The 57,671-nt window shown below is 61.0% G+C and carries 50 protein-coding genes (2 of these 50 only partly in view); 40 read left to right on the top strand and 10 right to left on the bottom strand.

What is annotated here, in order from left to right; genetic code table 11:
* Together JY500_RS14015 and JY500_RS14010 are read right to left on the bottom strand one after the other, a co-directional pair.
* Positions 1 to 42, bottom strand: partial view of a circularly permuted type 2 ATP-grasp protein gene (locus tag JY500_RS14015; RefSeq protein WP_206253321.1) — the beginning only. Its footprint begins 2,472 nt before the window's first position; the window shows 42 of its 2,514 coding nt (coding positions 1–42); its start codon is at positions 40 to 42; its stop codon lies off the left edge, out of view.
* Positions 43 to 144: 102 nt separating this feature from the next.
* Entirely contained in the window at positions 145 to 3,486 is a 3,342-nt protein-coding gene (locus JY500_RS14010) for a transglutaminase family protein (RefSeq protein ID WP_206253320.1), read from the bottom strand.
* A 152-nt stretch (positions 3,487 to 3,638) separates the two neighbouring features.
* On the opposite strand from JY500_RS14010, the gene JY500_RS14005 reads away from it, so the two are divergent.
* Complete coding sequence (locus JY500_RS14005; protein WP_206253318.1) at positions 3,639 to 4,637, top strand: hypothetical protein; 999 nt, start codon at positions 3,639 to 3,641, stop codon at positions 4,635 to 4,637.
* A gap of 15 nt (positions 4,638 to 4,652) precedes the next feature.
* On the opposite strand, the gene JY500_RS14000 is transcribed toward JY500_RS14005, so the two are convergent.
* On the bottom strand, positions 4,653 to 5,477 hold the full coding sequence (locus JY500_RS14000) for a hypothetical protein (RefSeq protein WP_246479631.1): 825 nt from the start codon (positions 5,475 to 5,477) through the stop codon (positions 4,653 to 4,655).
* 214 nt (positions 5,478 to 5,691) lie between these two features.
* On the opposite strand from JY500_RS14000, the gene JY500_RS13995 reads away from it, so the two are divergent.
* From JY500_RS13995 to JY500_RS13855, 29 genes are all read left to right on the top strand, one after another.
* Positions 5,692 to 6,699 carry an NAD-dependent epimerase gene (locus JY500_RS13995; RefSeq protein WP_206253316.1) on the top strand — a complete coding sequence of 336 codons (1,008 nt, stop codon included), beginning with the start codon at positions 5,692 to 5,694 and terminating at the stop codon, positions 6,697 to 6,699.
* Positions 6,693 to 7,526, top strand: a complete 834-nt coding sequence (locus JY500_RS13990) for an ABC transporter permease (protein ID WP_206253315.1) — start codon at positions 6,693 to 6,695, stop codon at positions 7,524 to 7,526. The genes JY500_RS13995 and JY500_RS13990 overlap by 7 nt, the downstream gene beginning before the upstream one ends.
* Positions 7,523 to 8,824, top strand: coding sequence for an ABC transporter ATP-binding protein (locus tag JY500_RS13985; protein WP_206253313.1), 1,302 nt, complete (start codon positions 7,523 to 7,525; stop codon positions 8,822 to 8,824). Before JY500_RS13990 ends, JY500_RS13985 begins: the two co-directional genes overlap by 4 nt.
* Before the next feature lie 41 nt (positions 8,825 to 8,865).
* A complete protein-coding gene (locus JY500_RS13980) occupies positions 8,866 to 12,717 on the top strand; it encodes a glycosyltransferase (RefSeq protein WP_206253312.1) in 3,852 nt (1,283 codons plus the stop codon).
* Positions 12,718 to 12,871: 154 nt separating this feature from the next.
* Positions 12,872 to 13,288 carry a thiosulfate oxidation carrier protein SoxY gene (locus JY500_RS13975; protein WP_206253310.1) on the top strand — a complete coding sequence of 139 codons (417 nt, stop codon included), beginning with the start codon at positions 12,872 to 12,874 and terminating at the stop codon, positions 13,286 to 13,288.
* Positions 13,237 to 15,000, top strand: coding sequence for a GspE/PulE family protein (locus tag JY500_RS13970; RefSeq protein ID WP_206253309.1), 1,764 nt, complete (start codon positions 13,237 to 13,239; stop codon positions 14,998 to 15,000). The genes JY500_RS13975 and JY500_RS13970 overlap by 52 nt, the downstream gene beginning before the upstream one ends.
* A 3-nt stretch (positions 15,001 to 15,003) precedes the next feature.
* Positions 15,004 to 16,203, top strand: a complete 1,200-nt coding sequence (locus tag JY500_RS13965; protein WP_206253303.1) for a type II secretion system F family protein — start codon at positions 15,004 to 15,006, stop codon at positions 16,201 to 16,203.
* Between the two features lie 10 nt (positions 16,204 to 16,213).
* Positions 16,214 to 16,657, top strand: a complete 444-nt coding sequence (gene gspG / locus JY500_RS13960; protein WP_206253302.1) for a type II secretion system major pseudopilin GspG — start codon at positions 16,214 to 16,216, stop codon at positions 16,655 to 16,657.
* Positions 16,617 to 17,069, top strand: a complete 453-nt coding sequence (locus tag JY500_RS13955) for a prepilin-type N-terminal cleavage/methylation domain-containing protein (RefSeq protein WP_246479630.1) — start codon at positions 16,617 to 16,619, stop codon at positions 17,067 to 17,069. Before gspG ends, JY500_RS13955 begins: the two co-directional genes overlap by 41 nt.
* Positions 17,070 to 17,071: 2 nt before the next feature.
* Positions 17,072 to 17,518, top strand: coding sequence for a type II secretion system protein (locus tag JY500_RS13950; protein WP_206253295.1), 447 nt, complete (start codon positions 17,072 to 17,074; stop codon positions 17,516 to 17,518).
* Positions 17,515 to 18,123: a type II secretion system protein gene (locus JY500_RS13945; RefSeq protein ID WP_206253293.1), complete on the top strand. Its 609-nt coding sequence runs from the start codon at positions 17,515 to 17,517 to the stop codon at positions 18,121 to 18,123. The genes JY500_RS13950 and JY500_RS13945 overlap by 4 nt, the downstream gene beginning before the upstream one ends.
* 50 nt (positions 18,124 to 18,173) lie before the next feature.
* Positions 18,174 to 19,163, top strand: a complete 990-nt coding sequence (locus tag JY500_RS13940) for a type II secretion system minor pseudopilin (protein WP_206253292.1) — start codon at positions 18,174 to 18,176, stop codon at positions 19,161 to 19,163.
* Positions 19,164 to 19,434: 271 nt separating this feature from the next.
* On the top strand, positions 19,435 to 20,172 hold the full coding sequence (locus JY500_RS13935; RefSeq protein ID WP_206253284.1) for a hypothetical protein: 738 nt from the start codon (positions 19,435 to 19,437) through the stop codon (positions 20,170 to 20,172).
* On the top strand, positions 20,169 to 20,879 hold the full coding sequence (locus JY500_RS13930; RefSeq protein ID WP_206253282.1) for a hypothetical protein: 711 nt from the start codon (positions 20,169 to 20,171) through the stop codon (positions 20,877 to 20,879). Before JY500_RS13935 ends, JY500_RS13930 begins: the two co-directional genes overlap by 4 nt.
* Positions 20,876 to 21,328, top strand: a complete 453-nt coding sequence (locus JY500_RS13925; protein ID WP_206253280.1) for a hypothetical protein — start codon at positions 20,876 to 20,878, stop codon at positions 21,326 to 21,328. The genes JY500_RS13930 and JY500_RS13925 overlap by 4 nt, the downstream gene beginning before the upstream one ends.
* A gap of 35 nt (positions 21,329 to 21,363) precedes the next feature.
* Positions 21,364 to 23,805: a secretin N-terminal domain-containing protein gene (locus JY500_RS13920; RefSeq protein WP_206253279.1), complete on the top strand. Its 2,442-nt coding sequence runs from the start codon at positions 21,364 to 21,366 to the stop codon at positions 23,803 to 23,805.
* A 224-nt stretch (positions 23,806 to 24,029) separates the two neighbouring features.
* Positions 24,030 to 25,718 carry a hypothetical protein gene (locus JY500_RS13915; protein WP_206253277.1) on the top strand — a complete coding sequence of 563 codons (1,689 nt, stop codon included), beginning with the start codon at positions 24,030 to 24,032 and terminating at the stop codon, positions 25,716 to 25,718.
* Positions 25,719 to 25,819: 101 nt separating this feature from the next.
* Positions 25,820 to 26,590 carry a DsbC family protein gene (locus JY500_RS13910; RefSeq protein WP_206253275.1) on the top strand — a complete coding sequence of 257 codons (771 nt, stop codon included), beginning with the start codon at positions 25,820 to 25,822 and terminating at the stop codon, positions 26,588 to 26,590.
* A 13-nt stretch (positions 26,591 to 26,603) separates the two neighbouring features.
* Positions 26,604 to 28,031, top strand: coding sequence for a class I SAM-dependent methyltransferase (locus JY500_RS13905; protein ID WP_206253273.1), 1,428 nt, complete (start codon positions 26,604 to 26,606; stop codon positions 28,029 to 28,031).
* Positions 28,032 to 28,200: 169 nt separating this feature from the next.
* Positions 28,201 to 29,628, top strand: a complete 1,428-nt coding sequence (wsfD, locus tag JY500_RS13900) for a glycan biosynthesis hexose transferase WsfD (RefSeq protein ID WP_206253271.1) — start codon at positions 28,201 to 28,203, stop codon at positions 29,626 to 29,628.
* Positions 29,629 to 29,654: 26 nt separating this feature from the next.
* On the top strand, positions 29,655 to 30,650 hold the full coding sequence (locus JY500_RS13895) for a glycosyltransferase family 2 protein (RefSeq protein WP_206253269.1): 996 nt from the start codon (positions 29,655 to 29,657) through the stop codon (positions 30,648 to 30,650).
* Positions 30,631 to 31,038: a GtrA family protein gene (locus JY500_RS13890; protein ID WP_206253267.1), complete on the top strand. Its 408-nt coding sequence runs from the start codon at positions 30,631 to 30,633 to the stop codon at positions 31,036 to 31,038. Before JY500_RS13895 ends, JY500_RS13890 begins: the two co-directional genes overlap by 20 nt.
* An 18-nt stretch (positions 31,039 to 31,056) precedes the next feature.
* Positions 31,057 to 32,175, top strand: coding sequence for a non-hydrolyzing UDP-N-acetylglucosamine 2-epimerase (gene wecB / locus JY500_RS13885; protein ID WP_206253266.1), 1,119 nt, complete (start codon positions 31,057 to 31,059; stop codon positions 32,173 to 32,175).
* Positions 32,176 to 32,423: 248 nt separating this feature from the next.
* The gene (locus tag JY500_RS13880; RefSeq protein WP_206253264.1) at positions 32,424 to 33,332 is read left to right on the top strand and encodes a glycosyltransferase family protein; all 909 of its coding nucleotides are present in this window, start codon (positions 32,424 to 32,426) and stop codon (positions 33,330 to 33,332) included.
* Entirely contained in the window at positions 33,317 to 34,198 is an 882-nt protein-coding gene (locus tag JY500_RS22435) for a glycosyltransferase (protein ID WP_206253262.1), read from the top strand. Before JY500_RS13880 ends, JY500_RS22435 begins: the two co-directional genes overlap by 16 nt.
* A 70-nt stretch (positions 34,199 to 34,268) precedes the next feature.
* Entirely contained in the window at positions 34,269 to 36,239 is a 1,971-nt protein-coding gene (locus tag JY500_RS13870; protein WP_246479629.1) for a polysaccharide biosynthesis protein, read from the top strand.
* A 16-nt stretch (positions 36,240 to 36,255) separates the two neighbouring features.
* Positions 36,256 to 36,816 carry a sugar transferase gene (locus tag JY500_RS13865; protein WP_206253260.1) on the top strand — a complete coding sequence of 187 codons (561 nt, stop codon included), beginning with the start codon at positions 36,256 to 36,258 and terminating at the stop codon, positions 36,814 to 36,816.
* Positions 36,817 to 36,908: 92 nt separating this feature from the next.
* Positions 36,909 to 37,811: a recombination-associated protein RdgC gene (locus JY500_RS13860; protein WP_206253258.1), complete on the top strand. Its 903-nt coding sequence runs from the start codon at positions 36,909 to 36,911 to the stop codon at positions 37,809 to 37,811.
* Positions 37,812 to 37,815: 4 nt separating this feature from the next.
* Positions 37,816 to 38,352 carry a YaeQ family protein gene (locus JY500_RS13855; RefSeq protein WP_172198459.1) on the top strand — a complete coding sequence of 179 codons (537 nt, stop codon included), beginning with the start codon at positions 37,816 to 37,818 and terminating at the stop codon, positions 38,350 to 38,352.
* A gap of 11 nt (positions 38,353 to 38,363) precedes the next feature.
* Here the strand turns inward: JY500_RS13855 and JY500_RS13850 are convergent, their stop codons facing one another.
* The 3 genes from JY500_RS13850 to murB are packed head-to-tail and all read right to left on the bottom strand — an operon-like array spanning position 38,364 to position 43,600.
* Positions 38,364 to 40,478 carry a GGDEF domain-containing protein gene (locus tag JY500_RS13850; protein ID WP_206253256.1) on the bottom strand — a complete coding sequence of 705 codons (2,115 nt, stop codon included), beginning with the start codon at positions 40,476 to 40,478 and terminating at the stop codon, positions 38,364 to 38,366.
* Between the two features lie 27 nt (positions 40,479 to 40,505).
* Positions 40,506 to 42,563 carry a tetratricopeptide repeat-containing diguanylate cyclase gene (locus JY500_RS13845; RefSeq protein ID WP_206253252.1) on the bottom strand — a complete coding sequence of 686 codons (2,058 nt, stop codon included), beginning with the start codon at positions 42,561 to 42,563 and terminating at the stop codon, positions 40,506 to 40,508.
* A complete protein-coding gene (murB, locus tag JY500_RS13840) occupies positions 42,560 to 43,600 on the bottom strand; it encodes a UDP-N-acetylmuramate dehydrogenase (protein ID WP_206253251.1) in 1,041 nt (346 codons plus the stop codon). Before murB ends, JY500_RS13845 begins: the two co-directional genes overlap by 4 nt.
* Before the next feature lie 84 nt (positions 43,601 to 43,684).
* Between murB and JY500_RS13835 the strand changes: the two genes are divergently transcribed.
* From JY500_RS13835 to JY500_RS13815, 5 genes are all read left to right on the top strand, one after another.
* A complete protein-coding gene (locus JY500_RS13835; protein WP_172198473.1) occupies positions 43,685 to 44,170 on the top strand; it encodes a YajQ family cyclic di-GMP-binding protein in 486 nt (161 codons plus the stop codon).
* 86 nt (positions 44,171 to 44,256) lie between these two features.
* Positions 44,257 to 44,451: a putative motility protein gene (locus JY500_RS13830; protein WP_172198476.1), complete on the top strand. Its 195-nt coding sequence runs from the start codon at positions 44,257 to 44,259 to the stop codon at positions 44,449 to 44,451.
* 18 nt (positions 44,452 to 44,469) lie between these two features.
* The gene (locus JY500_RS13825) at positions 44,470 to 45,078 is read left to right on the top strand and encodes a CoA pyrophosphatase (protein WP_206253246.1); all 609 of its coding nucleotides are present in this window, start codon (positions 44,470 to 44,472) and stop codon (positions 45,076 to 45,078) included.
* 139 nt (positions 45,079 to 45,217) lie between these two features.
* Positions 45,218 to 46,144, top strand: a complete 927-nt coding sequence (locus JY500_RS13820) for a CobD/CbiB family protein (RefSeq protein ID WP_172198482.1) — start codon at positions 45,218 to 45,220, stop codon at positions 46,142 to 46,144.
* 27 nt (positions 46,145 to 46,171) lie between these two features.
* Complete coding sequence (locus JY500_RS13815; protein WP_206253244.1) at positions 46,172 to 47,356, top strand: acetyl-CoA C-acyltransferase family protein; 1,185 nt, start codon at positions 46,172 to 46,174, stop codon at positions 47,354 to 47,356.
* Positions 47,357 to 47,401: 45 nt separating this feature from the next.
* On the opposite strand, the gene JY500_RS13810 is transcribed toward JY500_RS13815, so the two are convergent.
* Positions 47,402 to 48,115 (bottom strand): DUF8198 family protein, encoded by a 714-nt coding sequence (locus tag JY500_RS13810; RefSeq protein ID WP_206253242.1) that lies wholly within the window; start codon positions 48,113 to 48,115, stop codon positions 47,402 to 47,404.
* A gap of 112 nt (positions 48,116 to 48,227) precedes the next feature.
* Here JY500_RS13810 and JY500_RS13805 point away from each other — a divergent pair, with 112 nt between their 5' ends.
* Entirely contained in the window at positions 48,228 to 49,130 is a 903-nt protein-coding gene (locus JY500_RS13805; RefSeq protein WP_206253233.1) for an esterase/lipase family protein, read from the top strand.
* A 66-nt stretch (positions 49,131 to 49,196) separates the two neighbouring features.
* Here the strand turns inward: JY500_RS13805 and JY500_RS13800 are convergent, their stop codons facing one another.
* Positions 49,197 to 51,200: an SDR family oxidoreductase gene (locus JY500_RS13800; RefSeq protein WP_206253226.1), complete on the bottom strand. Its 2,004-nt coding sequence runs from the start codon at positions 51,198 to 51,200 to the stop codon at positions 49,197 to 49,199.
* A 336-nt stretch (positions 51,201 to 51,536) separates the two neighbouring features.
* On the opposite strand from JY500_RS13800, the gene JY500_RS13795 reads away from it, so the two are divergent.
* The 4 genes from JY500_RS13795 to JY500_RS13780 all read left to right on the top strand — a co-directional run bounded on the left by JY500_RS13795 (position 51,537) and on the right by JY500_RS13780 (position 54,951).
* The gene (locus JY500_RS13795) at positions 51,537 to 51,980 is read left to right on the top strand and encodes a phasin family protein (RefSeq protein ID WP_172198499.1); all 444 of its coding nucleotides are present in this window, start codon (positions 51,537 to 51,539) and stop codon (positions 51,978 to 51,980) included.
* A 186-nt stretch (positions 51,981 to 52,166) separates the two neighbouring features.
* A complete protein-coding gene (locus JY500_RS13790) occupies positions 52,167 to 53,393 on the top strand; it encodes a patatin-like phospholipase family protein (protein ID WP_172198502.1) in 1,227 nt (408 codons plus the stop codon).
* A 114-nt stretch (positions 53,394 to 53,507) separates the two neighbouring features.
* Positions 53,508 to 54,155: a TetR/AcrR family transcriptional regulator gene (locus JY500_RS13785; protein ID WP_206253224.1), complete on the top strand. Its 648-nt coding sequence runs from the start codon at positions 53,508 to 53,510 to the stop codon at positions 54,153 to 54,155.
* Positions 54,156 to 54,168: 13 nt separating this feature from the next.
* A complete protein-coding gene (locus JY500_RS13780) occupies positions 54,169 to 54,951 on the top strand; it encodes a tetratricopeptide repeat protein (RefSeq protein WP_206253222.1) in 783 nt (260 codons plus the stop codon).
* On the opposite strand, the gene JY500_RS13775 is transcribed toward JY500_RS13780, so the two are convergent.
* Positions 54,952 to 57,057 (bottom strand): FUSC family protein, encoded by a 2,106-nt coding sequence (locus JY500_RS13775; protein WP_206253221.1) that lies wholly within the window; start codon positions 57,055 to 57,057, stop codon positions 54,952 to 54,954.
* Positions 57,058 to 57,198: 141 nt separating this feature from the next.
* A protein-coding gene (locus JY500_RS13770) for an O-acetyl-ADP-ribose deacetylase (protein WP_246479628.1) crosses the window boundary here: on the bottom strand, positions 57,199 to 57,671 show its 3' portion. 79 nt of this gene lie beyond the right edge of the window; the window shows 473 of its 552 coding nt (coding positions 80–552); the start codon falls outside the window, past its right edge; it ends in the stop codon at positions 57,199 to 57,201.

Genomic DNA, 57,671 nt, shown 5'->3' with positions numbered 1-57,671 from the left:
GCGGGGCGGGCAGCGGTAATGGGCGAAGGGTGCAGCAGGCATCAGTCAGCTAATGGGCACGGCGAGCCGGCGCTAGGCCGACGGGTGAGGGCAGGTTACCCGAACCGCAATCCGGGTGGTGGTTTCGCCGTGCCCCAAGCAAATTCAGCGCCGCCGCAGATCCAGGGTGAACGGGAACTCCCCCTGTGCCGGGGCCGGTGCCAGCCGCATTTCGCCCGGTGTATAGCCGATGCGGAAGAAGCGCGCGAGGCGCCGGCTTTCGGCTTCGTAGGCGTTGACCGGGAAGGTCTCGTAGTTGCGCCCGCCGGGGTGGGCGACATGGTACTGACAGCCGCCAAGGCTGCGCTGCATCCAGGTGTCGACCAGGTCGAAGGTCAGCGGGCCATGCACGCCAATCGTCGGGTGCAGGCATGAAGCCGGCTGCCAGGCGCGGTAGCGCACGCCCGCGACGAATTCACCGACCTTGCCCGTGGGGTGCAGCGGGACCGGTGTGCCGTTGACGGTGAGGCAGAAGCGGTCGGGCGCCATACCGGCGACTTTGACCTGCAGCCGTTCGACCGAGGAATCGACATAGCGCACGGTGCCGCCGACGGCGCCTTCCTCACCCATTACATGCCAGGGCTCCAGTGCGGTGCGCAGCTCAAGCTCCATGCCTTTCACCGCCAGATCACCGATCTTCGGGAAGCGGAACTCCATGTGCGGTGCGAACCACTCAGGCTGGATCGGATAGCCGGCGAGTTGCATGTCTTCAACCACGTCGCGTATGTCCTGCTCGACGAAGTGCGGTAGCAGGAAGCGGTCGTGCAGCTCGGTACCCCAGCGCACCAGGCGCGGCGGGGCGTAGGGCTGTTGCCAGAAGCGCGCGATCATCGAGCGCAGCAGCAGTTGCTGCGTGAGGCTCATACGCGAATGTGGTGGCATTTCAAAGGCTCGCAGCTCGAGCAAACCGAGCCGCCCAGTCGGGCCGTCTGGCGAGTAGAGCTTGTCGATACAGAACTCGGCGCGGTGGGTGTTGCCGGTGACGTCGATCAACAGATTGCGCAGGATGCGGTCGGCAAGCCAGGGCGGGCAGTTGCCGCCACGCGCGAGGCGTTCGATCTCGCCGAACGCGATTTCCATCTCGTAGACCGAGTCGTTGCGCGCCTCGTCGATACGCGGTGCCTGCGAGGTGGGGCCGATGAACAGCCCGGAGAACAGATACGAGAGTGCAGGATGGTTGTGCCAGTAGCTGACCAGGCTGCGCAGCAGATCGGGCCGACGCAGGAAGGGTGAGTCCAGCGCGGTTTCGCCGCCCAGCACAAAGTGGTTGCCGCCGCCGGTGCCGGTGTGGCGGCCATCGATCATGAATTTCTCGGTGGTCAGCCGGCATTCACGCGCGGTGTCGTAGAGATGCGTCGTGCGGTCGACAAGCTCATCCCACGAAGTGGCCGGGTGGATGTTGACCTCGATGACACCCGGGTCGGGCGTCACACGGAAGTGTGCGAGTTGCGGGTCGCGCGGAGGCTCATAGCCTTCGAGCAGAACGGGCGTATGCAAGGCTTCGGCCGTGGCTTCGACGACCGCGACGAGTTCGAGGTAGTCCGCGAGCTCGCTGGTGGGTGGCATGAAGATGTAGAGCACGCCGTTGCGGGCTTCTGCACACATGGCCGTGCGTGTGATCCAGCCCGCGCTTTCCTTGGGTTGGGGGCGTCGTGCGTTGCCCGCGGGGGGGTCATTCGCGGCGGCGAGGCCGAGCAGGGCGTCCGCCACCGGTTGTAGCGGCACCGGGGGGCGCGTCTGCTGCCGAAGTGCTGCGTGCGGGGGAAGCGGGGCGGGCCGTTGCGCCGGGTCCGCCGCGTGAATCCAGGGATAGTCGGTTGCGCTGGCCCAGGGCTGTGAGTCGAGCGGCAGGCGATAGCCGAGCGGCGAATCGCCGGGGATCAGGTAGCAGCGTTCCGAGCGCAGGAACCATGGCCCGCTTTGCCAACGGTTGCCCCCCGTTGCGCGGGCGACGGGCAAGGCGTAGCCCGCCACCTTCTTGAGGCCCTGGGTAAACACGCGCATCAGGCGATCGCGCTCAAGCGGATCGTCCAGCCGAGAATCGAGGGGATCGACGTTGCCCGGCAGGCGGCGCTCGCGCCACATGTAGTAGAAGCTGTCCTCAAACGCGGGGAAGACAAACTCCGGATCCAGCGCAAGGCGCTCTGCGATGCCGCGAAGGAAGCGGCCGGCGAGGATGTCATCGGCGTTGCCCGGTTTGGACTCGTCCGCGATCAACGCAGGGTCGCGCCAGATCGGCTCACCGTCCTTGCGCCAGAAACAGTTGAGTGACCAGCGCGGCAATTGTTCGCCGGGGTACCACTTGCCCTGGCCGAAATGCACCAGCCCCTTTGCCGCATAGCGCTCGCGCATGCGGTGGTAAAGGTTGGCTGCGAGGCGTTTCTTGTCCGGCCCCATCGCGGCGGTGTTCCATTCGGCACCATCCGGGTCGTCGATCGATACGAAGGTCGGCTCGCCGCCCATCGTAAGGCGGACGTCCATCGCCTTGAGCTTGGCGTCGACATCGTGTCCCAGCGCTTCGATGGCCGCCCACTGGTCATCCGTGTAGGGCTTGGTCACCCGGGGAGCTTCCCAGATGCGCGTGACTTTCATCTCGTGCCCGAACGTCACTTCGCACTTGTCGAGTGCGCCGGTGATCGGTGCGGCAGAAGACGGCTCCGGCGTGCAGGCGAGCGGGATGTGGCCTTCGCCCGCGAAGAGCCCTGAGGTCGGGTCGAGCCCGATCCAGCCGGCGCCGGGCAGGTATACCTCGCACCACGCGTGTAAGTCGGTGAAGTCCACATCGGTGCCGGAAGGGCCGTCGAGCGACTTCTGGTCTGCCGTCAGTTGGATCAGGTATCCGGATACAAAACGCGCTGCGAGCCCGAGGTGGCGCAGCAACTGAACCAACAGCCAAGCTGAATCCCGACACGAGCCGCTCGCCTTGGTGAGTGTTTCCTCCGGCGTCTGCACCCCCGGTTCGAGCCGGATCAGATAGCTGATGTCCTGTTGCAGCCGCTGGTTCACTGCGACCAGGAAGTCGACGCTGGCGGTTGGCTCGCGCGAGATCTTCGCGAGGTATTGCTCGAAGCGCGGACCGCAGTCCCGCTTGGCCAGGTACGGCGCCAGTTCGATCTGCTGCGCGGTGTCGTATTCAAACGGGATCTTCTCGGCGCGGGGCTCCAGGAAGAAGTCGAAGGGGTTGATCACCGACATTTCGGCGACCAGGTCAACCTCCACCCGCAGCTGCTTGGTCTTCTCAGGGAAGACCAAGCGTGCAAGGTAGTTGGACTGGGGGTCCTGCTGCCAGTTGATGAAGTGCTGCTCGGGCTGCACCTTCAACGAATACGACAGGATCCGCGTGCGGCTATGCGGCGCAGGGCGCAACCGGATGACCTGGGGGCCAAGGTTGATCGGGCGGTCGTAGTCGTATGTTGTGACGTGGTGCAGCGCTACGTGGATCGACATCGCTCGGCTCTCGTCGCTGGCGGGGATTCGCACTTGCTGACTAGCAAGGAGCGAACCAGCGCGCATACACCCCTTGTGGCGGCACTGGAACGGGGCGCGCGCGGGTGCTGGGTGTGCCAATGCACCGTCCTAAGGCATGTCTGCACCGGCAGGTGGCGCTCGTCGTGCGGCGATCTAGACTGAAATGGTGGCATTGGGGCTGCGCGGTCGTGCGGCCAACGGATCGAACGAATCAGGGAGGCAAGATCATGGGCACGCAGGTCACCCAAGCGGCATTCGGGCGCAGCGCAGGCCGACAACTTCCGTTCTCAGAGGGGCTCGATCGTATCGAGGACGTGCCCGAGGTCTTCCGCGCGCCGCTCGTGGCCCGCTTTGGCGCAACGCCGCCACGCGCGATCATCCATACGCCACTGTTTGATACCTACGGTTTGTGCATTGACGAGAACCTGTTGGCGGTTGGCGACGGTTTCTGGTTTGCCGCGTTTGTGGCCAATGGCGAAGTCAGGTTGTACGAGGCGCGCTTTGCCGAAACGAGACTGGTGACGTTCTCGCAATTATTGCTTCACGGCGAGTTGCGGCTCGATTCGGGTGATCCCAGCAGCAGTTGCGTGATCGCGTTCAACATGGTGGTCTCTGATCTCTTCCGCGCCGTGGTTCGTATGGTGCTGGATGGATTTCCCGATCCCTTTGTACCGGCCGCCCGCGTGGATGTCGCGGCGGAGTCCGTCGACGCGCTGTCGTTCAAGCTGCGCAGTGCGCTGCAGGAATCCGCACCCAGCAGCGGGCCCTTGCTCGGGCTGGCGAGTTGGCAGGCCGCTGCGTCTGGCCGGCGGTCGCGCGACCCGGCACCGGCGGGGTTGCTGGCTGCGACCGCACGCTGTCTGTTCGCGATTCTTGACGCTCTGCCTCCGCGCGAGGGCCAGCCTCACGGAAGTCTCGATCGTTGGGGCAAGGTCGTAACCTATGTGAACCGCGGCTTCCCGGTTGCGTGGACGCTGAGCAGCGTCGAATATGGGTCAGAGCTTTGCCTGCTGATCGGCCATGGCCGCGCGGCCAGCGTACGCGTCGGTCTGCCATCCGCCGCAGTGCTGGCTGTGGAGCGCCTGCTTGAGCGTTTGCACGAACCGCCCGCTCCGACGTCGATGCGCTGACTGGACGCGCTGCAGTTATGGGTGTAGCAGCCCGATTTCGCGCGCAGTCTGTTCGCCGATCAGGCATTGTGCGAGGCTTCGCGGCTGTTCGGGCGGTGCGCTGAACCCCGGCAGCCGCCCGGCCATCAGCTCACAAAAGCGCTGCGGCAGCCGAGGCGTCGCAAGGGGTTCGGCGTAGCCGGACGGATAGATTGGCTCCAGCGTGGCAGGGTCGTATTTGTCCGTCGCCCCCAGCGTGTGCAATAGCTCGTGGGCAATGACCACCGCGTTGCTCCGTTGCATCGCCTTGTCGGCAAACACATGCGCAATCGCGATCTGCCCACGCTGCAGCCCGTGTGAGGTCGGCACCCTGCCGGCGCTCCCCTCGTGATACACGACAAACAGACGGACATTGGGGCGCAGGGTGGGGGTTGGCAGGCGCCATACCCACCAACGCAACTTCAGGCTCCAAAACACGGAATCGAGCACGCCCGGTCGTTCGGGTGGTGATGGCGGTAGCGTGTTCAGCGCTTGCTGCAGGTTGAGCCGTACCGGCTGCAGGGTTGGCACCTCGTATCGTTTCACCTCTTCGGCGATGAACTGTTCGATGTCGACGAAGCTGTCGGCCTCCAGCGCCTGAATGCGTTGCGCTGCGGCGGAACTACCATCGCCGTTAATCGGGTACACCGCGACTTGCAGCGTGTCGCGCCAGCTTGTTGCGGCGCGCTGTGCGCGCCACGTCTCCAGCGCGACGGTAGCCAGAATGAGTAGCAGGACCGTGATTCGGATGCGTTTCCACATGCGGCCGATGATGCCACGAGGCGCAGCAAACCCCCGCCGGCGCGTGTTCTTGATCTGCAACAGTCTCACTGCCGGCGCAGTTTTGCCTGTTACCGGCCCTGTGAGATAATCCGCGCCGCACTGCAGCACGCTGGTCGGAGCCTGGTCGGGGTGATGCAACAATTCGGCAGGTATCCACTAGAGATACTAACCGTTCAACTTCTCTCCCCGAGGCCGACTGTTTCGTGACTTCGTCACGGAACGGGTACGCCATTGAGGGATCAGGTGGCCCGCAATGAAAGTACTCGTAACCGGTGCAGCCGGCTTTATCGGCATGCACACCAGCCTGCGCTTGCTTGAGCGCGGCGATGTTGTCGTTGGTCTTGATAACCTCAACGACTACTACGACCCCCAACTCAAGCGCGACCGCCTGGCGCGACTGACCCCGCATCCGAATTTCCGCTTCGTCCTGATGGACGTTGCCGATCGTCCGTCGATCGAGAAACTGTTCGCCGAAGAGAAGTTCGACCGCGTTGTGCACCTGGCGGCGCAAGCCGGCGTGCGCTACTCGTTGATCAACCCTCACGCCTATATCGAATCCAACATCGTTGGCTTCACCAACATTCTCGAAGGCTGCCGCCATACGAACGTGCAGCACCTCGTCTACGCCAGCAGTTCAAGCGTTTACGGCGGCAACGAGAAGATGCCGTTCTCCGAGTCTGACAGCGTCGACCACCCGGTCAGCCTCTACGCTGCGACGAAGAAGGCCAACGAGTTGATGGCCCACACTTACAGCCATCTATACGGCCTGCCGACCACCGGTCTGCGCTTCTTTACCGTATACGGCCCCTGGGGCCGGCCGGACATGGCCTTGTTCCTCTTCACCAAAGCTATCCTTGAGGGCCGTCCTATCGACGTCTTCAACTACGGTAAGATGCAGCGCGATTTCACCTACATCGACGACATCGTTGAAGGTGTAATCCATACACTCGATCGCCCGGCAGAGCCCAACCCCCAGTTTGACCCCCAAACCCCCGACCCGGCCACGGCTCGTGCACCATATCGCGTCTTCAATATTGGTAATCAGGGGCCGGTTGAATTGATGAGTTTCATTGAGGCCATTGAGGCTGCGCTTGGAAAAACATCGGAAAAAAAACTGCTTCCGATTCAACCTGGCGACGTACCCGCGACATTTGCTGATGTTTCTGCACTGACAGCGTGGACCGGTCATCGCCCCAACACGCTGATTGCGGAAGGCGTTTCGCGTTTTGTGGCTTGGTATCGCGATTACTACCGATGCTGACTCGGGTTGGATCGGATTTTCTGCGTTTTGCGTTTCTGCCTGCACGAACGTTGATTCAGCACCGAAGGTTGATCTTTCGGCTGACCGTGCGCGATATCGCAGCACGTTACCGGGGGTCTATGCTTGGAGTTGCCTGGAGCCTGCTGTCGCCCCTGCTGCTATTAGCTGTATTCGCGTTTTTCTTCGGGTTGATCTTTCGCTCACGCTGGTCTCCGACCGAGACGGGGGTCGGTAGCTTCGCCGTATTCGCGTTTTCCGGTCTGGTGCTACATGGCTTCATCTCCGATGTTCTTGGGCGAGCGCATACAGTCGTTAGGTCGCATCCGAGCTTTGTAAAGCGGGTCGTCTTCCCGCTCGAAGCCTTGGTTTGGGTGCCTGTATTTTCGGCGGCCTTTCATTTGCTGGCTTATCTCGCAGTGTTGGTCGTGTTCGTAGTGGTTGTCAAAGGTGGCGTGCCCATTACAGGCCCGCTCGTGGCGCTATGGCTTCTGCCAGTGATGCTGCTCGGTGGAGGGTTGTGTTTTCTGTTTGCTGCGCTTGGCGTCTTCTTTCGCGACCTAGGGCAGATCGTTCCATTTCTGGCTACGACGCTTCTTTATGTTTCCCCGGTTTTCTACGCTATGGATGCAGTGCCGAAACCTCTTAGGCCGGTTCTGAATGCCAATCCGCTTGCGTGGCTGATCGAAGGTATTCGATCAGCCCTAATCACCGGAAGCGCTTTCGACCGGTCCGCTTTTCTGGTAGTTACGATAGCCGCTTGGTTGTTTATTGCCATGACGTGCTGGCTCTTTAGGCGTTTGAGCCCAGCCTTTGCCGATCTCGTATGAGTCTTATCTCAGAACCGATCATTGCAGCAACCAACCTTGGCAAGTGCTACGGAGGCGAGTCGCCGGGGCGCCTGTTCGTAAGAACGCTCTTGGGCCAGCCTCGGACTGTTGGCGGCTACTGGGCGCTTCGGGGCGCAACGTTCGAAGTGGCGCGCGGCGAGACGGTTGCGATTGTCGGCCGTAACGGCGCAGGTAAGTCGACGCTATTGCAGTTACTTGCGGGAGTGCTGGCGCCGACCGAGGGTTCGGTGCGGGTAGCCGGGCGTATGGCTGCCTTACTTGAGTTGGGCGCAGGCTTCGACCCCGATTTTTCTGGACGCGAGAACGTCCTTATTGCCGGAACCCTCTTGGGGCTGACGCAGGCTCAGATCGAAACCCGGATGGAGGACATCCTGCGTTTTGCCGACATCGGCCATTTCATCGACGAACCTGTTCGGACTTATTCGTCGGGAATGTTCGTACGACTTGCCTTTTCGGTGAATGTGCATGCTTCGCCCGACCTCCTGATCGTCGACGAAGCGCTCGCGGTTGGCGACGCGCCGTTTCAGGCTAAGTGCTTTCGCAAGTTGCGGGAACTCCAAGATGGCGGCACGACTTTGCTGTTCGTTTCCCACGATGTACAGGCGGTACGAAGTTTGTGTAGCCGAGCATTGTGGATTGAGGGAGGTCTGTTGCGAGCGGATGGTGACGCGCCAGAGGTGACCTCTCGCTATCTTCGGTCTGTGTTTGCCGATGAGGCGCCTGCGCTTTCGACCGCTGCGGCCGTTGGTGCACCCTCCAAGTCGGACGTCGGCGATGAACTGCCAGGATTGTCAGCCACGGTGTCATCGTTGGTGGACGGGCGCTGGGGGAGCCGCGAGGCGCTTATCGAGGCTGTGTCAATTTATTCTGAGGGCTTTGTTTCGGCGAACGTCTTCGAGCGCGGCGCGCGCATCAGTCTCCGAATTGTCGCGCGGGCCCAGGTTCTTCTGTCGCTGGATCATCTTAGCTTGGCCTTCTCTTTAAAGCATCGCAAAGGACTGGACCTCATCGTTGATACGTCCTACTGCCATGGCTGGCGGTATCGGGCCTTGCGTGCCGGTGAGGCCTTCGAGGCGACTTTCGAGTTTGAGAACATTCTCGCGCCAGATGATTACGTGCTAGTTGTTGCTGTTGAGGATCGTATGTCGGAAACCCCTCGCTACCTCGATTTTGTGGAGCACGCTCTGACCCTAAAAGTGGTCTCAGAGGAGCGAGTCTTTTCCTTCGTTAAGCCAGCGGTAATATTTAGCGGCAACCCGGCGCGCCATGAAAACTGATGCGCTGGTCGGCGCAATCAATGAGCAAGAGTAGACATTGAATGAATGAGCAAGCCTCTCTCGTAAATACACCTGCATGGTGGAATGAGTATTTCAAGAGCGAATGGGACCGTTATGATGGTGGCTCGCAGACGCGAGCCTTCATGCTCGCTCTGATCGAGGGGTTGAGCCCGGCGGAGCGGAAGTGGCTCGGCGAAGCTGATCGCCGGATTCTTGACTGGGGCTGCGCGTTGGGGCAGGGTGTTGACGAACTATCGAGAGCCTTCCCGTCAGCCGTGGTAATGGGGTTGGATGTTGCCGAACTCGCGGTCGCGCGAGCCTCGGAATCGTACCCGTCTTACCAATTCGCCAGTAGCCCCGAGCGGCTTCCCTCGGCCAACGCGATCTTCTGCAGCAATTGTCTTGAGCATTTTGAGGCGCCAATCGAGGTGGCCCATCGCATTGCTGGAATGGCAGGGGAGTTTCTCGCCATCCTTGTCCCCTATGCTGAGGCGCCGCTATCGGAGTTCCACCTCGCGTCGTTTAGCGAGACCAGCTGGCCGTCACGTCTAGAGAGGCTGGAACGAATTCGGATAGCAGTGATCGATGTGCCGACTTCAGCTTGGCCAAGCGGAAAGCAGTTGTTAGCGATTTACGGATCGCCTGAATGCCGTCGAGAGCTGTTGGCGCTGGAGGCTTCAGAAAAAGAGAAGTCCAAGTGGGAAGCCTATTACCGTGATTTACCGGACCACGATATAGACGCGCCGACCGCCGAGTTTAATCAACAGCTAGTCAAAGCGATCAAAGGCTTGCTCCCGCAGGGGGCGCGAGTGCTGGAAGCTGGTTGCGGCGGAGGCAATCAGAGTGTCGCATTGGCTCGCGATGGCGGGTTTAACGTCGCGGTGCTCGATTTCTCGCCGGCGGCGCTCAATCATGCGTCCCGCCAGTTCGCGCGCGCGGGGGTCGTCGGTGAATTGATCGAGGATGATGCTTTCGCCTTGCGTAGCCCAGACTACGACCTCGTTTTTAATTCCGGTGTTTTGGAGCACTACACGGTAGAAGAGCAGGCGCGTTTCTTGCGGGGGATGGCCAGCAGAAGTCGCAAATATGTTTTGGTTCTCGTCCCCAATCGCGCCTGTTATTGGTACTGGGTTTGGAGGATTATCAAGACCTCCCGCGAGGGTTGGCCGTTTGGGCGAGAGGTGCCTACCTCTGATCTTTCCGAGGCCTTCTACCTGGCGGGTCTTAAGTATCTAGGTCACGCCTTCATGGGCGAGTCGTGGACAGAGAGCTTTATACGTTCGCTTCCTGACTGCGAGCCAGCTACTCGCGATCTGTTGTGCGAGATTCACCGTAGTGGTGTTATCCCGGATTTCTCACGTGGCTATCTGTTTGCCGCTCTGGGCTGCATCCAGGAATATGACCCTGGCCAGCTTTCCTATCCGTGGCGCAGCGACTTGTTTGGTCAAGGGCCGGACGTGACCGAGGTATTGGCAACATTGGGCGATGCGCTAGCCGCTCGGCTCTCTGCCGATAATTCGAAGAGGAAGGAAGAGTTAGCGCATCGAGAGAGCGTGTTGCGACTTGGAGGCGATAATTCAAAACTCGTAAGCGAAGTCGTCGAGCTATCAAGGTTATTGGCGGATAGCCGGATTCACGCCGAGCGAATTGATGGAGAGCTGCAACGCGTTCGGTCGAATCTGGAGTCGGTATTGTCGTCTCGTGAGGCTTTACTCGCGCAGCAGTCCGAGGCCCATCGTATAACGTTGGATGCACTGTCTGAGGCTCGGGCGCGCATTGGCGTGATGCAAGCTCAGATCGAGGATGTGTCAAAGTGGGCAAAGGGCTTGGAAGCGCATCCGTTGCGTTTTTTCTTCAAGCGAAACGTGGCCAAGGTGACGCGCGCGGCGTTCCGGGCGCTTCCGGTTCCGCCTGCGCTTAAGGCTGGCTTGCGAAGCCTGTATGGGCGCATGCGTCAACGATACCAGGCTCCAGTTGCTGCTGTTCCAGCAGTGGTGCCAACCTTGGTGCCTCAGGTTGTGCTGCCAGCGGCGTCGGGTCGTGATGTATTCGTATTTGGCATCATTGATTGGCACTTTCGCATTCAGCGGCCTCAACACATCGCACGCCAGCTCGCGCGGCGCGGCCACCGTGTGTTCTTTGTTTCACCAGCCTTTGTTGATAGTCAGGAGCCTGGTTTCGCGCTTGAACGGCTTGACTCGGACTTGCCTCTCTACCAAGTGCGTCTTCATGCGGCCGGTAGTCCGGCAATTTACGGCGAGGTGCCTTCGGAACCTTTGCTAGACACGCTGCAGAACGGTCTGGCGCGGTGGATGCTAGAGACTCGGTCCACCGCCACGATCGGCATAGTGGAGCACGCCTTCTGGGGGGCGTTAGCAGCGGCCTTGCCCAATACAAAGACCGTGTACGACTGTATGGATCACCATGAGGGGTTTGGAGGTGTTCCAGATGGCGTTGTCGAACTCGAACGTCGTTTGATTCGCGAGGCCGATTTGGTCGTCACATCCAGCGCGTGGCTTGAGCACGAGGTTGGTGCTCGCGCGCGGCAAAACATCACTATCCGTAACGCCGGCGATTTCGATCATTTTTCTGTCGTCCCTGAGAAGGTCATTCGCGACGTCGCAGGTCGCCGGATAGTTGGATACTTTGGCGCTATTGCGGAGTGGTTCGATGTCGACCTCTTCGAGCGGCTCATTCTTGCCTTTCCTCAATGCTTGTTTGTTCTGATCGGCAACGACACTGTTGGTGCGGGAAGGCGACTGAATCGTTACGATAATGTCATGATGCTCGGCGAGCGTCCCTATACCGAATTGCCTCTGCATCTGCACGGATTCGATGTTTGCTTACTGCCCTTCAAGATCATTCCGCTCACCCTTGCCACGAATCCTGTCAAGGTCTACGAGTACCTTGCAGCCGGAAAGCCAGTCGTTGCAACGCAACTCCCCGAAATGTCGCAGTTCTCAAGTCTTGTTTATTGCGCAGACTCGGCCGAAGCGTTTGAGGCGGCGCTGAGAGAGGCTTTGAGTGGCGAAGGTGAGACTTCGGAGCTGATTGATCGTCGTATTGCGTTTGCTGCGTCCAACACCTGGGCTGAGCGAGCTCGGGTACTTATAGAAGCGACGGAGGCCATTCCCGCCCCGCGAGTTAGCGTGATTGTGCTGTGCTACAACAACCTTGCCCTGACGAAGGCCTGTCTTGCCAGCGTGCTTGAACGCAGTGATTACCCGAACCTCGAACTGATCGTAGTTGATAACGCGTCTACGGACGGTACGCCGGATTTCCTGCGAACCTTTGCAAATCAGCACCCAAGCGCGATTGTCATTCTGAACGAAAAGAACCTTGGCTATGCTGCAGGCAACAACGTTGGCATCCATGCGGCGACGGGTGACTACATTGTCTTGCTGAACAACGACACCGTCGTTACCACTGGTTGGGTGCGCACGCTGGTCCGCCATTTCGAACGAACACCTGGCATCGGTCTACTTGGTCCGGTCACGAACAGCATCGGGAACGAGGCAAAGATTGACATCGCCTACGATAGTCTTGAACACATGGAGGGAATGAGTCAGTGCTACACCCTCGCCCACGCCGGGCGCTCGCGCCCGATGCGGACACTTGCCTTTTTTTGCGTGATGCTCCCGAGAGCAGCGATTGATCGGTGTGGCGTCCTGTGCGAGGACTATGGTCTTGGTTGGTTTGAAGACGATGATTACTGCCGGCGCATTGAGAAGGCGGGGTTCGCGCTGCGCCTGGCTGAGGATGTGTTTGTCCATCACGAGCACTCGGCGTCTTTCGGACGCCTCCCGGAAGGTGAGCGCAGGAGGCTCTTCGAACGCAACAAGCAGATTTATGAGGAGAAGTGGGGCCCTTGGGCGCCGCACGAATATCGATGAGCCTCATACAATGTCGTCAGTTCAATTTCGGGAATCTGCGGGAATGCTTCGATACGGTCTGAGCGTTGCTCTCGTTGCCATGCTGTGCTGTCCAGTCGCGGAAGGCGTGTCGCCATCCGCCCCTGCGAAGCCAGCTAGCAAGGGTGAGGCTAAGGTGCCTACTGACTCTGTCACGAAATTCCCGGCGGAGCTTGATCCGACCCTGCCGACCCTTCCGAAAGGACTCTTCGACGCCCTAGGCGTTCAGGCCGCCATGTCGGCTCTAGGAGCATCTTCTGCTCAGGAGAGCCCCAGAATCCTGCTTGATGTTCCGGACATCTATGACCGCACGGCTGCGATTCCTGTGCGCATCAAGGCGGCGCTGCCCTCTGTGGAAGCGGTAGTGCTGCTTCATGAGCGGGAGAGCAAGCCCGTGTTGGCGGGATTTGCAATGCGCCCCGTTCAGGATGCCGAGTTTTTCTTCGCCATCTCGGCGAAAAAGACTGGCGTGGTCAAGGCTCTCGTAAAGTCGGAAGGCAAATGGTTCTTCGCTCAGAAAACGCTACGCTTGGCAACGGAATCGTGGAGGTAAGCGCTCGCGATGAAGTGCCGCGTCTGCGCATCGGCGAGTTGCTGCTCAAGGCCGAACTCATCTCCGAGGAGGAACTTGATCAGGCACTAGTGATGCAGCAGAGGGCTCCGGGCGAACGCATAGGCGCCCTGCTGATCAAGCGAGGTGCAATCTCTGAAGACGCCTTTCTGCCGGTTCTGGCCGAGCAACTCGGCCTTCGCCTGCTCGAGCCCGCCACCCTGCTTGAATACAAGGAGGCCGTGCGTACTACGATGGCCGAGGCCCGGATGGCCCTCCGTTGGGGGCGTCAGCACATGGTGGCCGTCTGGCGGTCAGACGACGAGGTTTTGCACGTCGCCGCCAAAGATCCGATCAAGTCCTCAATGCGCGAGATTGTTCGAGCACAGTTTCCAAATGCAGGCCTTTACGCTTGGCAGTTGTGTCGCACCCGCGATCTCGAACGGCTGTTCGATGAGATCGAACGCAGCGAGGGGGCGCGGAGCGTCAATCTGAACGAGCTCCATCATTTGAAAGAGCTCGCGGAAGAGGCGCCGATTGTTGAACTTGTCAATAGTCTGTTTGCGCGAGCAACCGACGCCCGCGCATCAGATATTCATGTGGAGCCCGAAGAGTTCGGGTTCAGCGTGAGGGCGCGGGTTGACGGTGTTCTGAAGGCGATCGAAGCTTATTCGCGGGAGAAGTTTGACGCTGTGGTATCGCGTATCAAACTTATCTCGGAACTTGATATTGCTGAACGCCGTCTGCCGCAGGATGGCCGCTTCACAATTCGCGCCGGTGGTATCGAATCTGATGTGCGCGTGTCGGTAATCCCTGGTGTATGGGGGGAGTCGATTGTCATGCGCTTGCTCCCAAAGGAGCGGGGAGGCGATTTCTCGCTCGACGCCTTGGGTATGGAACCGGATCACCGCGCGATCTTCGAGCACTGGATCTCAGAGCCGCACGGCATCGTCCTTGTCACAGGTCCCACTGGTTCCGGCAAGAGCACCTCGCTATACACTGCATTGACTCTCGCTAACGACCGCACGAACAAGATCATTACGGTCGAGGACCCCGTGGAGTTCCACCTCGATGGCGTCACCCAGATCCAGGTTCAACCTGAGATTGGTTACACCTTTGCGAGTGCGCTCCGGGCGATTCTGCGCCACGACCCGGATATAGTCATGATCGGCGAAATCCGCGATCTCGAAACCGCGCAGATTGCAGTGCAAGCGTCGTTGACCGGCCATATGGTCTTTTCCACCTTGCACACGAACGATGCGTTGTCAGCCTTCAATCGATTGATCGATATGGGCGTCGAACCGTTTCTGGTTGCATCATCGTTGCGCGGTGTGCTCGCTCAGCGCCTCGTGCGGCGACTCTGCCCCGCGTGTTCGGAGCGTGGCGTTGCAACGCCCGAGCAAGTTGCATTGCTCGATAGGGTGCTTTCGCTCGAGCAACGTGCGTTGCTGGGCGATGCAAATGTCAGGCGCCCGGTCGGTTGTGATAGCTGCCTTGGTAGCGGGTTTCGAGGGCGGATTGGTATCTATGAATTCCTCCCGGTCTCCGACAGCATGAGAGCTGCAATCGCAGCTCGCAGCGTTACATTGGACGCGCTTACCGAGGGGGAGAGGGCGCAATGGCGAACCTTGTCAGGCGACGGGCTGATCAAGGTCTGGCGTGGCGTAACGACGTTCGCCGAAGTCATGCGCGTCGCAGGCAGTGAAGGGGTTTGACGGGTGGAGATCAAGTATCGTGCGATTGACGCTTCTGGGGCTGAGGTGTCTGGGCAGCTCACGGCCGATTCCGAGTCGCAGGCAATCGATCTCCTGACTGAACGGGGGCTTGTTCCCTTGAGTGTCAACGTGGCTCGCGAGCGCGTCTCCCGCCGCGCAGGCAATCGGGCTGCAACGTCTGCTCAGCGCGCCTTGGCCATCCGTGAGGTTGCCACGCTACTGACTTCGGGCGTTGGTCTGGTGGAGGCAATCGAGAATCTTGCACATGCACATCGGAACGACAGTATTGGTGCTGCTTTCTCCGATTTGAAAGTGCGCTTGCTTGCTGGCGAGAGCTTTTCTTCCTCGCTGGCAGCGCTGCCTGTCGAGTTTCCCGATTATGTCTACGTTCTGGCGCGCACGGGCGAACTGACAGGGAAGCTTGGCCCATCCTTGCACGATGCGGCGGATCAGATGGATTACGACGAGCAGACGCGGCAGGAGGCGAGAAACGCGCTCGTTTACCCAGCAATTCTGATCGCGACGGGCATTGGTGCCGTAATGCTGATTTTTGCGGTCGTCGTGCCCAGATTCGCCGGCATGCTGAAGAATCCGAAGGCGGACTTGCCAACCATCTCGGTCTGGGTGCTGCAGGGCGGCGTTTTCTTTCGCGAGCATATGCTGCCCATCTTCGCCGCCTTGGTCGTGCTCGGAATTCTTCTTGCGCGTGCGCTCAAGCAGCGCGATAGCCGCAATCGCATGTTGAACCTTGCGGCCTCGCTGCCTTTCCTTGGGCCGTGGGTTGAGTCCATGACAGTCGCGCGCTGGAGCTCGATTCTGGCCGTACTCGTCGAGAATCGAGTGCCGATTATCGACGCACTTGAACAAGCTCGCGCTTCATCCGTCCTCACAAACTTCTCGCATCGACTTGATCTGGCGCAGCGAGACGTAAAAGCGGGGAAACGCTTGGCCGACGCCCTCGAGTTGCACCGTGTTGTGGACCCGACTGGCGTCAGTATGGTCCGGGTTGGAGAGCGTTCTGGTGAACTTGGCCGCATGCTTAAGGGCGTCGCCAGCTACTGGACCGGCGTCAATCGCAACCGTATGAAACGATTGCTTGCACTGATCGAGCCGGTGACCATTCTGATCATTGGTGCCGCGATTGGTATCATCATGGTCGGGATCATGCTTGCGATCGCGAGCCTGAGCAATCTGACGATTTAGGGGTTCATTCATGCGCGTGCGCGCTTCTCAAGGCTTCACTCTGCTCGAGATGTTGGTTGTGCTGGTCATCATCGGGCTTCTCGCCAGTTTGGTCGGGCCCAAGCTTTTCACTAAGGTCGACTCTTCTAAAGTCCAGACTGCTGAAACGCAGGTCAAGATGCTCAAAGGGGCGCTTGAGACGATGCGGCTTGATACGGGCACCTTTCCGACCACGGAACAAGGACTCGCTGCACTGAACAAGGCGCCCGACGACGCCAAGGCGAAGTCCAAGTGGAAAGGCCCGTACCTGGACGAAGATATCCCAGCGGATCCATGGGGCAACGCCTACGTTTATCGCACGCCCGGGCCTGATGGCCGCCCGTTCTATCTCTACTCGCTCGGCGCTGATGGCAAGGAAGGCGGCGAGGGCATTGATGCCGATGTCGGAATCGCGCCCACACGCAAGGCGCAGTAACGTCGTCGTCTCCGGCGCGACGGGTTTTACGCTGCTCGAATTGCTGGTTGTGCTGCTGATCACCTCGCTTCTTGCGGGGCTGGCAGCGCCGCGAATATCGGATGCGCTTGAGCGCAGGCGCATCGACAATGGGTTTCGGCTCCTTGAGCGTCAGATTTCGTTGTTGAGGCAACGGCTTATCGCGTCGGGCGGGGCGCTCAAGCTCACTCAAGATATCCTGGAAAAGCCGTTGACCGATGGCCGTCCTCCGTTCTCCCTGCCTGAAGGCTTTGGCGTGACGATTGACCGCGAGATACTGTTTGGTGCCAACGGTGCATGTTCTGGCGGAGATATCGTCTTTGTCGCACCGGGCGGCTTGCAACGTCGACTCATCCTGGACCCACCGTTCTGCTTGCCGCGCCAGGCGCAGTAGTCATGTCTCCTCGCTCGCTTTACAACCAGCAAGGCTTCTCACTGCTTGAAGCCATTGTTGCACTGACGTTGGTCGCCACCTTGGGGGCGGGGCTGTTCGCCTGGATGAATAGCAGTCTCTCTTCGCTGAATCGTGTGCGTGATGCCAGCATTGAGCGCTCGGCCCGACTCAACATTCTCGAATACTGCAAGAGCATTAATCCGATGAATCGGCCAGCGGGCGAGCACGATTTTGGCGCCTACCGGATCGAATGGACGAGCCAACTTAAGGAGCCAGCGATGGATGCCATTGGCTTCCCCTCGGGGCGAGGAAACTTTCAGGTCGGGTTCTACGATCTCAAAGTTCAGGCGGTCAGGGCTGGTTCGCCGTGGTTCTTGCTTGAACTCGACCAAGTTGGATATCGGCGCGTACGGCAAGCCCTTCTACCGGGATGGTCCCCTGCCGAATGAAGCGTAGCGCTGGTTTCACCCTCTTGGAAATGCTGGTGGTGCTTGCAATCACCAGCATGGTTTTCGCGTTGCTGATGGAATCGCTCCAGCAAGCGTTCCGCATTCAGCTCAAGCTGAACGAGGTGACCTCGGATTCCACTGGCGGCGCCTTGGCTGATGCGTGGTTTCGCGATCTCATCGAAGGCTTGCAGCCGGGCGAACGTTTGAGCCCCCAGGTATTCAAAGGTGAGTCCACGGCGTTGTCGGGCCTGACGTTGCGGCCTGTGAGTGCCTCCAGCGAAGGCATGCCAACGCAGTTCACCCTGTCCTTGGTTGTTGACCGCCAGCAGCAAGTCACTCGCCTGCGCTACCGCGATGCAACGCTCGAGGCTGAACTGCATGCATTCCCGAGCGCGGAAGTCCGTTTCGTCTACCAAGACGATGACGGTGCTGAATTTGAACAGTGGCCGCCCAATCGTAACGATCCTCCGCAGATTCCCGCGCTTGTTCGCGTTGTTTGGGGCAAGTCTGGTGCCGATTTCGGCGAACTGGTTGCGCGGCCATCAGGTCCGGTAGTGCCCCTGCCCGCCGCGGCCGGGATTTTTGGAATTGGGGGCGCACCATGAGCGGGCGGCGCCATCTTCCATTCGCTGGTCCCGCGCGCCAGCAAGGGTTCGTGCTGGCCCTGACACTTGGAGTGCTGGCCGCAGTCATGTTCGTTGCCGCATATCTCGCAGAAAGCCTGAGCCTTTCGCTGCAGACGGCCCAGATTGAAAGCGATCGCGCCCGCGCCGAAGAACTCTTGTTCTCTGCTCGTGCCGAGGCGCTTTATCGCATGTCAACCCAGCGCCGAAGTAGCTACGGAATGGGCTCCGCCGCCAACCCGGTCAAGCTTGACGGCACGCCTTACCATCAGACCGATGACGTCGTTGTTGCCTATCAGGACGCGCGCGGCCTTATCAGCCTCTCCGGCGCACCGCCGGCATGGCTTCGACTGCTGCTGCTCTCGGTTGGCGCAGCGCCGAATGAAGTCGATCCGCTGCTCGACGTGTTGAACGACTACATCGACACAGACAACCTTCGCCGCGTAAACGGTGCTGAGGCGGACGACTATGCCGTCCTGGGCCTGCCACCGCCGGCGAACAGGGCGCTGATTTCGGCCGCAGAATTGCGCCGGCTCCCTCGCTGGCAAGATCACCCCGCCATCTGGAAGAACGGCCTCGCCGATCTTGTGGCGGTGGTTCCTTCGCAGCTCTTTAACCCCAATACCGCGCCAGCAGGCGCTTTGCGCGCTGTGCCCGGGGTGACCCCCGAAAGCGCCGCCGTCCTGATGGACCTGCGCAAGGCGGGGCGCCAGATCGGCCTCGCTGAGCTGGAGTCCATCGGGGGTGCCACCATCAATGCGTTATACTCGCCCGTTTCGACGTTTCCTTCTGATACGCTTTTCGTCACCCATTGGCCCCCCGGGCAGGCTTGGGGGATGCGGATGGCGATCACCATTACTCCCGCGAGTCTTTATGGCCCTTGGCGTATCCTCTACATCGACCGGGTCGATTCCCGTCCGACAGCGCCTGCGCGGAGTGCTTTCCCGAATCTTCCTCCTCGCGGGGGCGATGCGGACGCTTCAGCGGCCCCGCTGCTTCCTGGTGGCGGCATCGGCCCCTGAGCCACGCAAAAGTCTGCTTCGTCCTTTGGCTGTTGTGCCACGCAGCGTGGTGCACTGGTTCTCGATGTCAGGGGATCGGCTCCCCGCGCACGCAAGGCCACAGGCCATCCGGCTGCGTCTTTTGCAGGCCAGTCCGTTTGCGCGTACGGCATTTGCATGGTTCGAGCGGGGCGATACGCTTTGCGCATGGTATTGGGATGAAGCGGAGTCCGATCGGCGCTTCGAACACTACGGCCTGGGCCCTGCAAATCCTGTTTGCCCAGAACCTCTCTTGCGCGCTTTGCCCGACGAGGGTGTCTTCCTGCTTGCATGCCTGGAAGGCTACGAAGGGGTGCGGCTCGTACCGGGGCGGGCACCAATCACCTGCTGGTGGCCCCGGCCGCCCGATGACGCGGAATGGGTCGAGTTTCTGCGTGATGCCGGTCTCTCTGCGAACCTACCTCGGCCGCAGCCAACCTCACTTCCCTGGCTTGAGAAACCCACTCAGGCAGTTCACGTCGTACGGACGCGTGTCCGAGACGGTCAGATCGCCGAGTACGTGTTCTATGCAATGCTCGTTTTTTGTGCTGGCGCGCTGGCGCTGTGGCTTGCGCTTTGGCAGCTGACCTTGAATCGCGCGCTGGCTGACGCTCAAACCCGCCACGCAGCGCTCTCAAGTCAGCTTGAACGTGTGTTGGCTGATCGCGAGGCGGCTGAACGTGATGCCGCTGCAGTCGCTGAACTGGCCGGCAATGAGGCTGGCCCGGAGCAGATCCAGCTGCTCCTTGCGGTCGCGCAGGCCGGCGTTGGGAACGGGCAGAAGTTTACGCTCGACGAATGGGATGTGCGCAACGGCAAGCTACGCGCCGCGGTCAGAATCGAGGCGGGCGACGCGTCGCGCGTCGCGCTGCTGCGGGCCCTCGAGGCAATAGAAGCGTTGCACAACGTCCGCATCCAGGTCGGCAACGACACACGCATGCTCGTCGTCACCGCTGAGCTTCGCCCTGCAAGTGTCGGGAGTGGCGCATGAGTCCGGCGCATTTGCTTGCCCGGGCGCGCGCCGCACTCGCTCCCCAGGTTGCCGAGATGCGGCGAGAGCTTGCTGGCAACCTGCGTCTTCGAATCGGTTTGGCCGCAATCGCTGCGATCGTCGCCGCCTACGGGCTACTGAGCTGGCAGGAGTATATCCAGGCCCGGCAGAAGGAAGTCACGCGCATTCGGCGCGATGTGGCACGGCTTGAAGCGCTGGGCGGTAGCGGCCCGCAATGGGTTGCACGTCGCCAAGAAGCGGGCCGTGCGCGCACCGCGTATGAGGCGCGCCTGTGGCGAGCTCCCTCGGTTGCGCAAGCGCAAGCCAGCTTTCAGGATTGGGTCGCCGCCCGCCTCAAGGCGCTCAACGTGATTGGCCCGAAGCTCAACATCGTTGACGATCGTGACGCGGCAGCCAACGCTTCGGGCGCCGATCACCCTTGCCCGGTGCGTCTGAGGGTCGAGTTTCCATTCTCTGCCCGGCAGCTGGAGGACTTTCTCGGAGCGATCTACATGTCTGGGCGCAACGTGCGCGTCGAGTCGATTTTCGCGGGCCAATCCAAGCGCAAGCTCGAAATGACGCTGCTTACCTGGACCACCATTGGCGAAACCGTAGAGCCCGACACCCCGTCAGCCTCTGTCGATCAGTCCGCGCCTCAGGCAGCCGGTGCGCTCGACGCCCTCATCCGCAAGAGTCTCCCGCAATGATCCGTCGGCTCGCAATGTTGCTAGCCTTTCTCTGGCTTCTGGTGGCACTTGCCTACTGGCTTGCGGGCCCGCGTGCGCCGCTTGCGGCATCCAGCCACCTTGCTGCCGACGACTGGCAGTTGGTTCAGCCCGAATTCCCCGATGTCAATATCGCCTGGGACGATCTCAAATCGCGCTTTATCTGGGGCGCGCCTCCTCCTCCTCCGGGCGTGGCCAACGCTGGCAAGGTTGAAGAGCCACCGCTCACCCCGCCCGATTGGCGCATCTTGGCTGCCGTCAATTCGGGCGCCGATCGATTCGTCGTTGTGCAAGTCGGCAAGCAGCCCCCGGTTAATGTTGCAGCCGGCGAGAAGTTGCCCGACGGCAGCAAGCTCGAGCGTATCGAGGCCGATCGCCTCTATCTCGTCGTAAATGGCAAGAAACGGATTTTGAGGATCTATCCCGAATGAAGCACCCCGTCCGTCGCGCACGCCCGTGGCGCCTCATGCCCGCATTGGTTGCAACGCTTGTCGGTTGTACCACCGGTTCGCCGTTCATCCCTAATCCTATCAACCCGCTCAAACGTGGCACTGCAGCCCCCGGCGACCCGGAAGTCATGGGCGCGGCGGGCGGGGGCACGCAGCTTGCAAACGAGACCGGCCTCTATCAGACGCCCGCGCCACCCACCCCTCAGCGCAGCAGTGCAGGCGCGCGTTCTGCCGCTGCGCCCAAGCCCGGAAACGAAAACGCCGACACATCGTTGATGTTTGAGCAGGTCTCGCTCACAGCCTTCATTCAGACGGTTTACGGCGCCATTCTGAAAAAGAATGTATCAGTGGACCCGGCTGTCGAGGCCAAGAAAGACCTCGTAAGCCTGCGCACCGGGTCGCCCCAAACACCCAGTCAGGTTGCAGAGCTTGCGCGCGGAGTGCTCAAGTCATACGGCATCGCGGTGTCTGACTATGGCAGCTTGGTTCGCGTCACGCTCGATACTGCGCAGACCGGTTACCTGCCCGAAATCCGCCGCGGCCGCGCGATGCCCGAGACCCCGCTCGCGCTGCGCCCCGTCTTCCAGCTTGTTGAACTCGAAGCGGTATCACCCGCAGGGGTCTCCAACTGGCTTAAAACAATCTTCGGCAGCAAGATCCAGGCGCAGGACGACCTTGCTCGCCAGGCCATTCTGCTCAGCGGCCAGCGCGATGATGTGCAGGCCGCGATGGAAGCCATCCAGATGCTCGACCAGCCTGCGATGCGGGGCCGCATTTCGGCCCGCGTTGCACCGGTGTTCTGGTCCGCCGATGAGCTCGCCAAGCGCCTCACAGACGTGCTTCAGGCTGAGGGGTATTCGGCCACCATGCAGCCCAATGGACAAGCGCCAATCATCCTGCTGCCCGTTGCCCCGCTCAATTCCATCATCGTCTTCAGCGCCGGTGAAGATGTGCTCAACCACGTGTTGCACTGGGCGCGGGAGCTTGATCAGCCTGGGCAGGGGCGTGGTACCGCCGGTTACTTCACGTATCCGGTGAAGAATACCGACGCTGCAGGCCTAGCTAAGACTTTGCAAGAGATCATGAATCCGGCCGCTGCGGCGGCGGGTGCGACCGGCCAGGCGGCAACGCAACTGAAGAGCCGAGTGGTGGTGAATGCCGCCACCAACAGCCTAATCATTCAGGGCAACTCAAGCGAATATCAGCAATGGCTCGGTTTGCTGCAGGAACTGGACAAGCCTGCCAAGAGCGCACTGATCTCAGTTACCATCGCCGAAGTGCGCCTTACCGATACCGAACAGTTGGGCGTGGAGTGGATGCTCAACACCTACCGGCAGAATGGTTACAAGGTGGATGTGGGTACCATGGGTAACCTCAACGTTTCAAAGATCGGTGGTCTTGCGGCAACCATATCGAATGCGTTTGGCGACCCGCGCGTCCTGATCAATGCACTGGCTTCCACGTCGCGCGTCAAGGTGCTCTCCAACCCCAGCCTCGTCACCCGAAACGGCGAAACGGCAACAATTCAGGTTGGTCAGGAGGTGCCGGTGATCCAGAGCACCCAATCAACAAACACGGGGGGGATTCAGGCTGGTGTCCTCCAGACCGTGCAATACCGGCAAACCGGTGTCATCCTCAAAGTCCGCCCGGTAATTCATGCAAGCGGTCGCCTCGAACTTGATGTGTCTCAAGAGGTCAGCAGCGCAGCGAATACCCTGACAGGCGTAAGCGCTTCCCCCACGTTTTCGACCCGCAAGATCGACACCAAGCTCACGGTCCTGGATGGCAACACGGTATTGCTGGGTGGTTTGATGCAACAGTCCACCGACGCTACGGATACCGGCGTTCCCTTGCTCAAAGACATCCCGGTTGCCGGCGTCATGTTCAAGAACAACACTGACAAGCTTGATCGTACCGAACTGATCGTGTTGATCACGCCGAACGTGATTCAGGACGATTTTGATGCGCAGGCGGTAACGGATGCTTTCCGTGCCCGGATGTCGTGGGCAGCTCCTAAGACCCGCGCGCGGTGGGAGGGAACCATGGGCGCAGCAATTCGCGGCGACATCCCGATGCCGCGGCCCAACATTGATCTCTCGTCCACCCCGGCCCAGGTAACGCAGGGCGAGGGCGCGCTTCCAATTGCTTCCCCTAAGCCCGCGGCAGTAACGCCGGCGGCTTCAGTCCCAACGCCTAATGGCGGCGCAGCGCCAATTCCGTCCGCCGCGCCGGCGCCGCTTCAAGCTTCTCCGCCGCAGCCACCTTCACCGGAGCGCTCCAAGCCCTATGTGCTGCCTCCACCAGGCAGCAAGCCCGCGACCAGCTCGGCCCAGAAGCCGCCGGCCGCGCCAACCGAAGCGCAAACCGAGGTCGTGCCGCAGCCCGAACCGGGGCCAAAGCCGGTTCTCGACGAAAAGCTTCGTCAAGAGCTTTTGGACCACCTGCGCAAGTCACATTGAGAAAGCGCAATTTTGATGCGGGTTGCCGCCTACCGTTCGTCGGAAACCTGCGCCAATACTGCGATTGCGAAAATGCAACAAGCCGTATATAGTCGTCAGTGCTGTTATACTCACAGCGGGTGTGGGAGGATCGCACTGACAATAAGAAGGTGTCGAAGCCCTCACGACATGCCCTCTAAGCTTAGAGAAACGTCGTCAATCTTCCTTCATAAAGGAACTTTCGCATGAAGCAAAAACTGATCGCTGCCCTGGTTACCAGTGCGATCGCAGGCCTCGCGGCCCCTACCGCTAACGCTGGTGTTATCCAGGCTACCTACAAGATCTTCGCTGCGGAGATCTTCGGTGATAGCTCGCTGTCGCTCAAGGCTCCGGTTATCTCGTATAACCTTAGCCGTCCGGTGTCGGGTAGCTCCACCAACCCGAACACCTTCAAGATCGCGCTGACCCTGAGCGGCGGCAAGTGGGACGCTGCAGCGATTGCGAACGCCCGCGCTGTGCTGCGTGATCCCTCGTCGGCCAATGCGCTGCCCAACACCGTTGCCGGTGCTGTGCTCAGCAATGACGACAAGACCGTGACCTTCACGTTCGTTGCCGACCAAGACGGCACGACCTACCCGGTCAACTCGACGATCACCTTCGGCGACTTCTCCGCCGCCGCCCCGGCCTCCGCATCCGCAGTTCCTGCTGGTGCTGCCCCGGCGCTGTTCACGCTGGCCGTTGATTCGGTTCTGAAGACCCCGCTGGACGCCGCTTGCGCGCCTGAGCAGGCTTCGATCTCGGTTACCGCCAAGATGACCAACGCTTCGGATGTCGAAGTCGACACCAACGATCCGGGCGCCATCATCACCACCCCGGTGCTGGCTTCCAACGTTGCGTTGAATATCACCGCGTCCTCGTCCGCTTCGTTCGGCCCGGCTGTGACCGACAACGAAGTGTCGAAGATCGACGTGCTGACCACCGGTCTGGGCAAGATCTTCACCAGCACGGCGTCGATTCCGTCGACTCAAGCTGCGGACGACGTTACCGTTGCGCTGAAGAAGACCATCAACCTCGGCAAGATCACCATCAAGGATCGTGCATCGCTGTACGACACTGATGGCCTGGCCAAGTACACGATGGCTGGTACGTTCGGTGTTGACGCAGTTGGTAACGTGTCGGGTGATAAGCTGAACGTCGTGATCGGCGGCAAGTTCGTCAAGAACGGTAGCGTCTACCTGTCGACCAGCGCCGCTTGCGCGGGTGAAGCGTCTGACTTCGCTGGCGCCACTCCGTCTGCCACGCTGAATTCGGCCCTCGACGCGGCAACGTTCTCGACGACGATCAACGATGCGGATTGGCTGGCTGCTGCTAGCTCCACTCGTTCGGCGTACGTGTGCTACACGGTTCCTGGTGACCAAGTGGTTCCCACCTCGCAGTTCAAGCTGGTTAGCGGTTCGCTGACCAAGCTCGGCTCGTCGAAGGAGCTGGCGAACCCGGTTTGCCCGGCCAACATGTACAACCTGGTTTCGAACGGTGTTCAGCTGGATGTCCGTAACTACATCCAGAAGGCCCAGACGGACGCAACGGGTTGGGTCTCGGTCCTGCGTATCATCAACACCGATGAGTCGCAGACTGTTGACGTGAATGCCCAGCTGATCAAGGACGACGGTACCCTGCTGAACGCAGGCAAGATCGTTACCCTGGCTCCGCGTGCATTCAAGTACATGACCGCTGCTGAAATCGAAGCGCTGCTGCCGGAAACGGTTGCTGCTTCGGGCAACAACGCCCGCCTGCGCCTCACGGCTGCTGGCAGCTCGCTCCGCGTTCAGAACTACCACCTGAACCCGGTGACCGGCGCTGTCAACGAAGTGTCGGCTGCTCAGGGTGATGATGGTCCGGACTACGCCCGTAAGGCTGACGGCGACAACAAGTAATACTTGTTGAAGTCAGGTAGTTCCTGAAAAGGGGGGGCGACCCCCCTTTTCTTTTTTGCAGTACGGTATTCAAGATACATGTCGCAAGTGGTTGACGAACTATGAAACTCCTCGATTCTCTGATTGCAGTGAGCCGCCGCTGTGCGTTGCTGGCGATTTGTTTGATTCCGCTTTCCGTTGCGGCTGACGAGGCGGCGCTTCGACAGAAGGCACAGGCCTTTCTCAAGCAGGGTGGTACTATTCAGTCAGTCACCAAATTGCCCGTTGGCCAGTTGAACGAGATCGTGTTGTCGAACGGGCAAATTCTCTATTCCGATGACGCATTTACGTATTTCTTTGTCGGTGGCGAACTGATATCGACCGCCGATAAGCGCAACCTCACGGACGAGACGAACGAGCGTCTCTCCAAGATCGATTTTCAGGCGCTACCTTTTGGGCATGCGCTCAAGCGTGTTAACGGTAATGGTCAGCGCGTCATTGCGACGTTTGAAGACCCAAATTGCAGCTATTGCAAGAAGCTGCGCTCAGAGCTTGACGCCCTGCCCGACGCTACCATTTACACTTTCGTGATCGCGGTGATCAACGAAGACTCAATTGGAAAGGCCAAGCGTCTCTGGTGTGCGGATGATCGTAATGCGGCTTGGGCGCTTTGGATGAAGGAGGGCAAACTGCCCGCCGAGCGAAAATGCAATGACGTGATCGACGAGAACCAGAAGCTAGGCGCCCAGGTTCGAATCTCTGGCACGCCGACGATTTTCTTCGAAAACGGAAAGCGCATCACGGGTTTCGTTACGAAAGACAAGATCGAGGCTGCAATTAACGCTGCAATCGCAGAACGGGCTGCTGAAGCGCTCTCGAAGGCGGGTAAGTGAAACCTTGCGGCGTATGACCTACGCGCTGGATGCGTCGAGTTCGTACGACGTTGCGTCCCCCCCGGGGCATCCCGAGATCTGTCGTTGGCAGGCCGCACCCCACACAGGTGCGGTAAAGCCCGCATTGATGCTTCTCGCTGGCGAGCAGCTAAGTCTTGGGTTGGCGCCGGGGGTAGAACGGGTCGTTTGCCAGTTGCGCTACTCCGCGGGCTTGCCTGAGATCTCGGTGGACGGCCTTGAGGCGGAACTCATGCTGAGTCTTCCTGGCGATCGAGAGTGCGCCCTGGTTCGGGTTCCGGTTCTTCGGGGAGACGAGTCGCGCATTGGTTGTTTGTCGATTGACTTGCCGCCTGCGCCGGACGGCGCACGCTTGTCCTTGCGATGCCTTCCGGGGCCTTTGAATGATCCGGCAGCCGACTGGTTGGCTGTGCATGAGCTGATCGTGGCTCCACCGGAACTTCAGGGGCTTGCCAGGGCGCGCAGCTTTGGTGGCCTTCGGGCGGCAAATGAACGTGCGCACTTTGCGACAGCATATCGGCACCCGATGTATCAGGATCGATTCCAACGGGCCAACCACCTTGACGCGTTGATTCCGTCTGCGCGCTCGCTGGGTGTGTCCGGCGCCTGCACCAATGCCTTTGACCTTGCCCATGCTTTGCTTGGTCAGCGGGGCGCCAGCGATGTGCCTGATTTCTCGCTTCGTCTGCGCGAGATGGCGCTGCGCTTGGGGCGGCCACCACGGGTTCTGTCGCTTTGTGCAGGAACCGCCGCCACTGAGGCTGCCCTTCTGCGCGGCGCGAACGTAAAGGTTGAGCTGTTGCTCGTTGATATAGATGAGTCGTTGTTGGCAGTGGCATGTGAGCGGGATTGGAGTGGGTCGCGACCAGCCATGCTGGTGCAGGATGTCAACAAACTCGATGTTGCGGCGGCGTCGTTCGATCTCGTGATGTGTGTGTCCGGCGCTCACCATCTCGTTGAGTTGGAGCATGTGTTCTCGCAGATTCGCGCTGCCCTCGCGCCGGGTGGCGAACTCTGGCTTATCGGAGAGCAGGTAGGTCCAAACGGAAACCGTCTCGACACCGCCGCGCTTGCTGCGGCGAATGCTGCGTTTGCGGCACTCCCCGAGGAGTTTCGGCGGAATCAGCGCACCCGCATTGCAGATTCGACGTTGCCAAACCAAGACTGCGCTGAAGCAACTTTCGAGGGCATTCGCAGCGACGACATCGAGCGCGTGCTGTCTCGCTACTTTCTGCCGGTCGAACTGTGCCGCCGCAACGTCTTTCTTTGGCGCATCGTGGGGCCAGATTACGTTCTGAACTACGACATTGCCAGTGCGGATCATCGACGTTTGCTCGAGCAATTGGTTGACGCCGATCTCGCTGCTGCGGCGAAAGGGTTGCGGCCAACCGAGTTGCATGGGATCTATCGTGCGCTCGGTTGAGCCATCTTCCAGCGTGAGTTGGTTGGCGAGCGTTCTCCAAGCTATCGCGTAGGATCAAGGTTTTCTCTGTTGGGGGGCGACTTGCTGCAACGCCCGCTATGACAAGCCTCCGAGTATGAATAGACTAAAACCCCACCCCAAATCGTTCGGGCCGCAGATAGCCCGCTGGATGTTCTTTGGTGCCATGGCTTGGGCGCTGGTTGCTGTTTACGTAAGCTTCGGTTATGGACTTGCCGACAACGGTGACTATGGCCGAATCATGAAGCCCTTTGCGTCAATGCCTTTGGGTTTTAACGAGAACTGGCCTGAACCCGGATCTGATGCGTATAAAGTGCGTTTCTGGACTTTCTGGTATCCAGACTGGAAGCCAGGCGCCGAGGGCGGGAATCTGGTGCAGAGCTCCGCCTGGGCGCTATGGTGGCCCGGGGTGGCCTTGGATCGCGCCTTGTTTTCTGACGGGATTCGGCACTTGCCGATAGTAGGTCTACCCCTTAAGGCCTTATTGCTGGGTGTGTTGTGCTTGGTCGGCCGAGGCTTGGTGCGACGGTATGGAGTGGCAGGCGGTCTTCTAACGCTTGTAATAGCTTGGGTGATGTTTGATGTTGCGTCACTGGGCTATCTGAATACCTTTTATCAAGAGAGTGCCCAAGTGGTTGGCTGCGCATTGCTTGCGGTTGCGTTAGCTTGGTGGGCGTCGCGCGAACCGTCGGTACGTTGGCGATCGGCAATCTATCCGCTTTGCGCCGCGTTCTTGATTTCGACCTCGAAGAACGCGAGCTTTCACGTAGTTGCACTGGTTGCTTTTGTGTTGGCTGCCTACACTGTTCGCGATTCGACAAATCGGAACCGGGAGCGACTTACAGCCTTGGTGTTGGCGCTGATTGGTTGCCTTGCTGCTGGAGTGGCCTTTAACTATGCGCGTGGTACTGCGGACATGGTGTTGGACACCAAGATGCACAGTTTCTTCGCAGGCGTTATGACGGTGAGTAAGGACCCGAAGCCGCACTTCCGGGCGGAGGGGCTTCCCGACGATGCGCTGAAGTGTATTGGCGAGTCGGCTTACAGCCAGATTGGGCGGCAATGTCGCGGAGACTATGCGGAGAAGCTTGGTTACGGAGCGACGATCAGGGCTGTCATGAGAGAGCCGTCGATGATCTGGCCGTTGGCAGTTGCTGGTGCGGATGGCCTGCATGTTGCGACGCCGTTTGCGCACCGCAGGACGCCGCAGTATTCGGCAATGGATATGAACGGCTCGGCTCTAGCGGCGTGGAGCGCGTTCAAGGAAACCCATCTTCCTCGCGGAGCGGCCGCGGTGCTCTCGTTGGGAGCGGTTGTGGTGGTCTCGATCCTGCTATTCCTGCGCGGTTATTCTCATGTGTTGTTTGCTGGGCTGTTTGCGATGATTGCATCGGTGGAGCTTGTCGTGGCAATTCTCGGCGCGGGGAAGATCGATCTCGATAAGCATCTCTTTCTCGCCAACATCTCGGTTGACTACTTACTGGTGTTTTGCGTGCTCGGCGTCGCCGAGAAATGGCGTCGCACATCCTTGACCCGATTCGCGGCACCGGTTGGCGTGGTCGCAAAGTCCGGCTCCTAAGAACCTAACGTTCAATTAGTGAATTTATGAGAACCCCCCCGATCATTTCGATTGTTGTGCCCTGTTACAACGAAGAGGCTGTGTTGTCAGAGACCGTGCTTCGTCTGGGCGCACTTCTGGATCGACTTGAGGCGGCTTGTGTTGTCTCGCCGGGCTCACATGTGATTTTTGTGGACGACGGGAGTAGGGATCGAACCTGGCCGCTCATCTTGGACTATGCGAGTAGAGATGCGCGGATGCGTGGTTTGCGTCTTTCGCGAAATCGTGGACACCAGAATGCTGTATTGGCTGGGATGTTCAACGCAAGCAGTGATGCGGTCGTGACGATTGATGCCGACCTCCAGGATGATGTTGATGCCATTGAAAAGATGGTGAACGCCTATCGCGATGGAAAGGACGTCGTTTACGGCGTCAGAAGCAGCCGTAGCAGCGATACCTTCTTCAAGCGTTGGACGGCGGAGAGCTATTACCGCGTTTTGGCATTGTTCGGCGTCGAGATTGTATTCAATCACGCAGACTATCGGCTGATGTCGCGCCGTGCGCTTGCAGCATTATCGGAATTCAGTGAAGTTAACCTTTTTCTGCGCGGCGTGGTTCCACAAATCGGGTTTGAGAGTGGAGTCGTTGAGTATGCGCGGTCGGAGCGATTTGCCGGCGAGTCAAAGTACCCGCTCAAGAAGATGCTTGCGCTCGCGTGGCAGGGTGTTACGTCGTTTTCGGTTACACCGCTGCGCTTTATTACCGGCATTGGAACGATTATCTCCTGCGTGTCTTTCGCCCTGGGTGCCTGGGCTCTGATCATGGCGTTGTTGCCAGGACATACCGTGCCGGGCTGGGCGTCTACGGTGATTCCGATTTATGTGTTGGGTGGTGTTCAGCTGATTGGAATTGGAGTGGTCGGTGAGTACGTCGGAAAGACGTATTTCGAGGTGAAAAGACGGCCACGCTATTTCGTGTCGGAGGTCGTCGGAGAGGGGCTCGTTGCCCATGGGCGGCCTGGCGATGTTGACAATCAGAGGTGATGCTCGTCGATTTCTGCAGTTTGCTGCCGTAGGCGCTAGCAATACGATCGTCCACCTGCTTGGAGTGTTGTTGCTGGTTGAGGTGCTGGGTTTTGTTCCAGTGGCGGCAAACGTGCCGGCCTTTCTGGTTGCGAATGTCTGGTCGTTTATCGCGAATTCTGTTTTTACATTCAGGGCTGCGGTTGTCTGGACCAAATATCCAAGGTTCCTGAGTCTTTCCTTGGTGGCGATGGCAGTGTCAACGGGGATTGTGCAGGCCTTTCAGTCACTTGGTTGGCATTATGTACTGGGTGTTCTTGCGAGCACTGGGACCAGTTTGACTATCAATTTTCTGTTGGTTCGCTGGGCGGTGTTTGGCGCTCGCGGTGCCTCGCGTGATTCTTATTGATGGTGCGAGAAGGGTGGGATGGTGAAGGCTACGGTTCGTATCGTTTGTGTTGTCGGAACCCGACCTGAGGCGATCAAGATGGCGCCGGTGATCTTGGCGCTGAAAGCTACTGACTGGTGCGATTGCAGAGTCCTGGCGACTGCGCAGCATCGTCAGATCCTCGATCAGGTGCTCGCGCTGTTCGGGATCGTTCCTGACATCGACCTCGACATCATGCGCCCAAATCAGTCTTTGCCTGATCTTACGGCGCGGTTGCTGACTGCTGTCGATCGTGTGCTTGAAGATGAGCGGCCGGATGCGGTTTTGGTGCAGGGCGATACCACGACGGTAATGGCGACCGCGCTTGCTTGCTTCTATCGGCGGATTCCGGTTGGGCACGTGGAAGCGGGCTTACGTACGGGTGACATGGCCAACCCATTCCCTGAAGAAATGAACCGAGTTCTGGCGGGTCGCCTTTCGCATTGGCACTTTGCTCCAACGGAGAGCGCCAAGAAGAACCTTTTGGCGGAGGGATTTGCCCCTGAGTCGATTCATGTGACGGGTAACACCGTTATCGACGCATTGCTGGACGTTTCGGGCCGTGTAGGGCCGGCGGCACCGGTTGAGGCCCATGTGGCAGACAACGCGCGGGTGGTTCTGGTCACGACGCATCGCCGTGAGAACTTCGGTGCGCCGCTGCGTGCAATATGTGATGCGATTCGGGAATTGGCGCTGCGCTATCGGGATGCCGTGTTTGTGGTGCCGGTGCACCCCAATCCAAATGTGCGCGAAGTGGTGCAGGCCCAGCTTGGGGCTACGTCGAACGTGCGTCTGATCTCGCCACTTGACTATCTGCCATTTGTGCAAATGATGAAGCGCGCTGACGTCATACTCACCGATTCGGGAGGCGTTCAGGAGGAGGCTCCTGCACTTGGCAAACCAGTCTTGGTAATGCGCGCCGAGACAGAGCGGCCTGAGGCGGTAGATGCGGGCGTTGTGCGCCTGGTTGGCGCTGATCGCTCTGTAATTGTACGCGAGCTGAGTGCGCTGATGGATGACCCCGTCGTGTATCGGAGCATGGCGCGAGGTGTTTCGCCGTATGGCGATGGGCACGCGGCGGCGCGTATTGTTGAAATTCTGCAGCGTTCGTTGCTTTGATCTGAGGCCAGCGCTTCGGCACTGTCGGTAATCAAGTGAGTTTGGTCTATTTTTCGCCTGTTCCGTGGGAGAGCTTCGCGCAGCGCCCGCACCACTTCGTTCGCTGGTATCACCATCGGACTGACGACAGGGTCATATGGATTGACCCGTATCCCACGCGATTGCCCGCATGGTTGGATTTGAAGCGACCTGACGCAGGGCCGGTCGGCGCGGCAGTTCAACCCCCTTCCTGGTTGACGGTGCGTCGAGTGCAGTCAGTTCCGGTTGAACCGATTCCCGGGCTGAACCGAATCAACAAGTTGCTGTGGCGGAGTCTGCGAGATGATGTTGTCCGAGCGATGACAGGCGATGCTGATGCCAGAGTGGTTATCGGCAAGCCGTCCCTGCTTGCGCTTTCGGTGCTTGACTCGCTGCCGGGGGCTCAAAGTCTCTATGACGCAATGGACGATTTTCCAGCGTTTTACAGGGGGCTATCGCGGCTTTCGATGGCGCGTCGAGAGGCTTGCGTGGTGCGGCGGGTCGGACGAGTGTTGGTTTCGTCGACTGGACTTGAGGCTCGACTTAGAGCGGTCCGCAGCGACGTAACGCGTGCATTGAATGCATGCGATGCGCTGAGTCTGCCAAACACGGTGCTTCACCAACGTCAACTTCCGGAGCCGGTCCTCGGATACATAGGTACCATGGGGAGTTGGTTTGATTGGAGTTGGGTGCGTCGCCTTGCTGAAGCGCGTCCAGGGTATCGGTTGCGTTTGATTGGGCCGCTCTTTGTGCAGCCGTCATGTACATTGCCGCGTAATGTCGAGATCTTACCGCCAATTGACCATACAGCGGCAATGCAGACGTTGCTTCAGTTCTCGGTTGGGCTTATTCCCTTTCGTTGCAATGTGTTGACTGACTCCGTGGATCCAATCAAGTACTACGAGTATCGAGGCGCCGGATTGCCAGTGTTGTCGACGGCTTTTGGTGAGATGCGCTTGCGTAGCCGTGAGTCTGGCGTCTGGCTCGGTGAAGCGTCTGATGATTTGGGTGAGCTAGCCGATGCAGCGCTTCGTTTCGTTGCCGATCGTGAATCAGCTCTGCAATTTCGAGCGGAGAATGACTGGTCTGCTCGCTTTGATGCGGCGCTTTGTGATTGGTTTTCGTGTCAACCTCAGTGAACGTTGATGGTACTTGTAGTGCTTTTTCTGTGCAGCAGGCGGCAGGTGTGTCCCGGCGCCCGACATTAAGTGTAGGTGTTGTGACCTATCGGTCAGACGAGTCCGCTCTTTTTGCGACCTTGGATTCCTTGGCTCGGGCGATTGAACACGCCATATGTGCAGGTACTTTGGCTGGCGCTGTAGTAAACGTTGTCGATAACGGCGCAACCTTGACCGGCGCGGCGCTCTCCCCGCTGCATCGCAAAGAGATCCAAGCGAAGCTTGTCCTAACCCAGCAGAATCTTGGGTATGGTGCTGGGCAGAACCTTGCATTTCAGGATGCCGAGTCCGATTACCACTTGGTACTAAACCCAGATGTCTTCGTGAGCGTTGACGCTCTTCATAACGCCATTCGATGGATGGATGCCCATCCGTCGGTAGTGCTGTTGGCGCCTGATGTATGCGACGCGTCTGGTGAGCGGAGTTTCTTGTGTCGCCGTATGCCAGGCCTGTTAGTTCTGCTCCTGAGGGGGTTTGCGCCTCGTTGGGTTAGGCACGTCTTTCGGCGGTCACTTGCTTGGCATGAGATGCGAGATGTAGTTGATGGGAAGAGTGTCGTGTGGGATCCGCCAGTGGTTGGTGGGTGTTTCATGTTGTTTCGGTCTGCGTCATATAGCGCGCTCGATGGATTCGATCGTCGCTATTTTCTTTACTTTGAAGACTATGACTTGAGTCTGCGCGCGGCGTCTCAGGGGCGTATCGCGTACGTTCCCGATGTCCGTATTTCCCACGCCGGCGGCGGCGCGTCAAGGAAAGGCCTTCGCCACATTCTGATGTTTGGTCGTTCGGCGCTGACGTTTTTTCGCTTGCACGGTTGGCGCGTGTAGTACCGCTCTCTGTAACAAGGTGAAACGAGTACCTCTCTGGGTAAGGTCAATCCGCTGGCCGCGTGCTAAGGTGCGTCAATCCAAAGAGTCTATTGGGCCGTTTGCCCGGTGGGATGACGTTGTCCTCGCGATGGTATTTGCGAATTTAATGAAAAAGTCGATTTTAGTAACCAACTGGCGGCAGTTGGCCGTATTTGCCGGCGATTTGCTTGCAGTCTCCTGCGCGTGGGGATTGGCCTATGTCATCCGGTTCAATGGGGCCGTACCGCTAGACTTCATCCGGACCGGTCTGTATGCATGCTTGCTCACCGTTCCAATTCACGCCGCCTTCTTTCGGGGCTTTGGTCTCTATCGTGGTATGTGGGTCTTCGCGAGTTTGCCTGACCTCGTGCGAATCGTTCGAGCGGTGGCTGCTTCATCGATCGTCAGCGTCGTTGCATTCGTCTATGTCGGGTTGCAGCCGCCCGTCCCGCGCACCATCTTTGTGCTGCATCCGGTCTTCTTGCTGATGTGGATGGGAGGCAGCAGGGCTGCGTACCGCTTCTGGAAAGAGCATAGGCGCTACGGTGACCTTTTTGCTCGCGGTCAACCCGTTGTAATTCTTGGCGCTGGCCGTGCCGGTGCGAATCTTGTTGCGGAGCTGGCCCGCTCGCCAGAGTGGCGCGTTGTAGGATTGCTGGACGACGACCCCAACAAGATTGGCCGTGAGATTTCGGGCTTCAAGGTGTATGGGCGTATCAAGGACTTGTCGCACTGGGCAGCGCGCCTAAAAGCCCAGAACGCAATCATTGCAATGCCCGCAATGACCCGCGAGGCGCGTCAGCGAGCCGCCGGCGAATGTTTGCGGGCGGGCGTTCGAGCGATGACGCTACCTTCGATCGAGGATGTCGTTCGCGGGGGTGCAACCGAGGGACGTTTTCGCGACGTTAACCTACATGACTTGATCGGCCGTGCGCCAGTGGAGGTGGACTCATCTGCGGTGAGGCAGATGGTAAGCGGCCGAGCAATCATGGTAACCGGTGCGGGAGGGTCCATCGGCTCCGAGCTCTGTCGGCAACTGGCACGCTTCGCGCCAGCGCAGTTGATTCTGCTTGAGATGAGCGAGTTTGCGCTCTATGCAGTCCATGAAGAGCTGGGGTTGCGCTTCCCTGATGTAGAGACCGTACCAATTGCAGGCGATGTCCGAGATGGGCTGTGGCTTGAAGCGATATTCCGGCAGCACAGCCCGACAATCGTGTTCCACGCTGCTGCCTATAAGCATGTGCCGCTAATGGAAGAGCGTAACGCCTGGCAGGCGGTTCGTAATAACGTCTATGGCACATTCAAGATTGCCGCGGTGTGCGTGGCTAATCGAGTCGAACGGTTTGTCTTAGTGTCAAGCGACAAGGCGGTAAACCCGACAAACGTCATGGGCGCAAGCAAGCGCATGGCTGAAATGGTTTGTCAGGTTATGCAGCAGGGCGCGGCTACGCGTTTTGAGATTGTGCGGTTTGGAAACGTTCTGGGTAGCGCCGGAAGCGTTATCCCGAAGTTTCGGGAGCAGATCGCTCGTGGGGGCCCTGTCACTGTGACGCATCCGGAGGTTACACGGTACTTCATGTCCATTCCGGAGGCCGCCCAACTCGTTTTGCAGGCAGCTGCAATGGGTACGGGCAACAACGTATTTGTGATGGACATGGGCGAACCGGTTCGGATCGCAGACTTGGCCAGAGATTTGATCCGGTTGTCCGGGTATGCGGAAGACAAGATCGATATCGTCTTCACGGGATTGCGGCCCGGTGAAAAACTATACGAAGAGTTGCTGGCGGCACAAGAAGAGACTCTACCGACACATCATCCCAAGCTGCGAATTGCTCGTGCACGGGAAGTAGATCACGAGTGGTTGGATGAAGTGCTGGCGTGGTTGACCCAGCGGACGATTCCGTCTGATGATCAGATTCGACGAGACCTTCGCCGTTGGGTGCCAGAATATGAGCCTGCCGTTCGACCGTCCTTAGTTCTCGTTCAGCGCTCGGCGCGCGAGCCTAAGACGGTTGCGTGAGGTCGTTGGGGCTCCCTTGAAACGGCTGTTCGATATCATTTGCGCCGGGTTTGGGCTTCTCTTTTTTTTGCCGGCGCTGTTTGTGATCGCGGTGGCCATTCGGGCTGAGTCACGAGGCCCTATTCTGTATATGTCGAGACGCGTGGGAAGACACTCATCGCTGTTTCTAATGCCTAAGTTTCGTTCTATGCGCACAGAAGCGCCGGTTGTCGCGACGCACTTGTTGGGTGACCCGGATCGATATCTGACTCGTGTCGGGCGGTTCTTGCGCCGGACCAGCCTAGACGAACTTCCCCAGCTATTTAGTGTGCTCAAGGGCGACATGAGCCTAGTTGGCCCTCGGCCAGCGTTGTTCAATCAGCATGATTTGAATGCAATGCGTGCGGCCAAAGGGGTGGACAGGCTGCGGCCTGGTATTACGGGTTGGGCGCAGGTTAACGGCAGGGACGAGCTGCCGATTCCGGAGAAAGTCGCTTACGACATTGAGTATCTGCAGCGCCAGTCTTTCTGGTTCGATCTGAAGATCCTTTTTATGACTGTGCATCGTGTTATCACTGCACATGGCGTGAGTCACTGATCCGACTCTCGTTTTGACTCACTGGCGGGGGCGGGCGCTTTTGTCGTTGCGTCCGGCTACAATTGCCGACCCACCGCTTATTGGATCTTTTCATGTGGTTCAAGAACCTCCAACTCTACCGCCTGCCCACGCCTTGGGCGATTGATCTTTCCTCGCTCGAAGAAAAGCTCGCTGCGAAGCCTTTTGTGCGTTGCGGGTCGCAGGATATGGCGAGCCGTGGGTGGGTGTCGCCGACCGGGTCGGATGTGATGGTGCTTGCGGTGGGTGGGCAGTGGTTGCTGGCACTCCGCAGTGAGCAGCGTTTGCTACCGTCGTCGGTAGTGAATCAGGTTGCGCAGGACAGGGCGGAGGAGCTGGAGGCGCAGCAGGGTTTCAAACCCGGGCGCAAGCAGATGAAGGAGCTTAAGGAGGCGGTGACGCAGGAGTTGTTGCCGCGCGCCTTCACACGACGCCGCACGACCTACGTTTGGATTGACCCGACCAATGGTTGGCTGGTCGTCGATGCATCGAGCGCGGCGAAGGCGGACGAGGTGATCGAGCAGCTGCACGACACGCTTGATGACTTGCCGCTGAAGTTGCTCGACACCGAGCGCTCGCCGCAGTCGGCAATGTCCGACTGGCTCGCCTCAGGCGAAGCCCCTGCGAATTTCACCATCGACCGTGATTGCGAGCTGCGTGCGATTACCGACGAGAAGGCTGCGGTGCGCTACGTGCGGCACCCGCTCGAAGGGGACGAGATCCCCAACCATCTTGCGGCGGGCAAGGTGCCGACACGGCTCGCGCTGACTTTCGACGACCGGATCTCGTTCGTGCTGACCGAGCGCATGGAGATCAAGCGCCTGGCGTTCCTCGACATCATTCAGGAGCAAGCGGAGAAGGCCGCAGCGGAGGGCGACCCGCAGTTCGAGGCAGACTTTGCGCTGATGTCCGCGGAGCTCGCACGGTTCATCCCCCACGTGATCGAAGCCCTGGGCGGCGAGCGGCAGATCGTTTGACCCTATGGCGCTGAAATCAACGATCTTCAAGGCAGACCTGCAGATTTCGGACATGGATCGCGGGTACTACGCCAACCATTCGCTTACGCTGGCGCGGCATCCGTCCGAGACCGACGAGCGGATGATGATCCGCCTTCTCGCGTTTGCGATGTTCGCGGACGAGGGCTTGTCGTTCTGCAAGGGTTTGTCGTCGGACGACGAGCCAGATCTTTGGCAGAGGGATCTGACCGGCGCGATCGAGAACTGGATCGAGCTTGGTTTGCCGGATGAGCGTCGCTTGCGGCAGGCGAGTGGCCGAGCCTCGCGCGTGACGCTGCTGACATATGGTGGCCGGGCGGTGGACGTGTGGTGGCAGAAGAATCGCGCCGCATGCCTGAAGTTGCCCTCGCTGACGGTGCTGCGGATTCCGGATGACGCTGCCGAGGCGCTGACTGCGATGGCTGTTCGCACGATGCAGATCCAGTGCAGCGTGCAGGATGGCGAATACTGGCTTTCGGACGGCGAGCGCAGCGCGCATATCCGCCCGCAGCGGCTGGATTGAGTCGGGCCGCGTCAGCCCGGTGGGGCGCCGGTAATCAGCCCGAGCTTCACGCGCCCATCGCGCCACGCAGTTTCGAAGCTGCGTTCGATCTCGTCGAGCTCCAACTCGTTTGATGCCATGACCTCGCGAATGCCGCAGGCGCGGTTCCGGCCCTGCGCCTTGGCGATGTAGAGCGCCATGTCGACCTGGTTGATGCCGCGCTCCCACTCGAGCGACAAGTGACCGGGGGCAAGCGGAAAGCTCGCATAGCCGATCGAGATCGTCACTGATAGGTATTGCTCGCCGTAGGGGACCGGGTCACGGCTGATCGCGTGCAGCAAACGCTCAGCGAGGCGGTCGAATTGCTCGGCCGGCATCGGCCCCACAGCGATGAGGAACTCTTCGCCGCCCCAGCGCACCACCAAATCGGTTTCGCGCATGGTGTCTTGCAGGCGTTGCGCCACGGTCGTGATGACGACGTCACCAGCCGCGTGGCCATAGGTGTCGTTGACGCGCTTGAAGTGGTCGATGTCCAGCAGCATCAGTCCGCCGATGAAGCCACCGCTGGCGGAGCGCGTGCGCATCGCCTCCTGGAAGTAGCGCCGGTTGAAAAGCCCGGTCAGTGCATCGCGTTCGCTGCGTACCTTGAGCATGCGGTTGCTCTCGGATAGCTGCTGGTTGGCGTCCCGAACCCGCCGGTAGAGCAGGGCTACCGCGAGCAGGCCCGTCGTCAGCAGGCCGGCAGCGAGCAGCCAAACGCGCTGTTGCAGCGTTCGGTTATGCAGTTGGGCACTCTTGAGCGCGTTGTCGCGGTTGAGCAGTTCAATCTCGCGCTGCTTCTTTTCTGATTGATAGCGCGCGTCCAGTTCGAGCAGCGCGTTCTTGCGGCTGCTCTCGGCGAGTGCTTTCGAGGCGCGTCGCTCCCGGTGGTATGCGTTGATGGCGTTCTTGTAGTCGCCGGCAGCTTCAAGTGCCTCGCCATACTCGGCGAGCAGGCTTGCGTACTGCGCGCGGGATTCGAGTTTGAGTGCCGTGGATAGCGCCTCTTCAACGTTTGTCCTGCCCTCGTCGAGCCGACCCAGGCGGATCTGCGCCTGGCCCGCGTTCGCGAGCGCGACGATCAACCCATGCGGATCGCTGATCTGGCGGGCGATCCTGATCGCCTCATTGGTGACTTCAAGCGCGTCTGCATAGCGGCCCAGCTTCAGATACGTATCGCCCAGATTGATCAGCATGGTTTCGATACGTTCCTGCTCGCCCGCTTTGCGCGCGTAGCCAAGCGCTGCCTTGGCGGCTTTCAGCTCCGCATCGCGATCCTGCTGGAGCGAGGCAACCCGGGCACTCGTATCCCACGACTGGGCGAGAAGTGGTGCTTCCGCGAGTTCCTGCGCATAGCGCGTTGCCTTGCGATTGGCCTCGATGGCCTTGTCAAGTTCGCCGGCATCAACGAACAGGGTTGCCATGCTGTCCAGGGCTCGGAATACCCGGACCTTGCTGTTGAGGCGTTCGGCGAGGGAGAGCGCGTTCTGGTAGGCGGCCAGCGCGTCGGCCTGGCGACCCAGTTCCAGGAGTAGCGCACCGCGCATCATTTCCAGCCGAAAGCCCTGGCGCGAGTCCCCATTCGCAGCAAGCGTCGTGCGTGCCTGCTCCGCCAGTTCAAGGGCGCGGCTCAGATCGCCCTTCATGCGCACCACGTGTGCTCGTACGATCAGGGCTGACGCCTTGGCGTCCTGGCTGGCGAGCGCATCGAGTGTTGCGGCTGTCGCGAGTGCCGCGTCGGGCTGATTGGCGTTTGTCTGGTAGGTGCCCCGCATGGTCAGCAGGGCGATGCGCGCCGCGCTGCCCGTTTCGGATTTGAGCAGGGCGTCGACGCTTAGGATGGCGCCAGAGGGATCGCTGCGCCCCTGCGCATCGACAGCGTCGATTCGCGCTGCAACGGCTGGATCCAGTTCCACGGCGCTTGCAGCAATCGCTGGCAATAGAAGCCCTGCCAGTGCCGCGAGCAGGCTGCACAGCACTTCACGCCATCGGTGGCGGATCTGGGTTCTTGGCATTTGCATCGGCCGCCAACGCGGCTTGAGCGCAGGTAAGGCTATTAGCGGCCCGCAGTGCCGGAACTTGATTGACGTGCGACAGATCGGGCGCACATCGCCGATCGGCCGCCTTGCGCCGGGTTAGTCGACCGGAACCGGCGGCGGCCCCTCGGTGATGGCCAGTTCGACCAAGCCGTTTGTCCACGCCTGCTCCAGATCGTGTTCGATACGCTCGATGCCACCGTCACCCTCGGTCAGCAGGCGTGCAACGCCATACGCGCGGCTGCGGCCATGCGCCTTGGCCAGATAAAGCGCCATGTCGATCAGGTTGATCTCGCGCTCCCACGGCAGTCGGATGCCGCCAGGCGGGAGCGGGAAGGGCGCGTATCCGATCGACGCGGTGACCGGGATCAGGTCGCCGTTGTAGGCAACGGCTTGGCCCGAAATTGCATGGATGATGCGCTGGGCGAGTTCGGCCATCTGGTCTGCGCGAATGCGTGGCACAAAGATCAGGAATTCTTCACCGCCCCAACGCACAATCATGTCGGCTTCGCGCAGCGCTTCGCGTAGACGCTCGGCCACCGCGATCAGCACCGCGTCGCCAGCCGGGTGGCCGCGTCGGTCGTTGATCCGTTTGAAGTGGTCGATGTCGATCAGGTAGGTGGCGCGTACCGTGTTGGTCGCCAGGTCGGCTGGGCTCGCATCCAGCTGTGCCATGCGCTGCTGGAAATATCGGCGGTTGTAGAGGCCGGTCAGCGGGTCTCGGCTACTCTGGATTGCGAGTTCCTCGTTGCGTTCTTCGAGCTGTCGATTGGTCGAGCGCACGCGCCGATAAAGCAGGCCAACGACGAGTGCGGCAAGCGCGCAGACGACCATCAGCAGCCACCATACCCGGCGTGCGAGCCGGTGGTTTTCGATCTGCGCATCCTTGAGCGCATTCTCCCGGTTCAGCAGCGTGATCTCGCGATCTCGCTTGTCGGCCTCGTAGCGTGCCTGCAACTCAAGCACCACTCGCTGCTTTTCCGACTGCAGCAGCTCTTCCGACAATGTTCGTTCCCGCAGTAGCGTTTCGAGCGCCGCGGCACTCTGGCCGGTCTTGCGCAATGCGTCGCCGTATTCACGCAATACAGCCACTTCATCGTTGCGCGCGCCGTGGCTCGCGTAGGTCTCGAGTGCAGTCTCGATCAGTGGCTTGCCGCTGGCGGTATCGCCGCTCAGGATGCGAGCGAGCCCGATATTGGTCTGTATCGTGGCTTCCCCGGACCAGTCCTGAAACTCGCGTGTGATCGGCATCGCCTGTTCTGCATGCCCGATTGCTGCGGCGTAATCGCCCGAGCTGAGGTAGTAGTCGGAGAGGTTGATCAGTGCCGCCGACTCTGTGGCTCTTGCGCCGACGCTGCGCGCCAGACGAAGGGATTCATTGAGCGCCATATGCTGTGCCGGGCGCGTGTCGGTGGCGCTGTGGATATTGGCTTCCGTCAGCTTGTAGTTCGCGAGGGCCGCGGTGTCGTTGCCGCGACGGGCGATATCACAAGCCTCGGCGGCCGCCTGCAAGGCGCGGTCGTACTGCCGCAGGTTCAGGTAGAGCGTGGCGAGGCTGTTCAGCACCATGCCTCTGCGGCGCGCCCAACCATTGTCTTCCGCGATGCGTGCGGCCTCCTGCAAATGCGTGAGCGCCTGATCGTAGCGTGCCTGCTCGAACAGGATGGAACCAAGAGCGTGACGGGCCCAGTATCGCAGCCGCGCGGGCGAGTGCGCGTCGAAACTCTCAAGTGCGCTTTTTGCAGAGGCTGCAGCGGCATCCAGCGAACCACGCACAAACAGCGCGTTGGCGCGCACCAGCATCGCTTCGGCGGCGATCTCCCGGTTGCCGCCTGCTAGCGCCTCCAGCTCACTACTTGTGCGTTGTGCCGCTTCGGCGTCGCCAGAGAGGGCCTGTGTGTAGCCAAGTGCGCCGAGGAAAGCTGCACGTGTTGCCATAGGCGCTTTGCGTGCCTCGCTTTCAAGCGCGCGCAGTTGTTGCAGAGCACGGTCCGGGTGGTCGTTCGCGAGGATCTCGATGCGTGTCAGTGCATCCAGCGTTGGCGCCTCAGCGTGGATATGGATGGAAAACGACAGCAGCGCTATGCCGACGAAGTACGCGGGCAGGGCGCGATGCACCACGATCAGGAGCGTGTTTGCGACGTCCTGTCTGATCATTGCTCGTCCAACGCTCCGACCACGATCGGTTCGGGTTCCAGCGCAACGCCGAACTGCGCTTGCACATCACGCCGGATTGCCTGGGCGAGCGCCATGATATCGGCGCCTCGCGCGCCGCCCGGGTTCGTTAGCACCAGTGCTTGCGCTGGATGTACTCGGGCAGCACCAAGCGCTTTGCCTTTCCAGCCCGCCTGGTCAATCAGCCAACCGGCGGCAAGCTTGAAGCGGCCATCGGTTTGCGGGTGGCTCACAAGTTTCGGATGGCCCGCTTGCAACTGAGCGTGCGTGGCGGCGTCCACAACCGGGTTCTTGAAGAAGCTCCCCACGTTGCCGACCACCGCGGGGTCGGGCAGCTTGCGTTGCCTCACCGCGATGACGGCATCGAAGATGTCGCGCGGCGCCGGTGTGTCGATGTGGCGCGCCGCCAGTTCTTCGGTGATATCGCGGTATCCCGTCATCGGAAGCCACACTTTAGGCAGCGCAAAGCAGACCGACAGGACGATCAGATCCCGGCCGTCCGGGTGTTTGAACACACTGTCGCGGTAGCCGAAACGGCACGCGGCTCGGTCCAGCGTTACGCGCTCGCCGGTGCGCCGGTTGAGTGCTTCGAGGCTGTGGAAGCGATCAGTCAGCTCCAGCCCGTACGCGCCAATGTTCTGGATCGGCGCCGCGCCGACGTTGCCCGGGATCAGTGCGAGGTTTTCAAGGCCCGGCCAACCTTGCGCCAGCGTCCACTCGACCGCGTCATGCCAGCGTTCGCCGGCACCGACTCGCACGAGGTAGTGCGAGTCCGATTCGCCGACAAGCGCTCGTCCGCGCAGCAGCGGCTGCAATACCAGCCCCGCGTAGTCATCGACGAACACCATGTTGCTGCCGCCGCCGAGCACCAACACAGGCAGGTCGCGCGAGTGCGCCCAGTCCAGCGCCGCCCGGATTTCGTCTTCCGACCCAGCGGCGCAGTAATGGGCCGCGCGTGCAGGCACGCCAAGCGTGGTGAGCGGGGCAAGATCGACGTCCGTCTGGATCGCGGGTGACATTGTGGGCAGCGGCGGAAAAACGCCGATTATAGGGCTGCGCCGTATAATCTCCGGCTTTCCGCAGTGTTTTGGAGCGACAGGAATATGCCGTCCTTCGACGTCATGAACGAGGTCAACTGGGTTGAAGTGCGCAACGCGATCGACCAGGCCAACAAGGAAATTACCAACCGCTTTGACTTCAAGGGTTCGGACGCGCGTGTCGAACTCAACGACAAGGCGATGACACTGTTCGCCGACAACGATTTCCAGCTCTCGCAGGTGTGGGACATCGTGGTTGGCAAGTTCGCCAAACGCGGCGTGGATGTGCGCTGCATGGAAGAGGGCGAGATCGAGAAGATCAGCGGCAACAAGGTCAAACGCGCCGTTACCGTCAAGGCGGGCATTGACTCGGATCTTGCCAAGCGCATCGTCCGCCTGATCAAGGACAGCAAGCTCAAGGTTCAGGGCAGCATCCAGGGCGACACGGTGCGCGTGAGCGGTGCCAAGCGCGACGTGCTGCAGGAGACGATTGCCATGCTGAAGAAGTCGGTCACCGATTTCCCGCTGCAGTTCGGCAACTTCCGCGAGTGATAGGGTTCCCGCACGCAGGTTCAAGCTTCGGTCGCTGCTGCCGTTAAAGCATGCATGGGCTTTTACGCCCCGGCAGGAGGCAGGAAATGGATACAGCAGCGATTGCAGCAACGGTGTCGGATCAGGCGATGGGCACCGTCAAGGGGGCCGCGCAGATCGCGGTTTTGAAGAAGAGCATGGAAATGCAGGGGCAGTCAGCGCTGCAACTGGTGCAGGCCCTGCCGCAACCGCCGGCGGCGGCGCCCGGGCAGCCCGGAGCGCTCGTCAATACCTACGCCTGAACGACACCCGGCTTGCGTATGGGGCGAGGTGTTGGCGACCAAGCGGGCCGGGATTTGCGTGGTGATATCGATCTGATCCGGGCGCGGCTGGCTGCCGCGCGGCCGCTGGTTGCGCCCGCTGCCGTCGATACACAGTTGATGGCGGCGGCCGTGCTGGTGCCGCTGGTGCAGCGGGAATACGGCCTGCAGGTGCTTCTGACCCGTCGGACGGCACATCTACATCATCATCCGGGGCAGATCAGCTTCCCCGGCGGACGGATCGAGGCCAGCGATGCTTCGCCAAGCGAGGCCGCTTTGCGCGAAACCGCCGAAGAGACGGGCTTGCAGCCGGATGTAATCGAACTGATCGGCGAACTCCCGGAGTTTGATACCAGCACAGGCTTCCGTATCACGCCCTTGGTTGGCGCCATCAAGCCGCCGCTCACGCTTGCACCTGATCCGTTCGAAGTGGCTGAGGTTTTCGAGGTGCCACTCGGCTTCTTTCTCGACCGCAGTAATCACCAACGCCATGAGATCTTCTGGCGCGGCCGCATGCGGCAGTACTGGGCGATGCCCTGGGGCGATTACTACATCTGGGGCGCGACGGCGGGCATCATCCGAAACCTTGTCGAGGTGCTTGAAGGCTGATCGGGCTCTGCCATGGCAGATTGTTGCCGAGCCGCGTCAGGCAAGGCTTTGACGTCAATCGGGTCGGGTGGATGTGGTATCTTGCGGTGCACTAAGAAGTCCGCACGAATGCGGGCTCAACCGCGCTCGAATACCCCACATGACGCTGCTTTCGCTCCTTGTTGCCATCCTGCTCGAACAGCTCCGCCCCTTGCCTTGGCGTCGTTTCGTCGAGGAGCCGGTCGAGGCGCTCGCACATCTGCTTGAAGACCGCCTCAACGATGGCCAGGCGCGCCACGGCACGATTGCGTGGTGCATTGCCGTGCTGGTGCCGAGCGTTGCCACGGCGCTGATCTACGCTGCGCTGTTCTTTGTCCAGCCGATCGCAGCGATCGTGTTCAACGTGGTCGTGCTGTATTTCGGCATGGGGTATCGCCAGCACAGCCACTTCTACGGGCGAATCCACGCCTCCCTGCGTGCGCAGGACACCGAGCGCGCCCGCAGCCTGCTGGCTGATTGGCGCGGCGGTCGCCACGACCGGACGCCGCCCTCCGAGGTTGCCCGGCTGGCGATCGAAAAAGGTTTGATCGTGGGCCACCGTCAGGTGTTCGCGCTGTTCCCGATGTTCCTGCTGTTCCCGGGGCCGAGTGGGGTGGTGCTGTATCGGTTGTCCGAGCGCTTCGCTTACTTGTGGGCCGAGGGACGCGAGCCGGGTTTTACTGAGTTCGGTCGCTTTGCTCGCCGCGCCTTTGAACTGATCGACTGGCTGCCCGCGCGGATTACCGCCGTGGCGTTTTCGATCATGGGGGATTTCGAAGACGCGATCTATTGCTGGCGCACGCAGGCCGCGCTCTGGCACGACAAGGTCGAAGGCGTGCTGCTGGCCGCCGGAGCCGGCGCCATTGGTGTTCGGCTTGGCAACCCGATCCACAACGCGGGGGAAGTCGTCGAACGGCCGGAGCTGGGCACCGGCGACGATGCGGATGTGGATTTCATGTACAGCGCCGTTGGCCTGATTCGGCGCACACTGGTTCTGTTCCTGGTCGTGATCCTGCTGGTCGGGATTGCCGGCTGGGCTGGGGGTTGAAGCGTTCATTTCCGGGGGGAAATCGAAATGGGGAAGCGGGAAGTTGTATTCGTCAGTGGCGTACGCACGCCAATCGGAACCTACGGCGGCACGCTGAAGGATTTCGCGCCGACTGAGCTCGCGGCGCGGGTGCTGCGCGAGGCAATTGCCCGCGCCAAGGTCGACCCGGCACTGGTGGGGCATGTGGTGTTCGGCAACGTTGTGCATACCGAGCCAAAGGACATGTACCTGTCGCGTGTTGCCACGATCAACGGTGGCGTCCCGAAGGAAAGCGTGTCGCTCACGCTCAACCGCCTTTGCGGTTCCGGCTTCCAGGCGGTGGTCAGCGCAGCAAACGCCATCCAGCTTGGCGACTGCGATGTCGCGATCGCCGGTGGTGCTGAGGTGATGAGCCGCGGCGGCTACCTGATGCCGGCTGCCCGCTGGGGCGCTCGGATGGGCGACGCCAAGGTGCTCGACATGATGGTCGGGGCGCTGACGGACCCCTTCGAGGCAACCCACATGGGTATTACCGCGGAGAACGTTGCCGAGAAATTCGGCATCTCGCGCGAGGATCAAGACGCATTTGCCGTCGAGTCGCATCGTCGCGCCGCCGCCGCGACCGACGCGGGTCACTTCCGCGACCAGATCCTGCCGATTGAACTGGTCTCCAAGAAAGGCTCAACGTTCTTCGATACGGACGAGCATTTCCGCCGTGACGTCACGCTTGAAGGCTTGGCCAAGCTGAAGGCGGTGTTCAAGAAAGATGGCTCGGTGACCGCCGGCAACGCGTCTGGCATCAACGACGGCGCCGCGGCGCTGGTGATGATGGAGGCCGAGGCGGCTGCGCGTGCCGGCCTGAAGCCGCTCGCGCGACTCGTGTCGTATGGTCACGCCGGTGTCGATCCGGCGTTGATGGGCACCGGCCCGATTCCGGCGGTTGAACTCGCGCTCAAGCGCGCCGGCTTGTCCGCGGCTGATCTGGATGTAGTCGAGTCCAACGAGGCCTTTGCCGCGCAGGCGCTATGTGTGACGCGTGGGCTCGGGCTCGACCCGGCCAAGGTCAACGTGAACGGTGGCGCGGTAGCCTTGGGGCACCCGATCGGGGCGACCGGGGCAATCCTGACCGTCAAGGCAATCTACGAACTGATTCGGACTGGCAAGCGATACGGTTTGATCACGATGTGTATCGGCGGTGGTCAGGGCATTGCTGGCGTGATCGAGCGGCTTTGATATTTCGCTTCATCAAAACACCCCGCTGCGGCGGGGTGTTTGCGTTTACCGCCTCGCGTTTGTTGTGGCCTCGAAGATTTGGTCCGATAGCGCTTGCTCGCGCTCGATGATGCTGTCGAGAAACTGGCCGGCACCCTCCATGTGGGCAAAGGCCTCAAAACCGCGCACGAGGAAGGTATGCAGGGCGCCAAGACCCACTGCGCGAGCCGGCGCGCCCATCAAGCGCAGCATGCCGCGGATCATGGGGTGATGCGTCAGCTCGTCGAGCGCCTCACCAACATGCCGAATCAAGGCGATCTGCCGGTCGCGATCGGCGCGGCGCCCTACTTGCCGGTAGGCGGCCGCGTAGCGGGCATCGTCGATCGGGGTGTCCGCGGCACCGTCGCGCAAGGCATCAACCATCGCCGCATCGAGCGTTTCCGATAGGGCGTCGAGTTCAACCGCGCTGCAGATCGTTTCGAGTGCGGAGCGGGGCAGGAAGCGCGACAGCATCGGCTGCACCCGCGCAAGCGCGGCATCACGTTCCGCGAAGTCCTTCGGCCCATACAGTTCGTTCAGGAAGAACTCGGCCGCAGGGCGGTAGCGCTCACTCGCCAGCAAGTCGGCATGGGTGTGCGCAAGCCGGTCAGCCTGCCATGCGCGCAGTGCGTGCCGGTCGCGCCGCCACGCGTCGTCGTCGCGTTCGCGCGCGCGCAGCGCGCTGGCGGCGGTCATGTGCAGGATAAGGCGTTCGGAAATGTCGTGTTTGTCGCCGTCCATGGCTTGAATGATAGCAATGGCGTCTGACTGCAGTAGGGCGGCGGCCCTAATCGACTAGCGCTCGGGGGAGGTACCATGCAGGTGTTCTCGTGCCTCTTGGGGTTTTGCCCGAATGATCGCGTTGCAGCTTCGTTTTGCGCTGATGATTGAAGTCCTGATCTGGCTTGGCATTGCGGTCTATGGCATGTCGTTCTGGGGATGGGGCTACTCGAGCGTTCCGGCGCTCCTGCTCGGCGGCATGCTGGCCGTGCGCGCTCTGATCATTGGCGTCACGTTCATCTGTTCGATCGTATGGGGGGCGGCACCTCCGGAGGGCCTACGGCTGGGGCCGCTGGCAAGCGTGAAACTGGTGTTCAAGGAGTTTGCCGCCTTCGTGCTGATGTCCGTCGTTTTCATGCCGTTCGAGCGCAGGTGGATTCCGCGCGATCGCATCGAAGGCCGCAGGCTGGGGCGTACGCCGATCGTTCTGATCCACGGCTACCGCTGCAACCGTGGCACCTGGGTCCGGTTGCATGCGGCCTTGCGGCGGGCGGGCTGGCCGGTGGTGACCGTGAATCTGGAACCCTCCGGGGCGAGCATCAGCAGTTTTGCAAAGCAGCTCGCGCGCCGTATCGATGAGGTATTGCTGGAGTCGGGTGCCGAGCGTGTCATCCTGGTCGGCCATTCGATGGGTGGCCTTGTTGCGCGGCACTACGTTGCGCGCTTTGGCGATGGCGCGGTGCGGGCGGTGATCACGCTGGGCACGCCGCATCACGGTACGGAGATCGCACGGCTTGGATTTGGTGAGTGCGCGAGGGAGATGCAGCCGGGCAGCGATTTTCTGCGTGAGTTACCCAAATCGATTCCGGTGCCGTTGGTATCGATCTACAGCGCGCACGACAACTTCATCATGCCGCAAGGTCCTTGCGGTGTGACAGGCTCGCGCAACGTCGCGATGGCCGGCGTGGGGCATATCCACATGACCTATTCGCGCCGGGTAATTAATCATGTGCTGCGGGAGCTGGCGGGGGTTTGATCCGCCCCGGTCCTAAAAAGCAAAACGGCCACCTATCGGTGGCCGTTTTAGCTTGAGGCGAGGCAATCAGAAGTGGATGCCGCGCATCAACTGGCTGAACGCGACCTGATCTGCCGTCGGGCTTGAGAGCGACTTCTTCTCGCCGCTACCGGTACCACCCTGCGCGGCGGTGGAGTCCGGGAACATGCGGAAGGTGGTGTTCATGATCGCCTGCGCGGCCTTGGGCAGCAGCGCGTGGATCACCTGACCGAAGATTCCGAGTCGTGTCGCGATGCGGACCGGCTTGTGGATGATCGCCTCGACCACGAGATCCGCGGCGTCTTCCGGTGCCAGCGTCGGCACGTCCTTGTACATCTCGGTCGGCGCAATCATCGGCGTGCGCACCAGCGGCATGTTGATCGTGGTGAACTCGATGCCGCGGTCGGCGAATTCCGATGCTGCGCAGCGCGTCCATGAATCGAGTGCCGACTTCGACGCCACGTAGGCCGAGAAGCGCGGCGCATTCGTCAGCACGCCGATCGAAGAGATGTTGATCACGTGGCCACGGCGTTTTTCGATCATCTTCGGCAGCACGCCCATCGTGATCCGCAGCGCACCGAAGTAGTTGGTCTGCATCGTACGTTCGAAGTCATGGAAGCGATCGAAGCTGTTCTCGATCGCGCGGCGGATCGAACGGCCCGCGTTGTTGACCAGGATGTCGACGCCGCCGAATTGCTCGTTCAGCGCGGCGACGAGATCGGCACAGGACTTCTCGTCGGACACGTCCGCCTGGTAGGTGTGCACGGTGAGCCCGGCTGCCTGGAATTCCTTGCGGGTTTCTTCCAGTTTCTCGACATCACGACCGCAGATCGCGGTGGTCGCGCCGGCTTCTGCAAGCTTGTAGGCGGTGGCTTTGCCGATGCCGGACGAGCCGCCGGTGACCAGCACAACCTTGTTCTTCACATTGCCGCGCAGCGTGCGGTCGACGAACAGATCCGGGTCGAGGTGGCGCTCCCAGTAATCCCACAGACGCCATGCGTAATCTTCGAGGCGCGGCACTTCGATGCCGCTGCCGCGCAGTACGCGCTGCGTTTCACGCGCGTCGAAGCGGGTCGGGTAATTGACGAAGGTGAATACCTCGTCGGGCAGGCCGAGATCCTTCATCACGGCGTTGATCACGCGCTTGACCGGCGTGAGCGACAGGATCGCCTTGCGGATGCCCTTCGGGATGAAATAGAACAGCGCCGCGTTGATGCGGATTGACATCTGTGGCGCATGGCCCGCACGCGCGAAGATGTTGAGGATGTCGCCAACGCGGTAGGGCGTCGGGTCGACAAGGTGGAAGCACTTGCCGTCCTCACCCTTGGCGTGGGAAATGTGATCCACCGCGTCGACGATGAAGTTCACCGGCACGATGTTGATACGGCCACCTTCGAGCCCGACCGCTGGCATCCAGGGCGGCAGCAGGTTGCGCAGGCGCTGGATCAGCTTGAAGAAGTAGTACGGGCCGTCGATCTTGTCCATTTCGCCGGTGCGCGAATCGCCCACCACGATGCCCGGGCGGTAGATACGGAACGGCACCTTGCATTCCTCGCGCACGATGCGCTCGGACTCGTGCTTGGTCGAGAAGTAGGGGTGATCGAGCCCCTCGGCCTCTTCGAACATGTCTTCGCGGAAGAGCCCCTCGAACATCCCCGCGGAGGCGATCGAGCTGAACAGGTGAAAGTGCTTGGCGCCGAGCGCCTCGGCGAATTGCACGACGCGGCGGGTGCCTTCGACGTTCACGTTCTGCTGGATCTCGGCGCTTGCCTTCAGGTCGTAGATCGCGGCGAGGTGGAAGAAATGCGTGATCTTGTTCTTGAGCTTGCGCAGGTCGGTTTTCGTGACACCGAGGCCGTCTTCGCGCAGGTCACCGAAGACCGCCACGACCCGGTCGCCGCCGGCAGACCAGTATTCGCTACGCAAGGTTTCGATCAGCTCCGCTTCTTCCTTGCGTGCGAGGAAGAAAATCGTGCCTTCCGGGCGCTCGAGCAGCTTGCGGACCAGTCGGCGTCCGATGAAGCCGGTCGCGCCGGTGATGAAGTAATTCATGTTTCCCTCCGCTGTTTTCAGAATTCTTCTGCCGGCCATCCCCCGAGGGCCGGAATTTCGTGATGCTAACCGAGGCGCGTGAAGGTGCAAGCGCAAGACTTCACTGTCTGGACATGGTTGTCGGATCTGGATCAACTGATCCGCGCTTTCGGGGGGCGACACCCTGTTTATGCGGATCGGCTGCTCGGTTTTTAGACTGCCCACCCTAGGGGATTAGTGTGTGCCCTCTAGAGCGACTCCCTACACTGGAACCCGTAACAAGAACTGGCCGCTCAACACAAGCCTTCGGACTCAAGGGGCGGCATGACAGGCAAACCGATCCAGAAGGAGTTCACCATGGTCAAGAAACTCAAGTCGCTCTCCGGTGCTGATAGCCAACTCGCGCAAACCATCAAGGATTCCGCCAGCCAGATCTGGTTGGCCGGCCTTGGCGCCTTCGCAAAAGCCCAGGAAGAGGGCAACAAGGTATTTGAAGCACTCGTGAAGGAAGGCGAAGTCATCCAGGCTCGCACCAAGAAGGAAGCCGACGCGAAGATCGCCGACGCAGCGGGCAAGATGGCCGGCGCTTGGGACAAGCTCGAGAATGTGTTCGAAGAGCGCGTCTCGCGCGCACTGTCGAGCCTCGGCGTGCCGACCAAGAAGGACATCGACAAGCTGACCAAGCGGGTTGCCGAACTGACCGCGCTGGTTCAGAAGCTCACCGAAGAAGCCGAGGCTGTTGAAGTCGCTGGCGAAGAAAAACCGGCACGTCGCCGCGCCGCCGCCAAGGCTGCCGAGTAATCCGGGTCAGTTTCGGAGCCGCAGCTGGCGCGGCTCCTGCCGGAAGTCCGGTGACGGCAGTGTCGTCGCCGGATCCGGCCGAGGCCGTGGCTGCCTGGATGGAGCCACGGCCTCGTCACGCTTGCAGCCGTGTTTGCGCAGCAAGCCTGCGCACATCGGCTGCGGCAACAAGGCGGAGGGGACAACATGAACGCCGATAACAACGCGACGACCAGCAAGATTGGCATCGCCCTGGCCGGAGGCGGGCCGCTGGGCGGCATCTACGAGGTGGGCGCGATTGCCGCGCTGGCCGAGTCGATGGAAGGCCTGGATTTCAACGCGGCGGACATCTACGTGGGGGTCAGCTCTGGCAGCTTCATCGCTGCGGCGCTGGCCAACGGCATCTCGCCTGCACGCTTGACGCACATGCTGATCGACAACGGCAAGAGCGAGGAGATCTTCGATCCGGAGCTGCTGCTCAAGCCCGCCTTCCGCGAGTACTGGAATCGCGCGAGCAGCGTGCCGCCGCTGCTTTGGAAGTCGCTCAAGCAGTTTCTTGCCGACCCGTTCGATCGCGGTCTCTACGAATCCTTCGCGCGACTCGGCCGCGCATTGCCCACCGGCGTTTTCAACAACGCCGGCATCGGGCGCTTTCTCGCACAACTGTTCCGCGCGCCCGGTCGCACGAATGACTTTCGCAAGCTGCGGAACCAGCTTTTCCTTGTCGCGACCGATCTCGATTCGGGTGAATCGGTGCCCTTCGGTGCCGAGGGTTGGGAAGACGTGCCAATCTCCCGTGCGGTGCAGGCAAGCTCGGCACTGCCAGGCCTGTTCCCGCCGGTGCGGGTGCGTGGCCGTTATTTCGTGGACGGCGCGCTGATCAAGACGCTGCATGCCTCGGTCGCCCTCAAGCATGGCGCGAAGCTGGTGTTGTGCATCAACCCGCTGGTGCCGTTCGATGCGCAGCTGGCTGAAAAGCGTGGTGGCAAGGAGCGCCATAAACTGGTCGAAGGCGGCCTGCCGGTGGTGTTGTCGCAGACCTTCCGCGCCATCATCCATTCGCGAATGCGTACCGGCATGGACCGCTACCAGCACCAGTATCCGGATGCCGATGTGCTGCTGTTCGAGCCGCATGCGGATGACGCCGCGATGTTCTTCACCAATGTCTTCAGCTATCGCGATCGCCACACACTGTGCGAACACGCATATCAAATGACGCGGCGCGACCTTTGGCGGCGGCGCCACATGCTGCGGCCGATTCTCGCCCGGCACGGCATCCGGCTGCGCACCGAGGTATTGCGCGACCCGCATCGCAGCTTGCTCGACGACAAGCTACCTTCGCTCGAGCCGGTGCGGGGGCTGGCGCGTGTCACGGTGACGCTGCGGCACACGCTCGACGAACTGGATGCCTGGCTCAAGGCGAAGAAGGTTTGAGCACCATTCGCACATCGCAAGGCCGCGGCTTGACCGCGGCCTTTTGTTGTCACGCAAACGCAGCGCCGATGGCGCGGTGATACGCTTGGGTTCCTGACTTGGGGGAGGAGGGGTATGGAGCGCAAGCCGAAACGGCGCACTCGCGAGCGGATTCTTGAGGCCAGCCTGCGGCTCTTCAACGACTTCGGCGAGCACAACGTCAGCACCACCACGATCGCTGACGAGCTCGATATCTCGCCGGGCAACCTCTACTACCACTTCCATAGCAAGGATGAACTGCTCGAGGAACTCTTCGGCCAGTTCGAGCGCGAGATCACTGCAACGCTTGCCGCACCGGCGGGCGGCCGCAGCACGGTGGAGGACATCTGGCTCTTCCTGCACCTGCTGTTCGAGCTGATCTGGAAGTACCGATTCCTCTATCGCGACCTGGCCGATCTGCTGTCGCGCAACCGACTGCTCGAAACCCACTTGCGCGCGATCCTCGCCCACAAGGGCCGTACCGCCGCAGCCTTGTGCGAGGGCCTCGTCAGCAATGGCGAGATGGAGGCCACCAAGGCCGAGATCCAGACGCTTGCCGTGAACATGGTCGTGCTTTCGACCTTCTGGCTGAGTTTTGAGTACGCGCGTGATCCGCGCGGCAAGATCGAAGGGGAAGGATTTACACGCGGCGCCTACCAGGTGATGGCTCTGGTGGCGCCGTATCTAAGGGGGCTGTCGCGCGAGCATTTCGAGGCCCTGTCGCGCGAGTACCTGAAAAACTGAGGAGGAGACCACCATGAGTACGCAAGGCTGGCGCAAGTTTCCGCATCCCGAAAAACAGTACAGCTACGCAGGCGATGCCCTGAAGAAGAACTGGGCCCGCCTGCATCAGGGCGACCGCGAGCCCTGGCCGGAATCCGCCGAGGTACAGGAAGCCTGGCGGGCCTACCACGCCGGTGATTTCGCGCAAGCTGTGGAGCTGGGCTTGAAGGCCGGCGGCGCCGGCATCTCTGCCGCCAACAAGGCTGCGATGATCTACGCCACCTATCTTGTTGATGACGACGACGAGAAGAGCGAGCTTTTCCAGCAGATCATCGATCGCGCCGAGCTTCAGCAAAAGGCCATGCCTGATGCCGCCAACGTCTGGTACTTCCATGCTTACGCGCTGGGGCGCTACAGTCAGCTGATCTCGGTCGGCGAAGCGCTGGCCAAGGGCCTTGGCGGGAAGATCCGCGCCAGCCTCGAGAAGACGCTTGAGCTCGAGCCGGATCACGCGGAGGCGCATATCGCGCTCGGTGCCTTCCAGGCCGAAGTCATCGACAAGGTCGGTTCGCTGGTCGGCAACCTGACCTATGGCGCCAAGAAGGACAACGCCGTCGAACATTTCGAGACCGCGCTTGAGCTGATTCCGTTCTCCGCGATTGCCCGCATGGAGATGGCCAATGGCCTCGTCATGCTCTTTGGCAAGAGCAAGATGAAGCGGGCGGAGGATCTTTACGCCGAGGCGGCTGCGTGCGAAGCGGTCGAGGCGATGGAGCGGCTCGACGTCGAGGCTGCCAAGGCCGAACTCGAAGACTGATCAGGCGGCAGCGAAGCCAGCCAGCCGCTGCGCATCCTCCCGCGCGGCGGCGAGCCTGCGTTGCAGCAGGATATGTACATCCAGCTCCCGCATGTCGTCCGGGCTCGAATCAACCGCCACCGGATCGTGCGGCGGCGCGTCGTGCGCGGCGGGCTGGGCAAGAATACGCGCCAGCTCGCGGCGGCCCTCCGTCAGCAGCGCATCACGCCGCGGCGGGTCGAAATCCGCAGTGCGCTGATCGAGCATGAAGCGCACCGAAGCCAGTTGCGCGCCGAGCAGATAGGCGGACGACACGGTGCCGTGCAGCGGCGGCAGCGCTATCTGGTGGCTGGCCGGTTCGTCGAGCATGCGCGCGGTGGCCTGGCTGAGCGCGGCGAGCGCGTCCTGGGCCTGCTTTCGTGCGAGGCGGTAGGCCAAGGGCCCGAGCTGCGGATCGAGCGCCGCGTCGGCATAGTTCGCCGCCGTTTCGCGCACGCGCTTCATCAGCTGCGGCAGGCTGCGGCGCTCCCAGGCCGGCAGCACGAAGGCGAAACCGAGCGCGATCAGCGCGCCGATGATCGTGTCGATCACACGTTCGGTCAGTACAAACGGTGAATTCGGCACCAGCAGCTGAAGCTGCAGCAGACCCATCACGCAAGCGGCAATCGAGGTGACGCGGTACTGCACGGTGACGAAGGCGTGCGCGATCGCGATCGACAGGAACAGCAGCGGCAGGATGCCAAGCGGGCTGTGGATGACATGCAAGAGCAGACCTGCGATCACGCAACCGATGAGGTTGCCGATGACGCGGTCGTTGTGGCGCTGGCGTGTCTGGCTGAAGCTTGGCCGCAACACCACCGCGGTGGTGAGCAGGATCCAGTGTCCATGCGCCGCATAAGGCAGATTGCGCGCCAGTACGAAGCCAGTGAGCATGGCCATCGCCAGGCGCAGTGCGTAGCGCAGGACCGGTGAATCGGTATTGAGGTGTCGGCGCAGCACCGCGATTCGGATCTTTCGCACCGATACGAAAGCGCGCAGTTCGCGCTCGCTCGGTAGCGGCGAACCCTCGCTGCGCTGGCGCGCGGCCTCGATCAGCGTGCGTGCGCTGTGCAGCGAGTGAAACAGCTTTGCGGCGAGGCCGCGCAAGAGCGCGGCGGCGCGGGCGTGCTCCGGCACCGTGAGATCAGGCTCGGCGAGCGCGTAGGCGGCTGCCTGCGTTGCGGCGCAGGCTTGGCTGCGATCGGGCAATACCGGCACCGGCCGCGCACGCACGATCGCCCCTGCTACGGCTTCGATGTCGTCCGCCGCTTCCACGACACGTTGGCCCATTTCGCGCATGACTGCGCTGTCGCCATAGCGTGCGCGCATCAGCTCGCGGTCGGTCTGCGAAGCCAGCGCGTGTTCGTAGGCGTCGAGCAAGGCGTAGAGCACCCGTGCGAGTTCGGCACGGCGACCTGGGCGGATACGGTAGAAGCAGAAGTCCCGCGCGGCCTGCAGCTTCTCGGCGAGCGCGGCGTGTTCGCGGATCAGATCGAGGTACACCGCATCAAGGGAGCTGGCGGCGTCGTAGTAGCGCGCCTTGTGCCGCAGGTAGCGCGAGAAGGCGTCGAGCGCGTCGGCCAGCACCTGCTGGCGAGTCCGCACCGCCAGCGCGATCGACAGGCTCCAGCCCCAGACCAGATAGGCGAGCCCGCCGAGCATGAACAGACCCGCGTGACCCCACGGTGAAGTGCCGGGCGGCAGCGGGAATGCCATGGCGAACACGGTTGCCAGTACGAGGCTGAAGCCCATCGGCAGCAGGAGGCGACCCCATGCGCTGAGCAGACCGGCGACGAAGCCGACGACGGTGATTTCCAAGCCAAGCAAAATCGGCTGCGCGTGGCTCGCACTGACGAGGAGCGTGACCAGTGCGGTGCCCAGCCATGCGGGCAGGAGCTGCCGCAGCTTGTGGCCCTCAGGCGCCGGCACGTCGGCGATGCTGACCGCCATTGCACCGCTGGAGAGTACCGCCGCGAGCGCGAAGCCGCCGACCATGTAGCCACAGAGGGCAAGTAACAGCACGCCAGCGGCGCAACCGATCCCGTTGTAGATCGTATGGGTGAAGAGCAGACGGGGGAGCTGCGGCATCGTGGTCAGCACCTGCTAAAGACGGTCAGAAAATGCGCAAGCCACGCACGCGGCGGCGTCATGGCCGATTGGTGTTCTCGGTGATCCGTTTGGGGCGGCGCGCTTGCCTGTGGGGTTGGCCTGCCGCTGCATCGGTCGCAATCAGCGCTTCTGGCCCTGAGCGCCGCGTCGGCCAGACAGGGCGGTGGCGAAGTGTTCGACCATTTCGGTGTCAAACGCGACAAGCGTGATCTGAAGCTTATCGCGGCACGCCAGCGCCGTCAGCGATTCCTCGACCGCGATCGGTGCCGCGAGTTCGGGCGGGTAGCCGTAGATGCCGCAACTGATTGCCGGAAACGCAATGGTGTTGAGCTGATGCTGGTTGGCCAGCGCCAAGCAGGCTCGGAAACAGGCGGCCAGCAGACCGGGCTCGCCGTGCGACCCGCCGCGCCACACGGGGCCAACGGTGTGCAGTACGTGGCGAGCCGGCAAGCGAAACCCTGGCGTGATGCGCGCTTCGCCAGTGGGGCATCCGCCCAGGTTCGCGCAATACTGCCGCAGCTGCGGACCGGCCGCGCGGTGGATCGCGCCGTCCACGCCACCGCCGCCCAGCAGGCTGCTGTTGGCGGCATTGA

The sequence above is a fragment of the Niveibacterium microcysteis genome (assembly GCF_017161445.1).
GTDB lineage: Bacteria > Pseudomonadota > Gammaproteobacteria > Burkholderiales > Rhodocyclaceae > Niveibacterium > Niveibacterium microcysteis.
This window is presented reverse-complemented; position numbering and strand designations above follow the sequence as displayed.

What these genes read in the sequence shown, in the direction of transcription:
- JY500_RS13980 (WP_206253312.1), top strand. Translation starts at nt 8,866, where the DNA reads ATGAATGAGCAAGCCTCTCTCGTAAATACACCTGCATGGTGGAATGAG.
- JY500_RS14010 (WP_206253320.1), bottom strand. Translation starts at nt 3,486, where the DNA reads ATGTCGATCCACGTAGCGCTGCACCACGTCACAACATACGACTACGAC.
- JY500_RS13910 (WP_206253275.1), top strand. Translation starts at nt 25,820, where the DNA reads ATGAAACTCCTCGATTCTCTGATTGCAGTGAGCCGCCGCTGTGCGTTG.
- JY500_RS13815 (WP_206253244.1), top strand. Translation starts at nt 46,172, where the DNA reads ATGGGGAAGCGGGAAGTTGTATTCGTCAGTGGCGTACGCACGCCAATC.
- JY500_RS13890 (WP_206253267.1), top strand. Translation starts at nt 30,631, where the DNA reads ATGTTGACAATCAGAGGTGATGCTCGTCGATTTCTGCAGTTTGCTGCC.
- JY500_RS13800 (WP_206253226.1), bottom strand. Translation starts at nt 51,200, where the DNA reads ATGAATTACTTCATCACCGGCGCGACCGGCTTCATCGGACGCCGACTG.
- JY500_RS13845 (WP_206253252.1), bottom strand. Translation starts at nt 42,563, where the DNA reads ATGATCAGACAGGACGTCGCAAACACGCTCCTGATCGTGGTGCATCGC.
- JY500_RS13930 (WP_206253282.1), top strand. Translation starts at nt 20,169, where the DNA reads ATGAGTCCGGCGCATTTGCTTGCCCGGGCGCGCGCCGCACTCGCTCCC.
- JY500_RS13780 (WP_206253222.1), top strand. Translation starts at nt 54,169, where the DNA reads ATGAGTACGCAAGGCTGGCGCAAGTTTCCGCATCCCGAAAAACAGTAC.
- JY500_RS13830 (WP_172198476.1), top strand. Translation starts at nt 44,257, where the DNA reads ATGGATACAGCAGCGATTGCAGCAACGGTGTCGGATCAGGCGATGGGC.
- JY500_RS13855 (WP_172198459.1), top strand. Translation starts at nt 37,816, where the DNA reads ATGGCGCTGAAATCAACGATCTTCAAGGCAGACCTGCAGATTTCGGAC.
- wecB (WP_206253266.1), top strand. Translation starts at nt 31,057, where the DNA reads ATGGTGAAGGCTACGGTTCGTATCGTTTGTGTTGTCGGAACCCGACCT.
- JY500_RS13925 (WP_206253280.1), top strand. Translation starts at nt 20,876, where the DNA reads ATGATCCGTCGGCTCGCAATGTTGCTAGCCTTTCTCTGGCTTCTGGTG.
- JY500_RS13795 (WP_172198499.1), top strand. Translation starts at nt 51,537, where the DNA reads ATGGTCAAGAAACTCAAGTCGCTCTCCGGTGCTGATAGCCAACTCGCG.
- JY500_RS13970 (WP_206253309.1), top strand. Translation starts at nt 13,237, where the DNA reads ATGGTTCTTCGCTCAGAAAACGCTACGCTTGGCAACGGAATCGTGGAG.
- JY500_RS13790 (WP_172198502.1), top strand. Translation starts at nt 52,167, where the DNA reads ATGAACGCCGATAACAACGCGACGACCAGCAAGATTGGCATCGCCCTG.
- JY500_RS13810 (WP_206253242.1), bottom strand. Translation starts at nt 48,115, where the DNA reads ATGGACGGCGACAAACACGACATTTCCGAACGCCTTATCCTGCACATG.
- JY500_RS13825 (WP_206253246.1), top strand. Translation starts at nt 44,470, where the DNA reads ATGGGGCGAGGTGTTGGCGACCAAGCGGGCCGGGATTTGCGTGGTGAT.
- JY500_RS13775 (WP_206253221.1), bottom strand. Translation starts at nt 57,057, where the DNA reads ATGCCGCAGCTCCCCCGTCTGCTCTTCACCCATACGATCTACAACGGG.
- JY500_RS13915 (WP_206253277.1), top strand. Translation starts at nt 24,030, where the DNA reads ATGAAGCAAAAACTGATCGCTGCCCTGGTTACCAGTGCGATCGCAGGC.
- wsfD (WP_206253271.1), top strand. Translation starts at nt 28,201, where the DNA reads ATGTTCTTTGGTGCCATGGCTTGGGCGCTGGTTGCTGTTTACGTAAGC.
- JY500_RS13955 (WP_246479630.1), top strand. Translation starts at nt 16,617, where the DNA reads ATGCCGATGTCGGAATCGCGCCCACACGCAAGGCGCAGTAACGTCGTC.
- JY500_RS13785 (WP_206253224.1), top strand. Translation starts at nt 53,508, where the DNA reads ATGGAGCGCAAGCCGAAACGGCGCACTCGCGAGCGGATTCTTGAGGCC.
- murB (WP_206253251.1), bottom strand. Translation starts at nt 43,600, where the DNA reads ATGTCACCCGCGATCCAGACGGACGTCGATCTTGCCCCGCTCACCACG.
- JY500_RS13905 (WP_206253273.1), top strand. Translation starts at nt 26,604, where the DNA reads ATGACCTACGCGCTGGATGCGTCGAGTTCGTACGACGTTGCGTCCCCC.
- JY500_RS13820 (WP_172198482.1), top strand. Translation starts at nt 45,218, where the DNA reads ATGACGCTGCTTTCGCTCCTTGTTGCCATCCTGCTCGAACAGCTCCGC.
- JY500_RS13805 (WP_206253233.1), top strand. Translation starts at nt 48,228, where the DNA reads ATGATCGCGTTGCAGCTTCGTTTTGCGCTGATGATTGAAGTCCTGATC.
- JY500_RS13950 (WP_206253295.1), top strand. Translation starts at nt 17,072, where the DNA reads ATGTCTCCTCGCTCGCTTTACAACCAGCAAGGCTTCTCACTGCTTGAA.
- JY500_RS13985 (WP_206253313.1), top strand. Translation starts at nt 7,523, where the DNA reads ATGAGTCTTATCTCAGAACCGATCATTGCAGCAACCAACCTTGGCAAG.
- JY500_RS13990 (WP_206253315.1), top strand. Translation starts at nt 6,693, where the DNA reads ATGCTGACTCGGGTTGGATCGGATTTTCTGCGTTTTGCGTTTCTGCCT.
- JY500_RS13895 (WP_206253269.1), top strand. Translation starts at nt 29,655, where the DNA reads ATGAGAACCCCCCCGATCATTTCGATTGTTGTGCCCTGTTACAACGAA.
- gspG (WP_206253302.1), top strand. Translation starts at nt 16,214, where the DNA reads ATGCGCGTGCGCGCTTCTCAAGGCTTCACTCTGCTCGAGATGTTGGTT.
- JY500_RS13835 (WP_172198473.1), top strand. Translation starts at nt 43,685, where the DNA reads ATGCCGTCCTTCGACGTCATGAACGAGGTCAACTGGGTTGAAGTGCGC.
- JY500_RS13995 (WP_206253316.1), top strand. Translation starts at nt 5,692, where the DNA reads ATGAAAGTACTCGTAACCGGTGCAGCCGGCTTTATCGGCATGCACACC.
- JY500_RS13860 (WP_206253258.1), top strand. Translation starts at nt 36,909, where the DNA reads ATGTGGTTCAAGAACCTCCAACTCTACCGCCTGCCCACGCCTTGGGCG.
- JY500_RS13920 (WP_206253279.1), top strand. Translation starts at nt 21,364, where the DNA reads ATGCCCGCATTGGTTGCAACGCTTGTCGGTTGTACCACCGGTTCGCCG.
- JY500_RS13945 (WP_206253293.1), top strand. Translation starts at nt 17,515, where the DNA reads ATGAAGCGTAGCGCTGGTTTCACCCTCTTGGAAATGCTGGTGGTGCTT.